This window comes from Actinoplanes sp. NPDC051388 (assembly GCF_055586225.1).
In genome coordinates this window covers 1-55,451 of the sequence record NZ_JBVJIP010000023.1, presented here as the reverse complement: position 1 = coordinate 55,451, position 55,451 = coordinate 1, and the positions used below count along the sequence as shown (strand labels likewise).

The following is a 55,451-nucleotide window of genomic DNA, read 5'->3' as shown; positions in this document are numbered from 1 at the left end:
GGCCGCCCAGCACGAGGAGCAGCCGAGCCGGTGGTTGCTCCGGGGTGCGCGTCTGCTCCGACATCCGTCCATTGTCGATGCGCCGGGCAATTACCGGATCAGCGGGTGGCGGGCTCCAGCCGCTGGTGCCGGCCCGGGGTCGCCGCGGCCCGGAGGTGGCGCGTCTTCTCGGCGTAAATGTCGGTGTCGGCGGCGGCGGTGAGGTAGGGAACCGGCGCGCCATCGCTCATTCACCTCAGCGGCTCCGGGGCGGACGGGTCCGCTGGGTCGCCCGGGTCGGGAGCGGCGAAGAAGAGATGATCCGGGTGGTGGAGTAGGTTATGGGTGCCGGTGAACGCCGGCTCTCTGGAGAGGTGAGCCGTGCAGCCAGGTTGCCGCTCCCGATGATCAGGCCTGGGAATGATGCGGATGATCACGCCGCGAGGGTCCGGCGGCTCGTCGCGAGCGAGCCGGACACCGATGGCGCTCCCACCACGCTGCTGCTGCGCGTGTGCCGGGCGATGTCCCGCGAGCTGGCGGTCGTCGGCGCGGGTGTCACCGTGCTGACCGAGGACGGCGCCCGGGGCGTCTCCGCGGCCTCGGAGCCGATCAGCGAGCGGGTCGAGGAGCTGCAGTCCGTGCTCGGCGAGGGGCCGGGCGTCGACGCCTGGCGCGAGCGGCGCCCGGTGCTCACGTCGGACCTGATGGGTCAGGCGGCGGCCCGCTGGCCGGTGTTCGCGCCGGCCGCGCACGGCGCCGGGGTGCGAGCCGTCTTCGCCTTCCCGCTGCAGATCGGCGCGGCCCGGCTCGGGGTGCTGACCGCCGTCCGGGACCGGCCGGGCGCGCTGACCGACGACCAGACCGGCTCCGCGCTGGCCTTCGCGGACCTGGCGGTCGGGGCCCTGCTGGACGGCCAGGTCGGCGCGCTCGACGCCGAGGTCACCCACCGAGCCCAGCTGTTCCAGGCACAGGGCATGGTGATGGTGATGGCCGGCATTCCGATCGGCGAGGCGCTGGTACGCATCCGCGCCCATGCGTTCGCCGAGAACCGCCGGCTCGACGACGTCGCCCACGACATCGTGAACCGGATCCTGCGACTGGACGAGGAGGACCAATGACGGAGGACGCCATTACCACGGTCTCGGCTGAGCGACTGGCCACGATCTTCGTGGAGGTCGCCGACACCCTCGTCGACGAGTTCGATCTGCTCGACTTCCTGCACCTGCTCACCGACCGGGTGGCCGGCCTGGTGAACGGCGCCGCCGTCGGGTTGCTGCTGGCCGATCAGCGCGGCCGGCTGGACTTCGTGGCGGGCTCGGACGACAACGTGCGGCTGGTGGAGCTGTTCCAGCTGCAGAACCGCGAGGGGCCGTGCCTGGAGACGTTTCTCAGCGGCCGGCCGGTGATCAACGTTGACCTGACCGCGGCAAGCGACCGGTGGCCGATGTTCGCGCCGCACGCCGTGGCGGCCGGCTTCCGTTCGGTGCACGCCTTCCCGCTGCGGCTGCGCGACCAGGTGATCGGCGCGCTCAACGTCTTCCGGGAGTCGGACAGCGAGCCGTTCGGCGAGCAGGACGCGGCGATCGTGCAGGCGCTGGCCGACGTGGCCGCCATCGGGCTGCTGCAGGAACGCGCGATCAGCCACGGCGAGGCCCTGACCGAGCAACTTCAGCGCGCGCTGAACAGCCGGATCGTGATCGAGCAGGCCAAGGGCGCGGTCGCGCAGGCAATGGGGATCGGCGTCGACGAGGCCTTCACCGTCATCCGGACTCATGCCCGCAGCCACAACATGCGGCTCACCGACGTGGCGCAGTCCGTGGTGACCGACTTCGGCAACCTCCCGGGCCTGTCGGTCACGGATTCTTGAGGGTCGATCACGCTTCCCAGGCAGGCCCGGCGGGCCCGTCAGCGGAGCGGCTCGCCAGGGCGGACGACGCCGCGCTGGTACGCCATCACGACGAGCTGGGCACGATCGCGGACGCCGAGTTTCGTCATGGCGCGGTAGACGTGTGTCCTGACCGTCAGCGGTGAGAGATAGAGTCGTTCAGCGATCTCCTCGTTGGACATGCCGTGTGCCACCAGGACGAGAACCTCGCGTTCCCGTTCGGTGAGCGCGGCCATCTGATCGAGCTCCGCGTCCGGCAGCGGCTCCAGCTCCGGCTGGCTCAGGAACTGGCTGATCAGTGCGCCGGTGGCATGCGGGGAGAGCAGGGCCTCCCCAGCGGCGACAGTCTGCACGGCCCGGACCAGGTCGGCGGGTTCAACGTTCTTGCCGAGGAAGCCGCTCGCGCCCGCGCGCAGCGCCCGGACGACGTTGTCGCTGTTCTCGAAGGTGGTGAGCACGAGGACGCGGACGCCGGCGAGGTCGTCGTCGGCAGCGATGCGGCGGGTCGCCTCCACGCCGTCCATCTGCGGCATGCGGATGTCCATCAGCACCACGTCCGCGCGGGTGGTCCGGGCCAGCGCGACGGCCTCGACGCCGGTGCGGGCCTCGCCCACGACCTCGACGCCCGGTTGGCTGTCGAGGATGACCTTGAATCCGGCGCGGATGAGCGTCTGGTCGTCGGCCAGCAGGACCCGGATGGTCACGGTTGTTCCTTCTCGGCGGCGGGCAGCACGGCGTGCACCCGGAACCTGCCGTCGGCGCAGCGTTCCACAGTCAGGGTGCCCCCGGCGGCGGCTGCCCGCTCCCGCATGCCGACCAGGCCGAATCCGCCGGCGGAGCCCGGCGTGCCGACCGTGTTGGTCACGTCGAGAATCACCTGGTCGGCGGTGTATCCGGTGGTCACGCAGACGGCTCCGGTGCCGTACTTCTGGGCGTTCGTCAAGGCCTCCTGGAGGATCCGGTACGCGGCGAGGTCGACCACGGCGGGCAGTTCTCGCGGAATCCCGTGCTCTCGGTGTTCGACGCGGAGGCCGGCGGTGGTGGCGGTGCCGAGCAGGTCGGGCAGCCGGGCCATGCCGGGTATCGGTTCGTTGTCGACGTCATCGGCCTGCCGCAGGACACCGACGACGGAGGCCAGCTCGCGCAGGACGGTGTCGGACGCCCGTCGGATGTGTTCGAGCGCGGTGTCGGCAACCTGGGGTTGCTGAAGCAGGACGTGCCGTGCGGCTCCGGCCTGGACGCTGATGGTCGCGATGTGATGGCTGACGACGTCATGCAGCTCTCGGGCGATGCGGATGCGTTCCATGACGACGCGCCGGCGGGCCTCGTCCTCGCGAGTCTGCTCGGCTCGGCGGGCCCGTTCCTCGATCTCGGCGACGTAGGCCTGCCGGCTGCGGCCGGCGTCGCCGACGGCCGCGGCCATACCGATGAAGCCCAGCACGCCGAGGTTCTGCGGGGCCCACCAGCTGCTGTCCGATGTGAAGGCCGCAGCCAGATAGAGCGGCAGAGCGACGGCCGTTGCCGTCAGCCAGATGCGCCGCCGTTCCAGACCCGACGCGACCGTGTACACGCAGACCACCAGCGCGATCATCAGGGCCGGTTGCTGGGATCCGGTGGCCAGGGGCAAGGCCACCGAGGCGACGGCGGTGACGACGAGCATCGGCACCGGCCACAGCCGCCGGCAGGCGACCGCGATCCAAGCAGCCACACCGAACCCGACTCCGCCCGGCTGAGGAAGGCCGGCCGGGTGATGGGCGTTCGCCACGGCCACCACGGCCGGCGCCGTGAGCAGGCCGCCGAGAACAGCGTCGATCAGCAGCGGATGACGCACAGCGTTGCGACGCATCCCACTCACGACTCGGGTGAACACCGGAACGACGCTATGCGTCTGGATCCCCTCACGCGTCCTCACCCAGTGGTAGGCGGCTCCCGTCGGCCTACCACACGGGTGGTAGGAATCGGGCGAGGGTAGTCCTCGACTCTATGAATGACCTATGAAAAGCGCCGGTCCGGAGCGAATACCACTTCTGTAGTACTCCGCGTCCGGACAGATGAGTACGGAGTGACGACGCGGCGCGGGAATCGGTCCGCCATGGTTGGGCGGGTGCTCGGCGTACACCTGCCGTTCACCTTCCCTTGGGTTCTCGTCCCCCATCGCGTCGACAGATTGGCTCGCCATGCGACCGTTGTTCCGTCGTGGCCCGGCACCGCCGGAACCCGCACCCGGGATCGAGACGGCGCCGCCCGGTGACCGCTCGAGCAGCCGGCGAAATGACGATCACGCCGGTCATGCGATGCGCGCTCCCAGCGCCCTGCATCAGTTCAACCGCTACGAGATCAAATACCTGCTGCCGAGTACGCGCATTCCCGAGCTGCGCGACGAGCTGCGCCGCCGCCTCGACACCGACAGCCATGGCGCCGGCGGCGGATACGGGGTGTGGAGCACCTATTACGACACTCGTGATCTGCGGTTCTACTGGGAGAAGATCGAGGGGCTGAAGTTCCGGCGCAAACTGCGCGTCCGCCATTACGGTGATCGGTTCGCCGTGCGTGACGACAGCACGGTGCACGTCGAGATCAAGCAGCGAGTCAACCGGATCACCCAGAAGCGGCGGATCGCGGTGCCCTACCGACTCGCCCAGGACCTGTGCGACCGGCGCGTCATGATCGAGCACGAACGATCGCAGCGGGCCTTCGTCGAGGAGGTTCTCGAGCTGATCACGACGCTGGATCTGCGCCCTGTGGCGATGACCGGCTATCTGCGCGAGGCGTTCGTCGGCCGCGACGCGGACACCGGGCTGCGGGTCACCCTCGACCAGCGCATCCGGGGCCGGGACCGGGACTTCCACTTCGCCGCGGACACCGAGAACAAACTGATCGTCCCCGCCCGGATGTCGGTGGTCGAGTTCAAGGCCAACGAGCGCGTCCCCTACTGGCTCACCGATCTGGCGGCGCAGCTGAGCCTGTCGGTGGTCCGGGTCTCCAAGTACTGCCAGAGCGTGGAGGCGTTCGGCCGCGCGCCGCGCTCGATCTTCCACGTCCCCGATGACAGCCCGACCGGCGCGACGCCGGCCGCCGCCCTCAGTGAGGCCTGACCCATGCCGTTCGACATTCAAGATCTCTCCGGTACGTTCAGCGTCGGCGACATCGCCATCGCCCTTTCGCTGTCGTTCCTCCTCAGCGCCATGATCGCCTGGGTATATCGGTTCACCCACCGCAACGTGTCGTACAGCCAGTCGTACGTGCAGACCCTGGTCATCCTCGGCATGCTGATCGCGCTGATCATGCTGGTGGTGGGCTCCAACATCGCCCGGGCGTTCGCCCTGGTCGGCGCGCTCTCGGTGGTCCGCTTCCGCAACGCCATCAAGGAAACCCGCGACGTCGGGTTCATCTTCCTGGTCATGGGCGTCGGCATGGCGGCAGGCACCCGCTTCTACACACTGGCGATCATCGCCGCGGTCGTGATCAGCCTGATCATCCTGGTGATGTACCGCTTCAACTGGTTCGCCTCCAACGTGCAGCGGCAGGTGGTCAAGGTCCAGGTGCCACCGGACGGCAACTACACCGAGCACATCCAGGACGTCCTCATTGCGCATACCAGCGAGTTCGAGCTGATCAGCATGGAGTCGATCCGCGGCGGGGCGCTCACCGAGCTCATGTATACGGTGCGGCTGAAGAAGGGCGCCGAGCCGGGCGAGCTGATCACCGCGCTCGGCGAGCGCACCGGCGGGCAGCGGGTCACGGTGCTGACCGGCTACGACCAGACCGACCTCTGATGGCACTCAGGCACCGGATCCCGGTCCGGATCCGGCACTACTGGAAACTCCTGGCGACCTGCGCCGGGGTGCTGGTCGCCTTCACCATGGTGTTCAGCACCATGCGGGTGGCGCCCCTGGTGACCAGCGCCGGCGACGACGGCCGCGACGAGGTCACCCAGAACATCGAGGGCGTCCGGGACCTGTTCGACGCGACCGTCGGGCACAGCATCAAGCTGACTTTCCGCGACGCCGACTTCCAGAGTGTGCTGGACAAGCTCTGGAAAGAGGACGAGAAGGAATACCTGGAGGCCGACCTCACCATCGACGGCGTCTCCATCGACGGCGTCGGCATCCGGCTCAAGGGCAACTCCACGCTGGGCCAGCTGACCCGCAACGGTCAGTCCCGGCCCCGCGGCACGGGGCCGGGCGGGCCAGGCGACCCCGGCGGGCAAGGGGGCCCTGGCGGTTTGCCGCAGATGCCGGCCGACGGAATCGCGCCGGATGCCGCAGGCGGGAACCAGCCGGGCGGTGAGATGTTTGGAGGGCGCGCGCGGGGCGGCGTCGGCTCCGGGCTCAAGGCCGAGGAGCCCGAGACCCTGCCCTGGCTGATCCGCTTCGACGAGTTCGTCGAAGGCCGCCGTTACCAGGGACACCGCGAGATCGCCGTCCGCGTCGCGGGCATGGGCGGCGGCAAGACGGTCATGAACGAGGCGGTATCGCTCAACGTGCTCGCCGCCGCCGGGGAGACGGTGCAGCGGTACGCGTACGCCGGCTTCACCGTCAATGACCGCCCCACGACCGCGCGCCTCATCGTCGAACACCCCGATGAGCACTTCGCCGACCGCCTCGGCGGACACGGGGTGCTGTACAAGAGCCTCGCCAGTGGCAGCTTCACCGACAAGGGCGACGACCCCACCGACTACGTCGAGGACTTCGACCAGGTCACCAAGAAGGGCAGCCAGGATCTGCAACCCGTCATCGATCTCATCCGTTGGGTCAACGGCAGCAGTGACGCCGAGTTCGACAAGCACCTCAGCGACTACGTCGACGTGCCCTCCTTCGCCCGCTACGTCGCCGCACAGAATCTATTGATCAACTTTGACGACATGGCAGGGCCGGGCCGCAACTACTACCTCTGGTACGACCTGACGACCAAGAAGTTCAGCGTCATCGGCTGGGACTACAACCTTGCCCTGACCGGGAGCGCCGAACAGGATCCGCACCAGACCGTCAGCATGGGCGGCGGCCCCTTCCCCGGCGGCCGGCAAGGCCAGACGCCGGAGGGCTTCCAACCGCCCGGGTTCGAACCACCCGCCGACCTGCAGCCGCCCGCCGGTGGGCAGCAGCCCGGCGGTGCGGACGGCGCCGGCCGTGGCCGTGGTGGGTTCGGCGGCAACAAGCTCAAGGAGCGATTCCTGGCAAGCGCCGCCTTCAAGAGCACCTACGACGACGCCTACCGCAGGCTGTTCGAGCAGACCTTCGGCAACGGCACCAGCACCAGAGCGCTCGACTCGGCGCTGGCCGTACTGGCCACCGTCGACGGCTACGACCAGAAGGCCGGCGCCGCCGAGGCGGAGCAGCTGCGCACCCTGATCCAGCAGCGCACCACCTATCTCGCCAAGAACCAGGTCATCACCGGCTCCTGAGCCGGCCGCAGTCCCGGTCGCGGCGGGCGTTGCGGTCGATGGCGTCCACCAGCCGGGTCCAGGCCGGGCGGGGCAGGTCGTGGCCCATGCCGGGGATCACGACCAGGTCGGCGCCGGGGATCGCGGCGGCGGTGGCCTCGCCGCCGCTGACGTTGATCAGCGGGTCGTCGGCGCCGTGGATGATCACCGTCGGGGTGGTCACCGCACGCAGCCGCGCGGTGCGGTCCGGACCGGCCAGCGCCGCCGCGAACTGCCGGGCCGTGCCCGCCGGGCGGTAGGCCCGGTCGACCTTGGCGGTGGCCCGGCGCAGCAACTCGTCGTCGGTGGCCGGGAAGCCGGGCGAGCCGATGGTGCGGGCGGACAGCACCGCGTTGGCGATCGCGATCTCGCGGTCCGGGGCCGGCGGGCGGCCGAGCACCGCGGCGGCCGCGGGCGTGGGCAGGCCGACCGCCGGGTCGCCGGTGGTCGACATGATCGAACAGAGGCTGCGGACCCGGCCGGGGGAGTCGAGGGTGAGCTGCTGGGCGATCATGCCGCCGAGGGAGACCCCGACGATGTGCGCCCGGTCGATGTCCAGCGCGTCGAGCAGGCCGGCCACGTCGGCGGCCATGTCCGCGAGCCGGTAGCGCACCGAGCTCAGGTCGCCCGCGTAGATCGCCGGGATGTCCGGCAGGCCGAGCTCGTCCAGGCCGCCGGAGAGGCCGACGTCGCGGTTGTCGAACCGGATCACCCGGTACCCCCGAGCGGCGAGCTGCTCGCAGAACTCCTGCGGCCAGTCGATCAGCTGGGCGCCGAGCCCCATGATCAGCACGATCGGCGGGTCGCCGGGGTCGCCCAGCTCGTCGTACTCCAGCTTCAGTCCGTTCGCGTGCGCGGTCGCCATGTCGACCATGGTGCCGGACGGCCGGTGGCCGCGCATCGGGACTATCGCCGGGCCGCGGTGGACGGCGTTCCCTCGACGGTTCGCTGCGGGACACGGCCCGGCACTGACTCACCCGGGCCGTGCCCGAAGCGTCACTGCTGCGTGGTGTCGCCGGTGCCGGTGCGCTCCTGCGCCTGGTCCACGCCCTTGTCCAGCTGCGACGAGTACTTGTTGCCGGTGCGCTCGTCGACCTGGTCGCCGGCCTTCTCCAGACCCTGGTCGACCTTGTCGTCATGCTTGTCGGCCGTGTCCTTGGCCTTGTCCATGAAGCTCATGGTGACTCCTCTCGGTCGCCTCCACGCTTCCCCCGAGGACGGTGGCCAAACACCCGGGCGACCACGTTGATTGCCCGACAACAACCATGCATACGGCCGCCCGGAGCGGGTACGCCGCGGACTGACGTAGTTCGACGATGGTCTCTGGAGGCCGACATGAGTGACATCCCCACCGGTGCGCGGGCACCCGCCGGCGTCTCGGATCAATCGACCGGCGACAAGGCGAAGCAGGTTGCACAGCAGAGCACCCAGGCGGCGGGCCAGGCCGCCGGTGACGTGAAGGACACCGCCAAGGATCAGGCGCAGCGTGTTGCGGGTGAGGCCAAGGCGCAGGCGCGTTCGGTGGCGTCCGACGTCCGCTCGCGGGTGGGCGAGCAGGCCCGCAGCCAGAACGACAAGCTGGTCGGCACCATCCGGCAGACCGCCGACCAACTGGACGAGATGCGCGGCGACCGGTCCGATTCGCCGGCCGCCACCGTGGTCTCCCGGGTCGCGGAGGGTGGCCGGCAGTTCGCCGACTACCTGGACCGCAACGGCCCCGAGGGCGTGCTGCGCGAGGTGCAGGACTTCGCCCGCCGCCGGCCGGGCGCCTTCCTCGCCACCGCGCTGGCCGCGGGCTTCGTGGTCGGCCGGCTCGGCAAGAGCGTCGCCAAGGCGGACCCGGATGCCGGCAAGCCGGACAGCGACAGCTTCGTGTCCAGCACACCGGATCCCGCCGCCGGGTACCAGCCGGGCTATGCCCCGGCCGACCCGGCCTACACCAGCACCGATCCGGCCTTCGCCACCACGGATCAGGGCTACGCCGCCACTGACCCGATCTACACCCCGGAGCCCGCCACGTCCGCGACGCCGACCGAGTACCAGTCCACCGGCACCGGCACGCCGACCGTCGTGGTCGAGGAGGACTACCTGGTCGAGCGGCCGGAGTCCCGTCCGGAGCCACGGCCGTGACCGCCCCGCACTCCGCCGACCACCGCGCGGCCGGCGAGACGTCCGAGACCTCGGTCGGCGAGCTGATCGGCAACATCAGCGACGACATCACCCAGCTCTTCCGCAAGGAGGTCGAGCTGGCCAAGGCCGAGATCAAGCAGGAGACGGCCAAGGCGGGCAAGGCCGCCGGCATGCTGGGCGGCGCCGGGTTCGCCGGCTACCTGGCCGTCGTGCTGCTGAGCTTCGCCCTGGTCTTCGGCCTGTCCAACGTGATGGACGAGGGCTGGGCCGCCCTCATCGTGGCGGTGCTCTGGGCGATCGTCGGCGCGGTCCTCTACTCGACCGGCCGCAAGCAGCTCAAGTCGGTCGACCCGACTCCGCACCGCACCGTCGACACCCTCAAGGAGGACGCGAAATGGCTGAAGAACCCGACCGGCTGAGGCGGGACATCGAGAACACCCGAGCCGCGCTGACCCGCGACGTGGATGCGCTGGCCGACAAGACCAGCCCCAAGCGGGTCGCGCAGCGTCGCTGGACGAGCGTGAAGGAAAAAGTGATGGGTAGTTCCGAGCACGCCAAGCGGGCGGCCACCGACACCGCCGGCACGGTGCAGGACAAGGCATCGCAGGTCGGGTCCCAGGTCGGCGACTCGGTCCGCGAGGCGCCGCACACGATCGCCCGGCAGACGGAGGGCAATCCGCTGGCGGCCGGCCTGATCGCGTTCGGCGCCGGACTGCTGGCCGCCACCCTGATCCCGGTGACCGACGCCGAGCGGCGGGTCGGATCCCAGGTGAAGGAGAACTCCGGCGAGCTGACCGACCGGGTCAAGAACGTGGCCGGCGAGATGAAGGACGATCTCTCCGGCACCGTGCAGGAAGCCGCGGGTCAGGTGAAGTCGACGGCGCAGGACGCCGCGGACACCACCCGGCAGCAGGTGCGCGAGTCCGCACAGGGCGCCGCGCAGGAGACGAAGCAGGCGGCGCAGGGCGCTCGCTAGCCGATCCTCGATGAGCGGCCGGTCGCTGGTGCGGCCGGCCGCTTGCATGTATAGACTTCGATGTCTTACGGCGCGATCACGCCCAGCCGGTTTCAGCCCGGCACCAGGTCGCCAGGGCACCCTCCGCGCGGAGCCCGAGGCGGGGCAGATCCCCCGACCCATCGGAGTCACGCACGTGATCAACGCATCCCGCATCGGAAAAGGCCTGCTCGCGGCCGCCCTGCTGATCGCCGGCGCGCCGGCCCCGGCGGAGGCGGCCGCGGTCGTCCTGCCCACGGTGAACGCCCAGTTCGACTATCAGATCGGCGGCGCCTACCAGCCGCGGACCGGCGTCTCGGTGGTCAGCCGCGACCGGGAGGACGACCCGGCCCCGGGTCTCTACAACATCTGCTACGTCAACGCGTTCCAGACGCAGCCGATCCAGTCCGAGGTCGACATGTGGCGCCAGCACGACCTGACCCTCGAGGACGCAGCCGGCCGCGAGGTGGTGGACGGCGACTGGAACGAGATCCTGCTGGACATCGGCACCCCGGCCAAGCGGCAGGCGGTCGCGGCGATCGTGAACGGCTGGATCGACGGCTGCGCCGCGGACGGCTACCAGGCGATCGAGCCGGACAACCTGGACTCGTTCGGCCGGTCCGAGGGCCTGCTCGACGCCGCCGACGCGATCGCCTACGTCTCGCTGCTGGTGCAGCACGCGCACGGCCTGGGCCTGGCGATCGCGCAGAAGAACGCGATCGGCGATCCCGGAGACGGCGGGGTCGGCGCGGCCGGGCGCGATGCCGGGCTGGACTTCGCGGTGGTCGAGGAGTGCGGCCGCTACAACGAGTGCGGTGACTACCAGGACCTCTACGGCAACCACCTGGTCGTGATCGAGTACACCGCGAACGGCTTCACCCGCGCGTGCCGGGCGGTGGGCGCCGCGGTGTCGGTGGTCCGCCGCGACACGGCGGTGCGCCCGAACGGGCCCTACGACGCCTGCTGAGCTCATCGGTGGCGCGGGCCGTTCCCGACCCGCGCCACCGCGCTCAGCCGACCCGGAAGTCCTCTCCCAGTTCGGCGCGCAGCCTGGTCAGGGCGCGCGCGCTCTGCATCTTCACCACCGAGACCGTCACGCCGAGGATCGCCGCGACGGTCTCCACGCTCTGGTCCTCCCAGTGCCGCAGCACCACGATCGCCTGATCGCGCATCGGCAGGGTGGCCAGCGCGGCGAGCAGCACCACGTGGGCCTCGGCGCCCGCGCCGCGGTCACCCGGCCGGTCCGGCAGATCGGCCAGGACCACCTCACCGTCACTGCGCCGCCTGCGCTGGTCGAAGACCGCGTTCATCAAGACCTTCCGGCTGTACGCGGTGAGGTTCGCGGTGCGCGAGATCCGTGGCCACACCGAGTACATCCGGGCCAGCGTGATCTGCACCAGATCCTGGGCGAGGTGCCAGTCCCGGCACATCAGATAGGCCGTGCGGCGCAGCCCCGGCGCGACGGACGTGACGAACGCGGTGAAGTCGGCGTCCCGGTCCGCCCGGCGGGCCCGTCCCCAGCGCCGGGCGCGGAGGCGGCTCTTGTCGTCATCGTCGTCGGAGGACAGGACGTCGGTCACTTGCCCTCCTTCGGCGCGACGCCGGGCTTGCCCGCGACGTCGGCACAGGTCGGATCCCGCGTGACGTCCTCGACGCCCTGCATCGATGCGACCTTCGCGGCGATCGCCGGCTGTCCCGCGCCGGCGTCGAGCTGCACGCGGAAGCTGCGCGGCAGGCTGTCCGGAGCCACATCCTTGACCAGATCCGGGTTGTCCCGCCAGAGGGTCTTGAACCGCTGGAAGGCCTCCTCGCTGCTCTCGTAGCGGAATCCGCGGACCTGCGGATCGGCGTCGAGCGTCTCCTGCACGGCGACGAGGTCCGCCTCGGTGGCGGCGTCGCCCAGGAAGACCGAGATGCCACATCCCGCGGGCGCCGCCGCGGGAGTGTCCGCTCCCCGGACGCCCGGGAACAGGGCCAGCACGGCGAACGCGATCGCGACCACCCCGGCCGCCGCCGCGCCGCCCGCCAGCACCCGCCGCCGGCGACGCAGCCGCGAGCCTTCGGTGATCGCCTCGTGGGCCGGGTTGCCCGGCGGCACGGGTGGCTCGTCCTCCAGCGCTCGTTCGAACAAGGCCGAGATGGTGCGGTCCACTGGTCACTCCCTGGTTCGCGGTCGGGGTGTCTCGCCCTTGATGACTGCCTGGACCCCCGGCCGCGTCACATCCCGCTCAGATCATTTGTCTAGGTCTTGAAGTTCCGCGCCGGTTGCGGCACCCACGGTCAATTCTCTGGATACGTTCGGCCTCGCCCGCCCGGGTGACAACACCGTACGAACGATCTTCGTCGCTCTCTAGCCTGGCCCGATGACATCGGTGAGCGGCGAACGGTCCGGTTTGTACGGCGCCAGCGCGACGCGCGACGAGACGACGGCAAAGCCCCCGCGCGATCGGTACTTCGACGCGCTGCGGGCCGCGGCGATCATCCGGATCGTGGCCTATCACCTGTTCTCGTTCGGCTGGATCTCGCTGCTGTTCCCGTCGATGGGCGTGATGTTCGCGCTCGGCGGCTCGCTGATGGCGAGCTCCATCGCCCGGTCCACCGAGCAGGCGATCACCGGCCGCCTGCGGCGTCTGCTGCCAGGCCTGTGGGTGTTCGCCGTGGTGCTGATCCCGGCGATGATCTGGGCCGGCTGGACCCAGAAGCCCGGCTGGGCGACGTTCCTGCTCTGGGCGGTGCCGCTGGTCGAGCCGCCGTCGTCGGAGTGGGCCGAGCCGGCCACCGGCGTGCTCTGGTATCTGGTCGCGTACCTGTGGCTGGTGCTGCTGTCGCCGGTGCTGCTCAAGATGTACCGGCGGGCCCGGCTGCTGACCATCGTCGCGCCGCTGGTGTTGCTGGTGGCCTGGGACAACCTGACGCTCCCGGTGGGCGACGGGGTCGCGTCGGCCGGGACCGACGTGCTGACCTTCGCGTCGTGCTGGGCGATCGGCTTCGCGCATCGGGCCGGCGACCTGCGCAAGGTCCGCTTCGCTGTGCTGATCCCGATCGCGCTGGCCTGCGTCGGCGCGGGCGCGGTGTGGACGCTCACGCACCCCGGCGAGGAGGGGATCGACCTGGCGACCTCGCCGCTCGCCTATGGCATCTACTCGCTCGGCTTCACGCTGGTGCTGATGCGGATCTCGCCGAAGATGCTCTGGCTGAACCGGCGCAAGGCGCTGAACGGGCTGGTCAACTTCTGCAACGCGCGCGCGGTGACGATCTATCTGTGGCACAACGTCGCGATCACGCTGTGCTTCGTGATCTGGGACCGGTCCGGCATCGAGATCGACGTGTGGCTCGAGACGGTCGCCACGGTCGGCCTCACGCTGGCGTTGGTGGCCGTGTTCGTGGCGCTCTTCGGCTGGGTCGAGGACGTCGCCGCGCGCCGGCCGTTCCGGCTGCTGCCGTGGAGCGTGGTGCCGGCCAGCCGCCCGCGCCAGGTGCAGCCGGAGTGGTGCGGGCCGGTCTGGTTCTGACGCTCTCCCGCTCTCCCGCTCTTACGCGAGTGGTGTCGATCTTGTATTCTGGGCCGCGATGAAGACCTTCTCGTGCAGATCGGGGGTCGCGTTCGCCACAGGTGAGTGCTGATGCGCTCACCGGCCGCGACCGACGAAAACCGTCTCCTCTGCCTGCGGCGCGGGCGATCGTTCGCCGTGCCACCCTCGATGATCGACACCGCGACCGCCCGCCGCAGCGTGGGCGACTGGGCCGGTGCGTGTGCCTCGGCACGTGTCGATGCCGACCTGGATCTGCGCGCCGTGCGGCGTACCCATGGTCTGGAGATCGCGGCGCGGCTGCGCGACGATCTCCGCCACCTCGCGCCCGACCTGCTGCGGTGGCACCTGCCCCGAGTCATGCCGGACGGGCTGCTCCGGCCCGGCCTGACCACCACGCTGGCGCGTTATCCGGGCGGCCCGCACCTGGTCGCGCGGACCGCGCCCGGGTGGGCCGAGGCCGGGCAGCGGATCAGCCTCACGCTGTCGCCCGGGACCGGCGCGCCCTCGCCGCGGGCATCACCTGCCAGCGGGCCGTTACCCCGGTGCACACCGGCGGACCGCCGCTTCCGGCTCGACCTGCACCGCCATCTCTGGGACGCGAGGCGCACGTCGGAGCTGCCGGACCGCGGCGGTGGACCGGACCGCTGGCCGGCCGAGGCGGCGATTCTGGCCCGCGCGGACGGGCTCGATGAGTCCACCGTGGTGGTCCGCCTCGGCGCCCGGCACTGGGTGCGGCCGGACGGCACACCCGGCACCGCCATGCGTGGTGGTCCGGTGCTGCCGGACGCGGCGACCTGGCGGCCGCCGGACGTGGACCTGCTGCGGGCCGGGCTGATCGACCCCGGCGATCTGCACCCGCTGGTGGCGGCGGCACTGGCCCCCGGCGCGGTGGGGCCCGCCCGGAAAACGAGCGGCCACAACGAGATCGACTGCCGTGCGGCCCGGCACCGGATCGGCCTGGTCGAGGGCCGGCTGACGCCGCTCGACCACGATCCGGTGGAGATCCGCCGCGAGGAACTGCTGGCCGCGCTGGGCGGACCGCCGTTGCCCTGCCTGCGCGCGATCGACCGGGCCAACCGCCATCCGGAATGCCTCGACGACGTCCGCGGCCTGCTCGACCACGGTGACGCCGAGGGTGCGGCGGCCGCGGTCGAGGCGCTGCTCGGGCCCGGCGCGGTGCCGCGCGAGGGCGCGCTGCGGGACGAGCTCGAGGCGGCCGCGCACCGCCGCGTCGACCACGGCCTCTATCGCAACGGGTTCGCCGGCTGGTGCCCGCCGCCCCGGCCCGAGGAAGCACGCCGCACGACCCGAACCCACCCGCGTCACGCGATGCCTCGATGAAGCTGTCCCGTGATGCCCCGATGAAAGCAAAGGTGATGCCCGAGATGACGATGACCGTTGCCGCCGACCTGCTCGCCCTGCTCACCGACACGGCCACCGAGCCGCGTCCCGACCCGCAGCTGGAAGCCCTGTCCCTGGCCGTCTGCGCCGACCTGCCGGTGCTGCTCTGGGGTGAGCCGGGGATCGGCAAGACCGCCGCGCTGCACCACCTCGCGAAGTCGCTGGACCTGCCGCTGACCACGGTGATCGCGAGCGTGCACGAGCCGAGTGACTTCGCCGGGCTGCCGGTGGTCGGCGACGATCCGGCGGTGCAGGGCGTGCCGATGGCGCCGCCGGACTGGGCGGTGCGCCTGGTCCGGGCCGGCCGGGGGCTGCTCTTCCTGGACGAGTTGTCCACCGCGCCGCCCGCCGTGCAGGCCGCTCTGCTGCGCCTGGTGCTCGAACGCCGGATCGGAGCGCTCAGCCTGCCGCCCGGCGTACGCATCGTCGCGGCCGCCAACCCGCGATCGTCCGCGGCCGACGGCTGGGAGCTCAGCGCGCCGCTGGCCAACCGTTTCGTCCATCTGCAGTGGACCTTCAACCCCGAAACCGTGGTACGCGGGCTGGCCGGCACCTGGCCCCGCGCCACCCTCCCGCGGCTCGACCCGGCGCGGCTGACCGCCTCGGTGGCCACCGCCCGGCGCGCCGTGTGCGACTTCCTCACCGCCCGCCCCGCGCTGGTGCACAAGCTGCCCGGCAGCGAATCGCGGCGCGGCGGCCCGTGGCCGTCGCCGCGCAGCTGGGACATGGCCCTGCGGCTGGTCGCCTTCGCCACCGTGTCGGACGTCTCCCGCGAGGTGCTGTCCATGGTGGTGCGTGGCACCGTCGGCGACGGTCCCGGGCTGGAACTGCTCGCCGCGATCGACCGGATGGACCTGCCCGATCCCGAGACCCTGCTGGCCGATCCGGCGAACGCCGTCCTGCCCGAGCGCGGCGATCTGCGGCAGACCGTGCTCGACGGCGTGGTGGAGGCGGTCCGCAAGCGCCCGGACCAGGACCGCTGGGACGCGGCCTGGGCGCTGCTGGCGCGGGCGCTGGACACCGGCGCGCCGGACCTGGTGGTGGTGCCGGCCGCCACCCTGGCCGCGCTGCGCCGGGACGACTGGCAGATCCCGGCGACCATCGACCGGCTCGCCTCGGCGGTGGCGCTCTCCCAGCGCGCGGGCGCCGGCCGATGAACACCGAGAAGCTCTACACCGCGCGGCTGCACGCGACCCGGGTGCGGCCCTATCTGGCGACCGCCCTCTTCGCGCTGAACCTGGTCGAGTCGAAGCGGGTGCCCACGATGGCTGTCGACCGGAATTGGCGGTGCTACGTGTCACCGGCCTTTGTGGACGAACTGCCGATGGGGGAGCTGGCCGGCGTGCTCGTGCACGAGGTCTCCCACCTGTTGCGCGACCATCACGGCCGCAGCGACCGCTATGCGGCGAAGCACGAGCTGTCCGGCCCGGCCGAGCGACTGCGGATGAACATCGCCGCGGACGCCGAGATCAATGACGACGTGTACGGCGACGGCCTGGAGCAGCCGCGCGGCGCGGTCCGCCCGCAGACCCTCCGGCTGCATCCGGGCAAGCTGATGGAGGAGTACCTGGGCGAGTTCCGGCTGGGCTTCCTCACCGAGACGATGGCCTGGCTGGACTGCGGCAGTGGCGCCGACGGCCTGGACCGCGAGTGGGACCTCGGGCCGCGCGGCGCGCACGGATTGAGCAAAGAGGAGCGAGATGCGGTGCGGTTCCGGGTGGCGCGCGGGCTCACCGGCGCGCCCGGGGACGCGCCGGCCGGCTGGAAGCGGTGGGCCGACGAGGTCTTCCATCCGCCGCAGCCGTGGCGGGAGCTGCTCGGGGGCGCGGTCCGGGCGGCGGCCGGCGGTGGGGCGGGCGACGATTACACGTACGGGCGGCCGGCCCGGCGGTCGGTGGCGCTGCCCGGGGTGGTCCTGCCCAGCCTGCGCCGGCGCCCGCCGCGGGTGTGCGTGGTGATCGACACCTCCGGCTCGGTCAGCGACGCAGAGCTCGGCGGCGCGCTGCTCGAGGTGGCGGCGATCGCCCGTGCCGTGGGCGGCCGGCGTGACCTGGTGTCGGTGATCTCGTGCGACGCGGCGGCCGGGGTGGCCTACCCGCTGTGCCGGGCCGAGGGCATCACGCTGACCGGTGGCGGCGGCACGGATCTGCGTGCGGGCTTCGACCGGGCGCTGCGCGGCAACCCGCGGCCGGACGTGGTGGTGGCGCTCACCGACGGCCAGACGCCGTGGCCGGCCAACCCGCCGCCGTGCCGCACGGTCGTCGGCCTGTTCCCCCGCGAGGGCGACGTCGAGCACCCACCATCCTGGGCCCGCGTCGTCAGGATCGGCTAGCCGCGCGCCGCTTGCCGAGATAGGGGAGCGCGAAGAGGTAGGCGCCGGTGAAGAAGAGCAGGGCCAAGGGGAGCAGGGGCACATAGGACACCCAGAGGATCGGGTCCTCCTGGGCCAGCGCGACGGCGGTGACGATCACCGTCACCGTGAAGAAGACTGCCAGCCAGCGGTGGATCTGCCGCACCCACTTGTTCCCGTTCATGATGACCTCCGTTGGAAGACGACAAGGTCACGTTAGGTGCGGCCGGGCGGTGGGCGCTTCTCGAATCCTGACCGTTACAGCGGCGCGCCGCCGATGCCGATCTCGTTGCCGTCCGGGTCGCGGAAGGTCGCCTTGCGGACCCCGTTGTCATAGGTCTCGCGCTTCGGCTGGTCGAGCCCGCGCCCGGTCGCCGCGTCGACGAACTTGTCGAGGTCGGCGACGAAGATCGTGTGCACCGCGTGGCCGGCGTGCTCGGGGCGCAGCTCGATGAAGAGGAAGCGGTGCTCGTCGAGTTCCCAGACCGCCTCCTTGTCGTTCGGCAGGAAGGCCGGCGGCAGGCCCAGCAGTCGCTCGTACCAGTCCAGCGCCGCCGGGTAGTCGGCCACCGAGATGCCCGCGAAGAGGTCCACGCCCATCGGCTCACTGTAAGTCAACACATAGGCATTAGACGATAGTTATTGAAAACGATTACCGTTTCTGGAGATGAAACGTCTTCTCGCGGCAGCAGCCGCTCTCGCCCTGCTCGGTGCGTGCGGAGACGGCGGCGCCGGGGCCGCCGCACAACCCGCCGACAAGCTCGCCGTGGTCGCCACCACGCCGGAGGTCGCCGACTTCGTCCGCAACCTCGGCGGCGCCGACGTCGTGGTCACCCAGATCATCAAGGTCGGTGTCGACCCCCACGAGTACGAGCCCAGCCCGGCCGACCTGCAGTCGATCGCCGCCGCCAAGCTCGTGGTGACCAACGGCGTCGGCCTGGAGGAGTGGCTCGGCCGCACCATCGAGTCGGCCGGCTTCACGGGCCCGGTGGTCGATTCCAGCCAGGGCGTCACTATTCGCCGGGACGGCGGCGAAGACGACCCGCACATCTGGCACGACCCGCGGAACGCCAAGATCATGGTGGCCAACATCGAGAAGGCGCTGGCCGCCGCCGACCCGGACGACGCGAGCGCCTACGCGGCGAACCTCGCCACCTACGCCGCCGAGCTGGACCGGCTGGACGCCGCCAACGAGGCCGCCTTCGCGAAACTGCCGGCCGCGCAGCGCAAGCTGGTCACCAACCACGACGCGTTCGGCTACTACATCGACCGTTACGGGCTCACCTTCGTCGGCTCGGTGATCCCCAGCATGGACACCTCCGCCGAGCTGTCCGCCCAGCAGCTGAGCGACCTGGTCGCGAAGATCAGGGCGACCGGCGCCAAGGCGGTCTTCACCGAGAGCTCGTTGCCGCCGAAGAGCGCGGAGGCGATCGCGCAGCAGGCCGGCGTCAAGGTGATCGGCGGCGAGGAGGCGCTGTTCGGCGACAGCCTCGGCCCGCCGGGCACGCCGGAGGGCACCTACCTCGGCGCCGAGCGGCACAACACCGAGGTCATCACCACGGCGCTGGCCGGCTGACGATGACCGCCGTCCGGTACGCCGGGGGTGAGCGCGGGCTATCGCGGCACGCCCGTGCTGACCCAGGTCGACGTGGACCTGGCGGCCGGCCAGCGGCTGGTGCTGGCCGGGCCGAACGGCGCCGGCAAGTCCACCCTGATCGCGTCCATGCTCGGGCGGGCCCAGGTGCTGTCCGGGCAGGCGAGGGTGCTCGGACGGCCGCCCGGCGCCGCCCGGATCCAGATCGGCTACGTGCCGCAGACCGGCACGCTCGACCCGGACTTCCCGGTCACCGCCGGGCAGGTCGTGATGATGGGCCGCTACCGGCGGATCGGCTGGTGGCGGCCGGCCCGGGCGGCGGACCGGCAGGCGGTGCGGGCGGCGCTGGACCGGGTCGGGCTGGCGGACCGCGCCGGCACGCACTTCGGGGTGCTCTCCGGCGGGCAGCGGCAGCGGGTGCTGCTGGCCCGCGCGATCGTCGGCGAACCGCGGCTGCTGCTGCTCGACGAGCCGTTCAACGGGGTGGACGCGACCAGTCAGGAGGCGATCCTGGCCGTGCTACGGGAACTTTCCGCGGCCGGGACCGCGCTGGTGCTCAGCACGCACGACCTCGAGCTGGCGCGGACGTTCGGGGCGGCCCCGGCTGGTGACGTTTCGACTGTCCACGATGGCCGTTCTGGGCGCCGGGCTCATCCTGCTCGCCGGCTATGCCGGACTCCTGCTCAGCTGGACCGCGTCGGTGCGCTACGGCATCTCGGTGACCTCCGGGTCGGCGGTCGTCCTGCTGCTGGTGGCGGCCTATCTGGTGCTGCTGCCGATCGGGCGGTGGCGGCGCGCGTGATGACCCGGGCGATCATCGAGGTGCTGCTGGCCGGCGCGCTGGCCGGGCTGATCGGCGTGCAGGTGGTACTGCGCCGGCTGTCGTTCTTCACGATGGCGCTGACCCACGCGACGTTTCCCGGCGTGGTGGTGGCGGCCCTGATCGGCGTCAACATCATCGTCGGCGGAGTGCTGGCCGGCCTGGTGGTGGCGCTCGGCGTCGCCGCGCTGTCGCGCCGCGCGGGACAGCATGCGGCGGCCGCCACCGGGGTCGTGCTGTCCGGCGGCTTCGCGCTCGGCGCCGGGCTGGTCGCCACCCAGCCCGGGTTCAGCCGCGACCTCTCCTCGTTCCTGGTCGGGTCGATCCTCACGGTCAGCACCCGGGACCTGGTGCTGACCGCCGCGGCGCTGCTGGCGGTGGCCGCCCTGCTGCTGGTCGGCGCGCGGCCGCTGCTCGCGATCGGATTCGACCGGACCGGCGCGCGGGCGGCCGGGATTCCCGTGGACGCCTGGGATCTGGCCCTGTTGCTCGCGATCGAGCTGGTGGTGGTGACCGTGGTGCCGGCCGTCGGCACGATCCTGGCGCTGGCGCTGATCGTGGCGCCCGCGGCGGCCGCCCGGCAGTGGTCCGGGCGGCTGCCGGTGGTCACCGCGCTGGCGGTCGTCTTCGGCGCCGGCGGGGGAGTGGCCGGGCTCTGGGCGTCGAGCCGCTGGAACATCGCGGCCGGCGCCGGCATCACTCTCGCGGTGACGGCGATCCTGGTGCTGTCGCTGCTGCGCCGTGCAGGATCAGGGAGGCCAGCTCGCGCACGTCCGCGGTGGTCAGCGTCGATCGGGCCAGCAGCCGGGCGATCAGCACTCCGATGAAGGCCTCACTGAGCAGCCGCGGCGAGATGCCGGCGCGCAACTGGCCCGCCTTCTCCGCCCGGCGCAGCCGCTCGGTCATTTCCGACGACGACCCGAGCCGCTCGTTCAGCCGGGCGCCGACCTCCGCATTCTCCACCGTCGCGCTCATCAGCGAGAGCAGCAGCGTGGTGTTCGCCGCGTCCTGGAAATAGCCCGCGATCGAGCCGAGCCAGGTGGCCAGGTCGGCCTCGAGGTCACCGGTGTCCGGCGGCACGAAGGTCTGCGGCAGCATCGCGCCGTCCATCAGGCAGTCGACCACCACCGCGCTCTTCGACGGCCACCAGCGATAGATGGTCTGCTTGCCGACTCCGGCCTCGGCCGCGATGCCCTCCATCGTGGCGCGGTCGTAACCCACCCGCGCGATCAGGTCGGACGTGGCCCGCAGGATCGCCGTCCGCGCGGTCTCACTCCGCGCGACACCGCGCCTACCTGCAGACATGTCCGTCATCCTAATCACAGAAATGGAAGACGAGACGTCTCGTATAGTGTTTTGGGCCGGGACCGCCGAGGGAAGGACCAGTCAGACCATGGCCGAGTTGCTCTACCGCCTGGGCCGGTTCTCCGCCCGGCGCGCCGCCCTGGTGATCGCCGCCTGGATGATCGTCCTCGGCCTGGCCGTGGCCGGCTATTTCGTCGGGCGCGGGCCGATGGCCACCGGCTTCAGCATTCCGGGCACCGAGACGATCCGGGTCACCGACGAACTCAAGGACAAGATCCCCAGCCTCAGCGGCAGCACCGGCAGCGTGGTGCTCGAGACGGAGAGCGGCTCGGCGTTCACCCCGGCCCAGCAGGCGGCGATCTCGGCCCTGGTGCAGAGCGCCCAGGGTCTGCCCGAGGTGGCCGGGGTGATCGACCCGCTGACCATCGAGCAGCAGCGCGCGGCACAGGAGAGGCGGCTCGCCGCCGCCGAGGCCAGTGGCCAGGTCGACCCGGCCGAGCTGGCCGCGGGCGCCGAGCTGCTGCGGCTGGCGTCCGGCATCCGCACGATCTCCGCGGACCGCAGCACCGCGATCGTCACGGTCAGTTTCACCAAGGACCAGCTCGAGCTCTCCGACGCGGCCAAGGAGGCGACCCTCGAGCACTTCGAGAAGTCGCCGATCGACGGCGTGCGGATGAGCTTCTCCACCGAGATCGCGCAGACCACCCCCGAGATCGTCGGTCCGGGCGAGGCGGTCGGCGTGCTGATCGCGGCGATCGTGCTGATCGTCATGCTCGGCACCCTGATCGCGGCCGGCCTGCCGATCCTCACCGCGCTGATCGGGGTGGGCGTCGGCGTGCTCGCCGCGATGGGCCTCTCCAGCGTGATCGACATGTCGTCGGTGACGCCGGTGCTCGGCGTGATGCTGGGACTCGCGGTCGGCATCGACTACTCGCTGTTCATCATCAACCGCCATCGCAAACAGGTGGCCCGCGGTCACGACGTGCACGAGTCGATCGGGCTGGCCAACGGCACGGCCGGCAACGCGGTGGTCTTCGCCGGCGCGACCGTGCTGGTCGCGCTGCTCGCGCTGAACATCACCGGGGTGCCGTTCCTCGGCCTGATGGGCACCGTCGGCGCGGTCTGCGTGGCGATCGCGGTGCTGGTCGCGGTGACCATGACGCCCGCGCTGCTCGGCTTGATCGGCGCCCGGGTGCTGACCCGCAAGGCCCGGGCGGCCGGCCCGGTGGCGGCGCCCACCGACGAGGTCAAGCCGATGTCGACGGTGCGCGCGATCGGCACCGTGCTGGCCGGCGCGCTGGTGCTGCTGACCCTGGCGATCCCGGCGATGTCGCTGCGCCTCGGCCTGCCGGACGGCTCGTCGGAGGCCACCGACTCGACGCAATATCAGGCGTACAAGACGGTGGCCCGGGAGTTCGGGGCGGGCGCGAACGGCACGCTGCTGGCCACCGCCGCGCTTCCGGCCGGCACCGGCGAGGCCGGCGCGACGGCGGCCCAGTTCGCCGTGGTCAGGCTGATCGCGGCGCAGCCCGACGTGGTGGCGGTGGCGCCGATCGCGGTGTCGCCGGACGGCCGGCTGGCCGCCTTCCAGGTGGTGCCGGCCGGCGGCCCGACCAGCCAGTCCACGTCGGATCTGGTGGAGCACCTGCGGGACATCGAGTTCCAGGGCGCGAAGCTGGGCGTGGCCGGGCAGGCGGCGGCCAACATCGACGTGTCGGAGAAGCTGGCCGGGGTGCTGCCCACGTACATCGCGGTGGTGGTCGGGCTGTCGCTGATCATCATGATCGTGGTGTTCCGGTCGCTGCTGGTGCCGCTGATCGCCACCGCGGGTTTCGTGCTGTCCCTGCTGGCGACCTATGGCGCGCTGGTGGCGATCTATCAGTGGGGCTGGCTGAGCGCCGTCTTCGGCACCCACGACCCGGGCCCGATCCTGAACTTCCTGCCGGTGATCCTGGTCGGCATCCTGTTCGGACTGGCCATGGACTATCAGCTGTTCCTGGTGTCCGGCATGCGCGAGGCCTATGCCCACGGCCTGCCCGCCCGCTCGGCGGTGGTCTGGGGTCTGCGGGCCGGCCGTGCCGTGGTCATCGCCGCGGCCGTCATCATGATCGCGGTGTTCAGCGGCTTCATCTTCTCCGACTCGGTGATCATCCGGCCGGTCGGCTTCGGGCTCGCGTTCGGCGTGCTGGTCGACGCGTTCGTGGTGCGGCTGCTGCTGGTGCCGGCGCTGATGCACCTGTGCGGCCCGGCCGCCTGGTGGTTCCCGCGCTGGCTCGACCGCCTGGTGCCGAACGTCGACGTGGAGGGCGCCGCGCTGGAGCGCGCGCACGACTTCACCCCGATGGGGGAGCATGCGCAGGAAGAAAGGCCGGCCGCCGAGGCGGACGCCGTCCCCCGATGAGCGGGTGCGCCCCCGCGCGCACCCGGCCGACGTCTGTCCCGGCGGCCGGCCCCAACGGGTCCCGCCGTTCTCCCTCAACTGTGGTCGCCGAGGGGTTTTCGGACCAGGAGGGAGACCGGCAGTTGACCGGCAGATCGAATCTGGTCGAACCGTCGTAGGCTGGCACTTCGGCGGGGGCGCACGCGCGGGGGTGAATGGTTGTTCGGCCGGTCGGTGGCGTCGCTGCGGCGGCAGCGTGGGCTCACCCAGGACGACCTGGCCGCCCGCACCGGCCTCAGCGTGCGCAGCATACGAGATGTCGAGGCGGGCCGGGTGTCCCGTCCGCGCGTCACCACGGTGCGCCTGCTGGCCGACGCGTTCGGGCTGACCGGGCCGGACCGCGACGAGTTCCTGAGCGCGGCCGATCCGCAGACCGCGTCGTCGCCGGTGCCTCGCCAGCTGCCGCTGGACGTCGCCGGGTTCTCCGGTCGCGAGGACGAGCTGGCCCGTCTCGACGCCGCTGTCCATGACTCCGGTGATCGGAGCGCCACCGTGGTGGTCTCCGCGGTGGCCGGCATGGCCGGGGTCGGCAAGACGGCCCTGGCGCTGCACTGGGCACACCGGGTCCGCGACGACTTCCCGGACGGCCAGCTCTATGTGAACCTGCGCGGCTTCGACGCGGGCGAGTCCGTGGTCGACCCGGCCGACGCCCTGCGCGGCTTCCTGCAGGCCCTCGATGTGCCGGCCGGCCGCATCCCGGCCGGGCTGGACGAGCGGGCCGCGCTCTATCGCACGGTGCTCGACGACCGGCGGGTGCTGGTGGTGCTGGACAACGCCCGCGACGAGGAGCAGGTGCGCCCGCTGCTGCCCGGCGCCGGCGGCTGCGCGGTGGTGGTGACCAGCCGCGACCGGCTGTCCGGGCTGATCGTCGCGCAGGGCGCCCGCCCGGTGCGGCTGGACGTGCTCTCCGAGGAGGAGGCCCGCGTGCTGCTCGGCGATCGGGCCGGCGCCGACCGGCTGGCCGCGGAGCCGGATGCGGCCGCCGAGATCATCAGCGCCACCGCCCGGCTGCCGCTGGCGCTGACCCTGGTGGCCGCCCGGATCGCCACCCACCCGGACTTCCCGCTGTCCGCGTTCGCCGCCGAGCTGCGGGCGCCGGAGGAGCGGCTCGACGCGCTCGGCGACGGCGACCTGCGGCGGGTGTTCTCGTGGTCCTATCTGGCCGCCGGCAAGCGGGCCGCGAGGCTGTTCCGGCTGCTCGGCCTGCACCCGGGGCCGGATCTGACGGCGGAGGTGGCGGCCGCGCTGGTGGACGACACCCTCGCCGCGACACGGCCGCTGCTCGGCGAGCTGACCCGGTTGCATCTGCTCGCCCAGCACCAGCCGGGGCGCTATGCGCTGCACGATCTGCTGCGGGCGTACGCAACGGAATTGGCTTCCGGCGCGGAGGACGAGGAGGAACTGGCGGCCGCCCGGTCGCGGTTGTTCGACCACTACCTGCGGAGCGCCTTCGCCGCCGGGGTGCTGATCCAGCCGCAGTGGACGCCGCCGCCGCTGCCCACGCCGCTGACCGATCTGGTCACCCCGGTGGCCGGGCACGACGAGGCGCTGGCCTATTTCGCCGCCGAGGAACGGGTGCTCCCGGGCGTCGTGCGGGCCGCGGCCGATGCCGGCGCCGATGCCTGTGCATGGCGGCTCGGCTGGTGCCTGGCCTGCTATTTCGCGCCCAGCGGCCGGTGGCTCGACAGCGTGCCGGTGCAGCGGGTGGCGCTGGCCGCGGCCGAGCGGTCCGGCGATCCGCTGGGCCAGGCCACCGCCCTGCGCCTGCTGGCCCGCGCGGAGTCCCGGATCGGCCGGCTCGCCGAGGCCGACTCGGGCATGCGCCGGGCCCGGGACATCTATGCCGAGCTGGGCGACGCCAACGGCGAGGCGCAGGCCGAGCACAACCTGGCCGAGCTCGGCATGATGCGCGACGACCCGCGCGGCGGCATCGCACACTGCCGGCGGGCGGTCGAGCTCTATCGCCGGGCCGGCAACCGGGACGGCGAGGCCCGCTCGCTGAACGCCATCGGCTGGCTCTCCGCCCAGCTCGGCGAGTTCGCCGAGACGATCGCGGTGTGTTCCGAGGCGCTGGCCGTGCAGGAGGTCAGCGGCGACCGCAACGGCCAGGCCGCCACCCTGGACAGCCTCGCGTTCGCCTATCAGGGCATGGGCGACCTGCCCCGCGCCGCGCAGATGTACGAGCGCTCGGCCCGGCTCTTCCGCGAGTCCGCCGACCGCTTCCACACCGCCGAGGTGCTGGTCCGGCTGGGCGCCGCCCGCGCCGAGCTGGGCGACCCGGCGGCGGCCGCCGCGGCCTGGCACGAGGCCCTCGGCATCTACCAGGAGACCGGCGACACGTCGGCCGAGGACGTCCGGCAACGCCTCGCCACGCTGGCCGGCGACTGACGCGACCGGGCCCGGCAGACTACGGTGCTGGTCATGGCGGAAATCGACATCCCGGCGGCGGTTCGCGCGGGCTATGCGTTCACCGGACCGGCCCTCGAGATGGGCGCGCTGGTCGCCGGCGACACCTGCGACCCGACAGCGAAGGTGCGCATCCCGCTCTCGATGGTGAACCGGCACGGGCTGGTCGCGGGGGCCACCGGCACCGGCAAGACGAAGACCCTGCAGGGGCTGGCCGAGCAGCTGTCCGCGGCCGGCGTGCCGGTCTTCCTCGCCGACATCAAGGGCGATCTCTCCGGCATGGCCGCGCCCGGCGAGGCGAGCGACCGCGTGCTCACCAGGGCCAAGGACATCGGGTACGACTGGGCGCCCGCCGCCTATCCGGTGGAGTTCTTCGCCCTCGGCGGGCACGGCGCCGGCGTGCCGGTCCGGGCCACCATCACCTCCTTCGGCCCGACCCTGCTGTCCCGGGTGCTCGGCCTCAACGACGTGCAGGAGTCGTCGCTCGGGCTGGTCTTCCACTTCGCCGACCAGCACGCCCTGCCGCTGCTCGACCTGGCCGACCTGCGCGCGGTGATCCAGCACCTGACCTCGCCGGCCGGCGCCGCCGAACTGGCCGAGCTGGGCGGGCTGTCCAAGGCCACCGCGGGCGTGATCCTGCGCGAGCTGATCGCCTTCGCGGACGCCGGCGCGAACGACTTCTTCGGCGAGACCGAGTTCGACACCCGCGACTTCCTGCGCATCGCCCCGGACGGCCGCGGCGTGGTCAGCATCCTCGAGCTGCCCAGCCTGCAGGGCAAGCCGGAGCTGTTCGCCACCTTCCTGATGTGGTTCCTGGCCGACCTGTTCCAGGACCTGCCCGAGGTCGGCGACGTGGAGAAGCCCAAGCTGGTGTTCTTCTTCGACGAGGCGCACCTGCTGTTCCGCGACGCGTCCAAGGAGTTCGTCAACTCGATCACCCAGACCGTGCGGCTGATCCGGTCCAAGGGCGTCGGCATCTTCTTCGTCACCCAGACCCCCAAGGACGTGCACGGCGACGTGCTGGCCCAGCTCGGCAACCGGGTGCAGCACGCGCTGCGGGCCTACACACCGGAGGACGCCAAGGCGCTCAAGGCGACCGTCTCGACCTTCCCCAAGTCCGGGTACGACCTGGAGGAGGTGCTCACCCAGCTCGGCACCGGCGAGGCGATCGTGACGGTGCTGTCCGAGCGGGGCGCGCCGTCGCCGGTGGCCTGGACCCGGCTGGTGCCGCCGCGCTCGCTGATGGCCCAGGTGGACGCGGCCGTGTCGAACGGCATCGTCACCGCGTCCCCGCTGAACGCCCGCTATTCGGCGCGGATCGACCGCGAGTCGGCCTACGAGATGTTGCTGCAGAAGGTGGCCGTGCCACCGCCGGCGGAAGAGAAAGCGCCGGCGCCCGCGCCGCATCAAGAGGCTCCCAAGAAGGCGGACAAATCCTTCTTGGAGAAAGCGTTGGGCAACGCGACCGTGCGCAACGCGTTGAAGACCGCGGCGACGGCGGCCGGCCGCGAGATCGTCCGGTCCATCTTCGGGGCCGCCAAGCGCCGCCGCTGACCCATCGGCCCGTTCGCATGGGCAGTGCATGATGGGGCCGTCGGGGTCGTGGCGGCGGCAGGAGCGGTGATGAGGTTCAGCACGTTGTTCGCGGTGACCGGCGGGCTGGTCTGCCTGCTGGTGGTGGTCGTGATCGCCTGGGGCCTGGTGGCCTACAACCGCCTGGTCCGGCTGCGCAACCAGGTCGAGGCCTCCTGGGCGCAGGTTGACGTGCAGCTCAAGCGGCGATACGACCTGATTCCCAACCTGGTCGAGACGGTCCGCGGCTATGCCGCCCACGAGCGCGGCACCCTGGAAGCGGTGATCGCCGCGCGGGGGGCGGCCGTCAACGCGGCGCAGACTCCGGGGCCGGCCGACCGGTCCCAGGCCGAGGGCGCGCTGACCCAGGCGCTGGGCCGGCTCTTCGCGCTCGCCGAGTCCTATCCGCAGCTGCGCGCCAGCGAGAACTTCAGCGCGCTGCAGGCGGAGCTCGCCGGCACCGAGGACAAGATCGCGTACGCCCGGCAGTTCTACAACAGCGCGGTGCAGTCCTACAACAACGCCGTGCAGACCCTGCCGACGAACCTGGTCGCGATGGTCGGCGGCTTCCGCGAGCACGAGTTCTTCGGCGCCGTGGGCGAGGAACGCGGTCCCGTCCAGGTCCGCTTCTAGCCGTCCGGTCATGGACGCGTTTCTCGCGCTCGGCTCACTGGCACTGTTCGGGGTCGCGTTCGCGCTCAGCCGCCTGCTCACCCGCCCGGCGAGCCCCGCGCCCGGACCGGCCACTCCAGATCTCGGCCCGGAGTCGCCCGCGCTGGTCAATCTCCTGGTGAACAGATGGCGAACGACCGAGGACGCGGCCGAGGCGACGCTGCTCGACCTGGCCGCCCGGCGATTCCTCGAGTTGCGGCAGCCGGCCGGCGATCCGATGCACACCACGGTGCATCTGCCCGCCCGGCCGCCGGACGACCGCGGACTGCGGCCCTATGAGAAGCAGGTGCTGGAACGGGTCCGCGGGCTCGCCGTGGACGGGATGCTGCCCCTGGCCGCGCTCACCTTCCGGGACGCCGGCCAGGCGCGCACCTGGGATCGCCGTCTGCGTGCCTCGGTGCAGGCCGAGGCCCGGGCCGACGGCCTGTCCCGCCGCCGCTTCGGCCGGGGGATCGTCACCCTGCTGGTCGGTGTCGCCACGGTGTCCACGGCCGGTGTCACCCTGGCCACCGCCCACTACAACGTGCGGCATCCGCAGGACGACAATCCGACGGCGGCCGTGGCGATCCTCTGCTTCCTCTTCCTGTCGATGACGGCCGGCCTGCCGCCGGGCGAGCGGGACACCCCCGCGGGCCGGGCGGCGGCGCAGCGCTGGCTCGGCGTCCGCGCCTGGCTGCGCGGCCACGAGCAGTTCGGCGAGCTGCCACCGGCCGCGGTCGCGGTGTGGGACCGCTATCTGGGCTTCGGCGCGGCGCTCGGCGTGACCCACGTGGCCAGCGCGGTGATCGACGTCGGCATGGGCGACCGCACCCTGGTCTGGTCTTCCTACGGCCGCACCTGGCACCGGGTCCGGGTGCGCTACCCGAGCTTCTGGCCGCGCTACGGCCGAACTACCCCGCAGCACCTGCTGCGGGCGGCCGGATTCCTGGCCGGCGGCTGCTTCTGGCTCTATGTCGTCGGCCCGCCCGACCCGGCCGACCTCGACCCGGACCTGGCCGGCACAGATCTCGGCGTGCTGATCCAGACAGGCCTGTCGGTGGCCGGGGTGCTCGGCGTGCTGATCGCCGCCTACATCCTGGCCCGCGCCCTGCTCGACCTGCTCACCGAGCGGACCGTGACCGGCGAGGTGCTCTGGATCGAGGTCTGGCAGCGCGGAAAGGGCTCCGACGACGAGCCCGGCCCACCGTGGCTGCACCGACTGGCGATCGACGACGGCGCCGGCGACCGGACCGTGGCGTGGGGCCTGCCCAGTGGGTTCGCCGACGGCGTCACGGACGGCGACGTCGTCACCATCCGGGCGCGCCCGTGGTCCCGCCGGATCGTCGCTCTCGACGTGGTCGACCACGGCCGCTCGCGCGACCTCGCCGAGCCGATGTCCGAAGAGGACACCGGCAACCTGGCGGTGGACATGCTGAGCGAACGGAAGGCGCCGTCGCTCGATCTGTCCACATTGTTCACCACGGACGAGATCGGTCGCGCGCTCGGCCGTCCGGTGCTGCCGGACCTGAGCATGCCGGCGCTGTTCGGCTGGACGCAGTACGTGACCGCCGACGCCCGCCGCCCGGTGCTGGTCGTGCAGGCGCTCGGCGGCCTGCCCGGCCGGGTCGCGTGGAAGGCCAACCGGCGCGGTCAGGAGCTGCCCGGCATCGCGGACGGCGCCTTCGCGCAGCGGGACCGCGCGGTGTTCCGGGTGCGGGACCACACGGTCGTGGTGACGCTGCTCGGCGACGCCCGCGGCTCGGACGCGTTCCTGCCCTGGCTGCTGGCACAGGCCGGGCAGCGGCTGTGAACATGCTGCTCGCGCTCGGACCACTCGGGCTCTTCGGCGTGGTCTATGCGCTGTGCCGGGTGTTCACCCGGCCGCTGACGCCGCCCGCCGGCCCGGCCACGCCCGACCTCGGCCCGGAGCCGCCGGCGCTGGTCAACCTGCTGGTGAACCGGTGGAAGACGACCGAGGACGCGGCCGAGGCGACGCTGCTCGACCTGGCCGCGCGGCGGTTCCTCGAACTCCGGCAGCCGGGCGCCGACCCGCGGCAGACCACGGTGCACCTGCCGGAGGATCTGCCGGACGAGGGCGGGCTCCGGGCGTACGAGAAAATGGTTCTTGATCGGGTCCGGGGTTTGTCGGTGGGCGGGGCGATTCCGGTGACCGCGCTGACCTTCCGCGACGGTGGGCAGGCCGGCGCGTGGGCGAGCCGGTTCCGCAAGGCCGTGGTCGCCGAGGCGCGCGGCATGGGTCTGGCCCGCCGCCGATTCGGGCCGCGGACGGTGGCGCTGCTGGTGTGCGCCGCCCTGCTGGCCGCGATCGGGGTGTCGGTGGCCGCGCGGCATCAGGGCGCCGGTGTCTTCCTGCCCCTCGGCTTCTGGACGTTCCTGCTGCTCAGCCCGCTGTTCGCGGCGCCCGCGGGGGAGCAGTACTCGCCGGCCGGCCGCGCGCTCACGCAGCGCTGGCTCGGCGTCCGCGCCTGGCTGCGCGGACACGAGACCTTCGGCGATCTGCCGCCGGCCGCGGTCGTGGTGTGGGACCGCTATCTCGGGTACGGCGCGGCGCTCGGCGTGACCCACCTGGCCAGCGCGGTCCTCGACCTCGGCCTCGGTGACCACCGCCGGGTCTGGTCCTCCTACGGCGGCACCTGGCACCGCCTGCGGGTGAAGTATCCGGGCGGCTGGCCGCGCTACGGCCGGACCACCGGGCAGCACCTCAAGCGGGCGACCGGATTTCTGCTGGCCGGCTGCGCCTGGGCCTACTTCAGCCGGCACCCGGTGTCCGCGGTCGGCCTCCTGCCGGTGCTGATCGGGATCTACATCGTGGTGCGCGCGATCCTCGACGTGCGGTCCGAGCGGACCCTGACCGGCGAGGTGCTGTGGCTGCGGCCGTGGCTGGCGAAGCGCGTGGACAGGACGGACGTGCCGTGGGTGCACTACGCGGCGATCGACGACGGCGGCGATCCGGACGTGACGGTCGCGTGGGGGCTGCCCAGCGGCTGGACCTCCCGGGTGATGGACGGCGACGTGGTGACCGCCAGGGTGCGCCCGTGGTCGCGCCGGATCACCGAGATCACCGTCACCGAGCAGGGCCGATCCCGCGGCGTGGCGGTGGCGGTCGCCGGATTCGAGCCGGGACGGCAGCGGCCGTCCTCGGTGGACCTGCCCGGTCTCTACACCGACGACGAGGTGGCCCGGGTCGCCGGCGGACCGGTCTGGCGCGACCCGTCCGACGCCGGCCCGGTAGTGCAGTTCCGCACCGTCGAGGGGCGCCGGCCGGTGCTCGCGCTGCACGCGCTCGACGGTGTGGCCGGCGGCCTGATCTGGCGGGCCAACCAGCGTGGGGAGGCGCTCCCCGGGCTGGCCGACGGCGCCTTCGTGCAGCCGGACCGGGGCGTGCTGCGGGCCGGTGACCACACCATCCTGATCGAGCTGCAGGGCGACGCCCGGGCCGCGCAGTCCCAGCTGCCGTGGCTGCTGGAGCTGGCGGCCCGGCGCACTCCGTGAATCAGCCCAGGTGCCGTGAATCAGCCCAGGTGCCGCCGGAGCTGGCTCAGGTCCGCCTCGCTGAGCCGGTCGGCGCTGGTGCCCGCGTGGTGCCAGAACGGGTAGCGCAGCGGCTCGCCGCTCACGTCGTCGAGCGCCGCGATCTCGTCCGCGCTCAGCTCCAGGTCGGCCGCGGCCAGGTTGTCGTGCAGCTGATCGGTGGTGCGCGCGCCCACCACCAGCGACGTCACGCCCGGCTTGGCCAGCAGATAGGCCAGCGACACCTGGGCCGCGGAGACCCCGTGCGACTCGCCGATCTTCACCGCCAGCTCGATGGTGTCGTAGAGCTTGTCCTCGTCGTTCACCGGCGGCTCGGACCACTCGCTGAGGTGGCGGCTGCCGGCCGGCGCCTCGACGCCGCGCCGGTATTTGCCGGACAGCAGGCCGCCGGCGAGCGGGCTCCACACCAGGATGCCGAGGCCCTGGTCGAGGGTCAGCGGCACGTGCTCGACCTCGATGTCGCGATTCTGCAGGGAGTAGAAGACCTGCTGGCTGACGAACCGCTCGAGGTGCCGGGAGTCGGAGATGGCGAGCGCCTTCATCAGGTGCCAGGCGGCGTAGTTGGAACAGCCGACATAACGCACCTTGCCGCTGCGGACCAGGTCGTCCAGCGCGGTCAGGGTCTCCTCGAGCGGGGTCTGCCCGTCCCACTCGTGCACCTGGTAGAGGTCGATGTAGTCGGTGCCGAGCCGGCGCAGGCTGGCCTCGGCGCCGCGGATGATGTGGTGCCGGGACAGGCCCGCGTCGTTCGGCCCGTCGCCCATCGGCATCCGCACCTTGGTGGCGATCAGCACGTCGTCGCGGTCGCTGCCGAGCGCCTCGCCGAGGATCTCCTCGGACAGGCCGGCCGAATAGACGTCGGCCGTGTCGATCAGGTTGACCCCGGCGTCTCGGGCGATGGCGATCTGCTCGCGCGCGCCGGCCACGTCGATCTTGCCGACCGGGCTGGCCCAGCCGGTGCCGCCGAATCCCATCGTGCCGAGCGTGAAGGTCGAGACGCGGAGTCCGGAACGTCCCAGTTGCCGATACTGCATGATTACTTACCTCTCGTCGGAGCGTGCACCACCCCACCCTTCCCCATCCCGCGCCGGAAGGCAGCCGCTGAGCGGAAAGGGTGTCGTGCCGCACGATTCGCGGGTATGACGATCAGGTGACCACACCGACTTGTCCGACCACCACCCGCCTCTACGAGAACGGCAAGGTGATCGAGGAGGGCTTCCCGCCGGACCGGATCGGCGACCTGATGCGGGCGCACCCGCAAGCGTCGCTCTGGCTCGACCTGCTCGACCCGGACATCGCGGACCTGCAGTCGGTGCAGGAGGAGTTCGGGCTGCACCCGCTCGCCGTCGAGGACGCGGTGGAGGATCACCAGCGGCCCAAGCTCGACCGCTACCCCGGTCACCTGTTCCTCAACGTCTATGCGGTGCGGGTCGAGACCGACCCCGAGCCGGCCCTGCACAAGACCGAGATCAGCGCGTTCCTCACCGAGCGCGCGCTGATCACCGTGCACAAGTCGGAGGGCCGGCTGGAGGCGCTGACCGGGCGCTGGGACGCGGACGCCGAGGAGCTGGCCCTGGACAGCGGCGTGGGCTTCCTGGTCTACGGGCTGCTCGACCTGGTCGTGGACGGGCACGTGGCGGCCGCGCGGTCGCTCGACGAGGCGATGGACAAGACCGAGGACGAGATGCTCGGCGAGGGCGGCGCGCCGCGCGGCGTACGCATGTACGGCTTCGCGATCCGCCGCGTCCTGTTCATGCTGCGCCGCGCGGTGGCACCGATGAGCGACCTGATCAACGACGTGATGCGGGTCGACGTGCCGGAGGTCGGCGAGGCCCTGGGTCCCTATTTCCGGGATGTCGACGACCACGCCCGGCGCGCCGCGGAGACCATCGAGAGCTGCCGCGAGCGGATCAACGAACTGCTCGAGGCCGACCTCAACGAGCAGAGCAACTCGCTCAACGACATCACCCGCAAACTCGCCGCCTGGGCCGCGGTGATCGCCGTGCCGACCGCGCTCACCGGCTTCTTCGGCCAGAACCTCCCGTTCCCGGGGTACGAGAAGACAAGCGGTTTCCTGGCCAGCGCGATCCTGCTGGCGGTCGCCGCCGGTGGCCTGTACGCCTACCTGAAGTATCGGAAGTGGCTCTAGGGCGCATCTGACGGATCAGTCATGTGCGCCCTAGCTATCCGATGATCGTGGGGGTCGGGTTCGGTTGGTTGGTGGGCCGGGTGGGCGGTGGCGTTGTCGTCTGGGGCAGCGTGGTCGACGGGCCGGGATCGGGATCCTGGTCGTCGTTGCCGCCACCGTTGTTGTTGCCGCCGCCGTTGTCGTTGCCCGGAAGCGGGTTCGTCTGCGGTTCGCTCCCGTCCTCGGTGCCGCCGCCGGACGACCGGCAGGACAGCGACAGCGTGATCGACTTCGTGGTGGTGCCCGCGCCCGGCGCGGTGACCGCCAGCGTCACCTTGGGCTTGGACGACTTGCCGTAGGACAGCCCGCGCCCGGCCCGCACGGTCACATATTTCGTGCCCGCCTCGTCGAAGGTCAGCGTGCCGGTGTCCAGCGTGGAGCCGCCCGAGGTCCAGGTGTAGGTGAGCGTCGCGGCCGCGCTCGCGTCGACCCGGCCGGAGACCTTCGAGCCGCGGAAGCCGGAGCAGGCCCAGCGGGTGCTGACCGGGTCGGCGGAGACCTTGACGCCGACCTCCACCGCGGACTGGCCGGCGGCCAGCGCCGGGTCGAGTCCGGAGGCCTGCGGGTCGGCGGCCGCGTCGAGCCCGGCCACGCCGGAGGCCGGGGGCTGCGAGGTGGGCCCGGACGCGGCCCGGGCGCCGCCGTCCCGGCCGGTCAGATAGGCGGCCAGCAGGCCGCCGCTCGCGCCGAGCGCCAGCACCGCGGCGACCGCGACCACCACGATGCGGCGGGTGTGCGGCCGGCGCCGGCGCGGCTGGACGGAGGCCTGGATGATCCGGGTGCCGCCGGGCGGGTCGGGCGGCCGCGCCGCCATCAGCGGCGCGATGAGATCCTCGGTCCGCGCGTCGGCGACCGCGACCTCGGGCTCCGACTCGCGCGCCGGTGCCGGTGACGGAGCCGGCGCTGGTGATGGAACCGGCGCTGGTGACGGAGCCGGTGCCGGCGCCGCGGCTCGGAGCGGCGCGGGCAGCATGCTTCCGGCCAGCACCGCCGCGCCCAGCGCGATGCTGTGCTCCGGCTGCGGGTCCTGCGCGACCGGCCGCTGATATGCCGTGGCGAGCAGCTGCCCGACCAGCGGGATCCGCGCCGACCCGCCGCTGAGCAGGATCATCGCGACCTCGTCCGGGGTCGCCCCGGCGCCGCGGATCGCCCGCCCGAGCGACTCGACCGTGTCGGTCAGCGTCGGCTCGATCATGCCCTCGAACTCGGCGCGGGTCAGCCGCACCCGGGTGTGCAGCCCGGGCAGAGCCACCGGGATGTGCACCTCGGTGTCGAAGGAGAGCGCCTCCTTGGCCTCCACGCAGTCGCGGCGCAGCCGGGTCACGGCCGCCGCCCACTCCTCCGGGTCGGTGCCGGCCTTCGGCTCCGCGGTGTCGCCGAGCACCCGCATCACGTGCCCGTAGACCGCCTCGTCGAAGTCCATGCCGCCGAGTTGCTCGATGCCGCTGGGCGGGCCGGGCATCTCATAGCCCGCCTCGGTGCGCCGCAGCACCGCCGCGTCGAAGGTGCCGCCGCCCAGGTCGTAGACCGCGATCAGCGCGCCGGCCGGGACCCGCTGGGTGGTGGCGTGCTGGATGGCCGCCGCCTCGGGCTCGGACACCGTGCGCACGCCACTGAGCCCGGCGGCCTGGAAGACCTGGTCGAGCTGCTCCCTTTTGTACGGTCCCCAGTTGGCCGGATGGGTCACCACGACCTCGGTGGGCGGCCCGCCGAACTGGGTGGTGACCACCTCGACGACGTGCTTGAGCAGCCGTCCGAGCAGGGCGTGCGCGGAGTAGGGCGAGCCGCCGACCAGCAGCGACACCGGGTCGCCCATGCGGCGCTTGACCTCGCGCACCAGCCGCGGAGGATCGGCGCGACCGTGCCGCTCGGCGCTGTCGCCGACCATGGTGCGGCCGTCCGCGGACAGATAGATCAGCGAGGGCATCTCCGGATGCCGGCCGCCCAGCTGCACGATTTCGACACGGCCGTCGACGTGCACGGCCGCGGCGGTATGGGTGGTGCCCAGGTCGACACCGAGTGCGTACTCCACCGTGGTTACTCCCGGCGCTCCGGATTTAGTGCGACAGTCTGCCTTCTGAATCGGTTCAAGGCCAGTCCCTGAAAGGGGTGTGACCGGTAGCCTGCGTGGTGATCAAGCGGTTGCCGGTCACCACGTGTGCAATTGAAGGAGGTCGGGCATGGTCGCGCTGATACTCGGCGCGGTGCGGGCCCGGACCGCCCAGGCCACCACGGTGCTGGTCCTCACCGCGCTGGCCGTCGCGGTGGCGGCCGCGGGACCATGGTATTCGCTGGCCGCATCATCGGGCGCCGCCGCGGCCGACGTGGCCGCCGCCCCGGCCGCCCAGCGCACCGTCTCGGTCCGGCGGATCACGCCGTTGGATCGCGACCCGGCGAGCGTGCTGGACTCGTTCGCCGGCCTGGTGCGCGACCGGCTGCCGCTGCGGTCCGTGCCGCCGGTGCTCGGCATGACCCAGGCGATGACCGCGCCCCGGGGCGCCGGGGCGGTCACCATCGCGGTGGCCTATCGCGACGGGTTCTGCGCGCACGTCCGGCTGACCGGGGACTGCCCGGCCGGTCCCGGCGAGGCGGCGCTCAGCCAGACCGCGACCCAGCAGCTCGGGCTGAAGACCGGCGACCGCTTCCCGGTGCGCGCGTCGCCCACCACCGAGCCGGTGACGCTGCGGGTGGTCGGCGTCTACCAGTACGCCGACCCGTCCGGCGCCTATTGGAGCAACCCGCTGTTCCGCTCGGACGACGGGCTGGACCCGGCGTTCACCCCGATCGCCACGTTCGGCGAGCGGCAGCTCGGCGGCCCCACGCTGACCTATGACGTGGAGGTGCCGGAGGGGCTGATCCGGAGCGACGCCGGCGCCGACCTGAGCGCGGTGCTGGCGGCGGCCGACGTGCAGCTGAGCCGGGCCGGGACGCGGCTGGTGAACCCGACCGGAGTGCTGCTGGACACGATCGCCCGCGACCGCGCGACGATCCGGCGGGGTGTGCTGGTCGCGACGCTGCAGGTGCTGCTGCTGGCCTGGTTCGCGGCCGGGCTCACCGGCCGGCTGACCGGGCGCGACCGGCGCGGCGACGCGGCCCTGCTCAAGCTGCGCGGCAGCACCCGCCTCGGGATGCTCCGGCTGACCCTGGGCCAGCACGTCCTGCCGATGCTGGCCGGCGCGCTGCTCGGCGCTCCGGCCGGGCTGCTGCTGGCCCGCCTGGTGGCCGGGCCGGTCGGCGGCGGGGGAGAGCTGGGCGACGCGCTGCTCGGCGGCGCGCTCGCGGTGCTTGCCTTCCTGGCCGGCGGCCTGCTGGTGCTGGCCCTGGTGGAGGGCGCGGTGCTGCGCCGGCCGGTGGCCGATCTGCTGCGCCGGGTGCCGCCGGGCCGCCGCGACTGGCGGGCCGACGTGCTCGACCTGGTGCTGATCGCGCTCGCCGTGGCCGCCGTCTATCAGGCCCGGGTGACCGGCGCGGACCGGGGCGTCGGGCTGGCCGCACCCGGGCTGGCCGCGATCGCGGTCGCGCTGCTGGTGGCCCGGCTGCTGCAACGCGTCACCGATCGGGCCGGCGCGGCCGGGCTGCGGGCCGGCCGGCTGCGCTTCGGCCTGACCGCGGTGCAGGTGTCCCGGCAGCCCGGCGGCGACCGATTGTTCGCGCTGGTCGCGGCGGCGGTGGCGATGCTCGCGCTGGCGGCCGGCGGCTGGTGGGGCGCCCGCGAGGCGGCGATCGACCGCAGCGCCGTCGAGCTCGGCGCCGACCGGGTGCTGAGCGTGCAGGCGGACAGCCGCACCGCGCTGCTGCACGCGGTGCGCCGGGCCGACCCGTCCGGCCGCCGGGCGATGGCCGTGGTGGCCGACCCGACCTCCTCGCCGCCGGTGCTCGCGGTGGACAGCTCCCGGCTGGCCGCGGTGGCCCGCTGGCGCCCGGAATACGGCCCGGTCGGCGCGCTGGCGTCCGCGGTCGCCGCCGCGCCGGTGCCGGCCGCCCTGCCCGCGATCACCGGCGACCGCCTCACGCTGCGGGTCCGCAACGACCGCGGCGCCCCGGCCCGGCTGATCGTGATGCTGCAGAACGAGACCACCGGCGCGCCCGTGCCGGTCACCTTCGGGCCGCTCAGCCGGGGCGAGCACACCGTCACCGCACCGGTCGGCGACTGCGCCGCGGGCTGCCGGCTGGTCCGCTTCGAGCTGGGCGACCCGACCTCGATGGACACCTCGCTGACGATCCGCGGGCTGCGCCAGCCCGAGCCGGCCGCCGAGATCCTCGGCCCGGCGCAGCTCGGCGACATCGCCCGGTGGCGGTCCGACGCGCTCGGCGCGGGCATGGAGGTGGTCGCCCGGGGCGGGGCCCTGACCATCGCCGTGGAGCCGACCGAGTGGGCCTACTCCTCGTACGGGACACAGGTCTTCGTCCTGGACGGCCCGCTGCCGGTGCCGGTGCTGCCGGCCGGGCCACCGCCCGGCGACTGGCGGTTCCGTGACCCGATGGTGTTCGCCTTCGGCAACGGCCGCACCCCGGTCCGGCCGATCGGCGCGGCCGGCCTGCTGCCCCAGCTCGGCGACCTCGGCCTGCTCACCGACCTGGACGCGGCCCGGCGGGTGGCCGGCGAGGCGGATCCGGGCGGCCGCTTCCAGGTGTGGCTGGCGCCGGACACTCCGCCGTCCATCCTGGACGACCTGCGCGCGGCCGGGCTGACCATCTCCGCCGACCAGTCGATCGCCGCGCGCGCGGCCCGGCTGGACGAGCAGGGCCCGGCGGTGGCCGCCCGGTTCGCCCTGCTGGCCGCGATCGCCGGGCTGCTGGTGGCGGCGGCCGCGGTGGCGGTGGCCGCGGCGGCGGACCGCCGCTCGCAGGCCGAGGACCTCGACGCCCTACGGCGCCAGGGCCTGGGCCGGCGCCCGGCCGTCGCGGCGGGCTACCTCGGGCTGTCCGTGCTGGTGCTGGCCGGGCTGCTCGGCGGCGTGCTGGCCGCGGCCGTCGCCCGCCCGGTGGCCGGGGTGACGGTGCCGCCGTTCACCGACGGCTGGCAGGTGATCGGACCGCCGTCCGCCCTGACCGGGCCGGTGCTGGCCGGCACCGGGCTGGCCGCGCTGGTGCTGCTCGGCGTGGTCGCGGCACTGTCCGTGCTGCCGCTGATCCGGCGCCTGCGGGACGGTGTCGGATGAGGGCGGTGCCGGATGAGGGCGGTGCCGGGTGAGGGCGGTGTCCGATGAGCGACGGTGTCCGATGAGGGGCGGCGCCCGATGATCGCGCTGGTGCTCGCGATGCTCTGGACCCGCCGTGGCCAGGCCGTCACGCTGGCCCTGCTGGCGCTCTTCGCGGTGGCCGCCGCGGTCGCCGCGCCGGCCTATCTGGCCGCCTCCGAGCAGGCCGTCGCCGCCGGCCAGGTGGCCACCGCGCTGCCCGGCGAGGTCGGCTTCCAGGTCAGCGCGGTGCAGGACGAGACCGGGCAGGCGGACGGCACCGGCAGCCAGCAGATCAGCTTCGCCGACGTCGGCGCGGCCCTGGTCGACCTGCCGGGCTTCACCTATGTGTACGCCGCGGAGTTCCCGGCCATCGGCATCGAGGACACCGCCGCCCACCGCTCCCGGATCGTCTACCGCCAGGACGCGTGCGCGCACCTCACCCTCGTACGCGGAAGATGTCTGGTCGCCGAAGGCGATGTGATCCTCGGGGAGGCGGCGGCCGAACGGATGTCGCTCGCCCCCGGCGACCCGATCACCTTGACCTTCGCGCAGTTCAGCAGCAACCCGCAGACCCCGGTCTTCGAGCCCAAGGGCCTGCCCAAGGCCCTCACCGTGGTGGGCGTCTATCGGGTGCGCGACGCGGCCGACGCCTATTGGGGCGCGCACGGCTATTTCGCCGCCGACCCGGGCGACCGCGCGGGCGAGCCGGTCTTCGCCACCGCCGGCACGCTGGAGGCGATGGACCATGGCGCGACCGGCCTGTCCATCGACGCCCGCGCCGACCGCGGCATGCTGCGCACCGCCGACCCGGCCACCCTGCGCACCCGGCTCGCCGAACTGTCCGCCCAGGCGAACGACCTCGGGCCCAGCGTGCAGGTGCGGACCGGCATCCCCGGCCTGCTCGACCGGATCGCCGACGGCCGCGCCGCCGCCCGGGTGATCGTGCCGGTGGTCGCGGTGCCGCTGGTGCTGCTCGCCTGCCTGAGCATCTATCTCGCGGTCGGCTACAGCACCGAGGGCCGCCGCCCGGAGCTGGCCATGGTCAAGCTGCGCGGTTCCCGGTGGTGGGCGCGCTGGTGGCTGGCCACCGGGGAGAGCCTGATCGCGATCGTCGCGGGCGCGGTGGCCGGCTGCCTCGCCGGGCAGCTGCTGGTCAACGCGCTGGCCGCGGCGCGTTTCCCGGACACCGACGTGGCGGCCGGCTTCGCGTCGCTGCGCTATGCCCCGATCGCCGCCGCCGCGGCCGTGCTCGCCGCCGTGCTGGCCCAGCGCCGTCAGCTGCTCAGCCCGGTGGTCGACCTGCTGCGCCGCGCGGTCGTCGCGGTGCCGTCCGGCGCCCGGGCGTTCGCCGTGGAGGGCACGGTGGTGCTGCTCGCCGCGGTCACCGGCGTGCAACTGTTCCTCTCCGGCGGCGAGCTCACCGGCGTCGGCCTCTTCACCACCGCCCTGGTCGCGCTCGCCCTGGCCCTGCTCGCCGCCCGCGTCGCGCTGCGGGTGATCGCCCGGCTCGCGGCCCGCGCCCTGCGCCGCGGCCGGCTCGGCTCCGCCCTCGCCGGATTTCAGCTGGCCCGGCGGCCGGGCGCGGCACGATTGGTCGCGCTGCTGGTCGCCACGGTCGCCATCACCGGGTACGCGGCCAGCGCCGTGGACGTGGCCGCCGAAGGCCGGGCGGTCGCCTCGGGCCTGGGCAACGGCGCCGACCGGGTGCTGGACGTGCAGCAGGTCAGCCGCGCCCAGCTGCTCACCGCGGTGCGCGCGATCGACCCGGACGGCGACTTCGCGATGGCGGTCACCACGCTGCCCGGCGGGGGTCGCGAGGCGCCGCCCGCGCTGGCGGTGGACAGCACCCGGCTGGCGACCGTGGCGAACTGGCCCGCCGACGCGCCGCCGGTCGGGACGGTCGCGGACGCGCTGCGGCCCGATCAGGTGTCGCAACCGATCCGGATCCCCGGCCGGGACCTGACCCTGGACGTCACCACCGGCGGGGACGTGCGGCAGGCGCTGCGCCTGAACGTCGCGGTCTCCTCGCTCACCGGCCTGGGGGAGGCGACCGTGCAGCTGGGCGGGCTGCGGGACGGGCCGCACACGTACCAGCAGCGGGTGGAGGTGTGCCGGGACGGCTGCCTGCTCAAGGGCATCCAGCTGGCCACGCCGCCCGGGGTGACCACGGTCAGCGGCCGGGTGACGATCACCGGGCTGCGGGTGGTGAACCCGGCGCAACCCGCGCTGACCGCCACCCAGCTGTCCGACCTGCGGCAGTGGCGGGTCTCCGAGGCGACCGCGAGCGCCGCGCCGGACGGTCTGCGGCTGGACATCAACGCCCCCGGGGGCCTGCCCGAGGGCGCCTGGGTGCAGCACGCGGACACCCCGGACCCGCTGCCGGTGGCCGTCGCCGGTCAGTCCGGCGTGGACGAGGTGGCCGGCTTCGACAACCGCCCGGTGCGGGTGCGCGCGGTGGCCACCCTGCCCGCGGTGCCGCGCCTGGGCCGCACCGCGACGCTGGTCGACCTGGACTATCTGAACCGCCGGTCGGTCGACACCGGCCAGGCCGTGCAGCCGCAGGTCTGGCTCTCCGCCCGCGCCCCGGCCGACGTCGAGCGGCGGCTCACCGAGCGCGGCATCCCGGTGATCGGCGACGTCACCGTGGCCCAGCTCGACCGCCAGCTCGACGAGCAGGGCCCGGCGCTGGCCCTGTGGTTCTACGTGCTGGCCGGCGTGCTCGCGGTGACCCTGGCGGCGGGCGCGCTGCTGCTGGCCGCGGTGGTGGACCGGCCGCGCCGGGTGGAGGACCTGTCCGCGCTGCGAGCGCAGGGGCTCGGCCGGCCGGCGGTGTCCCGGGCGACCTTGTGGACATATCCGCTGCTGGTGCTCGCGTCGGTGCTGACCGGCCTGGTGATCGCCGCGGTGCTCTGGGCGCTGACCGGCTGGGCGCTGCCGCTGGCCGGCCTCGACCCGCCCGACCTGCCCTTGCCGACCTGGCCGCGCGCGCCGATCCTGGTGATCGCCGGCACGATCCAACTCGTCGTCCTGGCCGGGGTCGCATATGCGGCCGGCGGCCGAACCCATAGGGAGATCAAATGAGAACGCTGTCGGTGCAGGAGGCGTCGATCGCCTACGGCCGGAACGACCCGGTGCTGCGCGACGTGTCGGTCACCGTCCGGCCCGGCGAGCTGCTCGCGGTGACCGGGCCGTCCGGCGCCGGCAAGACCACGCTGCTCGCCGCGATGGCCGGGGTGCTGGCGCCGGCCGCCGGGCGGGTGCTGGTCGACGACGACCCGCTCACCGACCGCGACCACGCGGTGAAGCTGGGCGTGGTGCTGATCCCGCAGGACAACGGCCTGGCCGCGATCCTGACCGCGGCGGAGAACATCGCGGTCGCCATGATCGCCACCGGCAGCACCCCGGCCGAGGCGCGGCGCGGCACCGCGGAGGCGCTCGACCGGGTCGGCCTGACCGGGCACGGCGACCAGCTGATCGAGGAGCTCTCCGGCGGTCAGCAGCAGCGCACCGCGATCGCCCGCGGGCTGGCCTTGCGCGGCGACGTCTTGCTGGCCGACGAGGTGACCAGCGAGCTGGACGCGGCCAACCGCCAGAAGGTCATCGACATGCTGCGCGCGGAGGCCGACCGCGGCGCCGCGGTCATCTTCGCCACCCACGACCCGGAGGCCGCGGCCGCCTGCGACCGCGAACTCCACCTGCTGGACGGCGTCGCCGACTGGGCCCGTGCTTAAGCGACCGGCTCGGTGCCGCCCGGCACGAGGGTGACCTCGCCGTCGACGTGTTGCACGGTGAAGAGGGTGCCGGGCGGGTAGTTGCCCAGGATCTCCGGGGGGAGCTGCACCGTGCCGTCGCCGGCCACCACCGCGAAGTCCTGGCCGTCGCGGCCCTCGGCGCCGACCCGGCCGTCGCGGATGGTGACCGCCCGGCCGAGCCGTGCGCCCACCTCGTTGTCGTGGGTGACCACCACGATGGTGGTCTGCCGCTCCTGGTTGACCGTCTCCATCGCGGCCAGCACCTCGTCGCGGCCCTTGGTGTCCAGCCGGCTGGTCGGCTCGTCGACCAGCAGCAGCCCGGGCCCGGCCGCGATGCCCACCGCGAGCGCGGCCCGCTGCCGCCCGCCCGGAGTGAGGTCGGCCAGCCGCGCCCGCCCCTGGCCGGGCAGCCCGACCAGGTCGAGGATGCGGTCCGGGTTGTCCAGCGTGATGCCGCGGGTGTGCGCCGCGCGCCGCTGGGCCAGCCAGATGTTGCGGTGCAGCGACGCATAGGGCAGCAGGTTGCGCGCGGCGCCCTGCAGCACCACCCCGATCTCGGTGCCGCGCAGCCGGGACACCTCGGCGTCGGAGAGTTTGCCCATGTCGTAGGAGCCGATGTTGATCCGCCCCGCGGACGGCCGCATCAGGCCGGCGAGCAGCGAGATCAGCGTCGACTTGCCGGAGCCGGACGGCCCGACCAGGGCCAGCGTCTCGCCCGGCGCGATGGACAGGTCGACGCCGGCCAGCGCGACCACGTCACCGGCCTCGGCGCGGTAGATGTGCACCACCCGGCGACAGGCGACCGCGAGTCCGTTCATAAGCGCCTACGCTAGCGAAGATCCCTTGGCGAGAACGACCCATGGCCGGGCGCGAACCTCGAGAACCCCCTTGGTCACCGCGGTGTCCCCGTCGGCGGCCTCGGCGACCAGCGCTGCCACCTCGGCCGCGGGCAGCCGCAGCACGGTCATGCCCTCGCCGCTGCCGGGGAACGGCCCGGCCGCCACCAGCACGTCCCGCTCGCGCAGGCGGCCCAGGAACTCGGCGTGGCCGCCGAACTCCGGATGCTCGGTGGGCCGGTCCACGCCCGGCGCCGGGGTGTGCTGCAGCACCAACCAGACCGTCGTCGGGTCCGGCGCGACCGGGGGCACCAGCTCCGCGAAGCCGCCCAGCACCACCGGCCAGCCGTGCTTGTACTCCTCCCGGGCGGCGTGTGCGTCGGCGTGCGCCTCCCAGCCGGTGTGCGTCAGCGTGACCATGGTCAGCGCGTCGGTGACCGGCGTGAAGCCGACCTCGACCCGGCTCGCCTCGGCGGCGTCCTGGCCGGGGTGCCAGGTCATGCTGAGCAGCCGCGGCGGCTCCCAGGCGAGCACCGTGCCCCACACCGACTCGGAGCCGTCCGGGCCGGTCTCGATCAGCCGGCCGTCGCGGAATTCGGTGTTCGACCCGGCGCCGAAGACGCTGTGGCGCGCGACCGGCCACCACGCGCCGATCCGCTCGGTGAAGACCCGGAAGGCGGCGTCCGGTGCGGCCGGCACGACCACCTGGCGGCGCAGGGGAGGCAGAGTCATGGCTGGTCCCTCTCGAATTCGTCCGAGTATGCCGACAACGCGTCGTCCCACATGCCGACCAGCCACTGCTGGACGGCGGTGAAGCCGGGCGGCGCCAGCGCATAGAGGTTTCGGGTGCCGGCGCTGTGGTGCTCGACCAGCCCGGCGCCCTCCAGCACCTTGAGGTGTTTGGAGACGGCGGGCCGGCCGATCGGCAGCGCGGCGGCCAGCTCGCCGACCGGCAGCGGACCGGGCCGCAGCCGCTCGACGATGCGCCGCCGCATCGGGTCGCCGAGGGCGTCGAAGGCGGCTTCCGAGATGTTCATCAAATGGTCACTCATGAGTAACGGTTACCGTAGAGGAACCAAAGGTCGCCCGCAAGGGGATCGCACGCGCCTTTTAGGGTGGTGCCGTGCGCGATATCGCCGTCTTCAGCGGAAGTGCCCATCCCCGACTCGCGTCCGAGATCTGTGATCACCTCGGCGTCCCTCTGCTGCCCACCCGGGTGTCCCACTTCGCCAACGACTGCATCGAGGTGCAGCTGCAGGGCAACTGCCGGGAGCGCGACGTGTTCCTGATCCAGCCGCTCGTGCCTCCCGTACAGGAACATCTCGTCGAACTGCTCTTCATGCTGGATGCGGCACGTGGCGCCTCGGCGGGGCGGATCACCGTGGTCCTGCCGCATTACGCCTACGCCCGCAGCGACAAGAAGGACGCACCGCGCATCTCGATCGGTGGCCGCCTGGTGGCCGACCTGCTGCAGACCGCCGGCGCCGACCGGATCCTCGCGATGACCCTGCACTCGCCGCAGGTGCACGGCTTCTTCAGCGTGCCGGTCGACCACCTGCACGCCCTGCGCGAGCTGGCCAGCCACTTCCGGGGCTACGACCTGAGCAACACCGTCGTGGTCTCCCCGGACCTGGGCAACGCCAAGGACGCGGCGGCCTTCGCCCGGATGCTCGGCGCGGAGGTCGCGTTCGGCGCCAAGCAGCGGTTCGCCGACGACAAGGTGGTGATCAGCTCGGTGATCGGCGAGGTGGCCGACCGCGACGCGATCGTGCTGGACGACGAGATCGCCAAGGGCAGCACCATCTTCGAGCTGCTCGACCGCCTGCGCGAGCGCAACATCCGCAGCGTCCGGGTGGCCTGTACGCACGGATTGTTCAGTGGTGACGCGATCGCGCGGTTGAGTGCCGAGAAGGACGTCGAAGAGATCGTCTGCACCAACACGGTGCCGATCCCGGACGCCAAGCGCACCGACAAGCTCAGTGTGCTCTCGGTGGCCGCGCCGCTCGCCGAGGCCATCCGCCGCATCCACAATGGAGAATCAGTCAGCGCGCTCTTCGCCTGATCAGGACCCAAGTTACCGGCCGGAAACCGCATTACTCCCCGGGTCGCGGAGATGTCGATGGCCCGGCCTGATGCATTTTCCATCTTCCGTACTAGGTAACCCCCGTTGATCAGTCGATCATCTGCTCAATCCCCGATCTCAAGTCCCCTTTCGAGTGAACCTGTGCCACTCTGACCTGCGGCAAGATCCGAACAGCTCCGGCACGACCCCTGGCGGGGACGGTCGGCCGGGCCGGGGCCTCGAATTCCACGGAGGACAAAGTGGCCAACATCGAGACCTCTCTGAAGGAAGCGATGGGCATCGAGGGCGCGATCGGCGTCGCCCTCGTGGACTACACCAGCGGCCTGACGCTCGGCATCATGGGCGGTTCGCCGACCATGGACATGAACATCGCCGCGGCCGGCAACACCGACGTGGTCCGCGCCAAGATGCGTGCCGTCGAGATGCTGGGTCTGGGCGAGGACATCGAGGACATCCTGATCACCCTCGACTCGCAGTACCACCTGATCCGCTTGCTGCAGACCCGCAAGGGCGGCGACGCGCTCTTCCTCTATCTGGCACTCAGCAAGAGCCGCGCGAACCTGGGCCTGGCCCGGCACCAGTTGCGCAAGATCGAGAACGACCTCGAAGTATGACGACGGTCGAGGAGCAGCCGGTCACGGCTGAGCGGAGCATGTCGCAGGTCGTGACCGACACCGTGCGGGCGTTCCGCGCCCAGGTGCCGGACTGCATCACCGCCGCGCTGGTGGACATGTCGACCGGCATGCTGCTCGCCGTCGACACGCTGGACGACCAGCAGGCCGACGAGGAACTGGACCTGCTGGCCGCGGCCACGTTCGACCTGTTCCAGGGCCGCAACGTCGCGATCATCCAGGACGTCTTCGCGGAGCGGCACGGCAACGGCAAGAAGGACCGCCACTACTTCCAGGAGATGGTGGTGAACAGCGATGAACTGGTGCACGTCTTCCTGCGCAGCGCCAAACACCAGGACCTGGTCGCGGTGGTGGTGTGCCGGCGGACGACAAACATGGGGATGTTGTTCGCCCAGGCCCGTGTCGTGATGAAGCAGATGGACGCCGACTTCGCCTGACCGGGCTCCGAGGGACGGACGATCATGCAGTCGCTCGAGAAGGCGCTGGCGATCGACGGGGCGGTCTCGGTGGCGGTCTTCTCGGACGTCGAAACGGTGTGGTCGGCCGGCGGCCGGGAGCCCGTCGCGGACGACGCGGCCGCGGCCGGCGTGCTGGTGCGGGCCGCCGCGGCGCTCACCCGGATGGCCGACCCGCAGGACGAGCCGGCCGACATCCTGATCACCACGACCACGTCCTTCCACGTGCTCCGGGGGCTCGCCGGCGCCGATGGCGGGGACCTGGTCGCACACCTCACGCTGACCCGCGGCGTGGCCAACCTCGCGCTCGCCCGGCGCGAGTTCAAGACCCTCACCGACGGGTTGTCCGCGGTCCCGGACGACCCGCCGGAACCGTCCCCCTCCCCGGTGGCCGCGCCGCTCCCGCGTCCCCGGAACGGCTCGGCCCTGCCGCGGCGGCCGGTCGGACGGCACAACGCGCCGCCGGCCGCCGCGGACACGGACATCGTGCCGCCGGGCTGGCTGGCCATGGTCGGGCAGCCGTACACCACCGACGACGCGGTGCTCGACCGGATCATCGGCAGCCTCAAGCACCTCTAGCACCCAGAACGCAGGGAGATCAAACCGTGCAGACCGATCCGTTCAAGGCCGCCCGCACCGAGCTCGCTTCGTTGCGGCACGCGGTGACCGGCGTGCAGGGCTGTGTCGTGGCCGGCGTCGACGGGCTGCTCATCCTGCACGACACGATCAGCGGCGGCGAGCCGCACGACCTGGCCGCGCTGGCGGCCGGCGCCCACGGGATCAGCCGCACCTGCGGCAGCGCGCTGCACCAGGGCGGATTCCACGAATGCACGATCCGCAACCAGAAGGGCTACATGGCGGTCTACGCGGTCGGCGAACTCGCCTTGCTGGCGGTGGTCGGCGACGACGGGCTGAACATCGCCCGCCTGCACCTGGAGGCCCGTCAGTCGACCGCCAAGCTGGCCAGGATGCTGGAGATCAGGACGGTTCAGGACGCGGACTGGTTTCCCGCGGAGGCTGAGGGCCGCAGAGCGTCTTGATCGCGCCCAGCAGGGTCGACCGGGTGAACGGCTTCTCGATCAGCATGCTGTTCGCGTCCAGGTTGAGCTGCGGGCCGAGCGACGCCGCGGTGTAGCCGGACATGAAGAGCACCGGCAGATCCGGGTGGTGGGTGCGCAGCGCCGCGGCCAGCTCCGGGCCGGTCATGGCGGGCATCACCACGTCGGTGATCAGCAGGTCCGGGTGCGCGCCGGCGGCCACCTGGGTGACCGCCATCAGCGCGTCGGTGGCCACCGTGATCGCATAGCCGGCCGGCTCGATCAGGCGCTGCACCAGCTGCGCCACCTCGGGCTGGTCCTCGACGATCAGCACCTTGCCGATCAGCGCGGGTGTGGTCTGCCGGTCCACCGACGGGCCCGGACGCTCCTCGGCGGCCGGCAGATAGAGGTGCACCGTGGTGCCCATCCGCGGCTCGGACTCCAGCTCGATGAAGCCGCCGATGCCCTGCACGATGCCGGCCGTGGTGGCCAGCCCCAGACCGGCCGCGGTGGGCCGGGTGGTGAAGAACGGCTCCAGCGCGCGCCGCCGGGTCTCGTCGCTCATCCCGACGCCGGTGTCGGTGATCACCATGTGCACCAGCTTGCCGGTCGGCGCGCCCTCGGCCAGTTGACCGGGCGCCACCACCTCGTTGGTGGCGGCGACCCGCAGCATGCCGCCGCGCAGCATCGCGTCCCGGGCGTTCGCCGCCAGGTTGACCAGCGCCTGCTCCAGCGGCCCACGCTCGGCGCGGATCGGCCAGATGTCCGGCCCGAAGGCCAGGTCCAGCCCGATGTGCTCACCCAGCGTGCGGGAGAACAGGCTCTGCACGTCGGTGAGCAGGTCCGGGATGGGAATGATCTCCGGCCGGTTGCCTTCGGTACGCCCGAACGCGAGCAGCTGATGCGTCAGACTCCGCCCGGTGTTCACCGCGGCCATGATGTCCTTGGCCAGCTGGTGTTGCGGTGAGCCGTCCGCGGTGGTGGACGCGATCATGTCGGCCGAGCCGGCCACCACGGTCAGCAGGTTGTTGAAGTCGTGCGAGATGCCGCCGATCAGCTGGCCCAGGCTGTCCAGCCGGCGCAGGTGGTCGAGCTGGCGCTTGAGGCCGCGGGCGTCGATGTGGTCGGTGGTGTCGGTGACCATGCAGACCACGCCGGAGTACTGCCCGTGTTCGTCGATCAACGGCATCATGCTGACCCGTACGCTGCGGTGCGAGCCGTCCGCGCGGATCAGCCGGGTGGCGCCGACCGTGGACCGGCCCGCCTTGCACTCGGCCAGCCGCCGGGTCAGCTCCTTCTGGCCCTGGTCGTCCAGGAAGCCGCGCAGCGAGACGCCGACCAGCTGGGTGCGGGGGAGCCCGAGCACCACTCCGATCGGCTCGTTCGCATAGGTCGCCACGCCGTCGGCGTCCAGCTGGAGCACGCCCTCCGGGATGGTCTCCAGGACCCGGCGGTACTTCTCCTCGCTGGCCCGCAACCGCTCGCGCACCCGGGCCGAGGACAGCGCCAGGCTCAGCTCGCCGGCGATGTCCCGGGCCAGCTCGACCTCCGCCGCGGCATAGAACGAGCCGACCTCGGCCCGGGTCAGGATCAGATACCCGGCGTACGTGTTGTCGACGATGATCGGGCACAGCACGGCGGCGTGCACCCCGGCCGGGAACTGCTCCAGTGGCTCCCGGCCCTCGGCGGCCAGCACCACCGGCCGTCGGCTCGCGGCCAGCGCGGTGGAGAAGTCGTCCTCGGGCAGCCGCCCGTTCAGGTCCAGCGCCCGCCCGATCGACCCGGCCCGTTCCGCGTCGGGGTGGTGGAAGAAGACGGGCGCGTAGTGTCCGTCGTCGCCGATCAGTTGCACCCCGGCCCCGTCGCCGATCATGTCGGCGGCTGCCCGGGCGGCAGTGGCCCGCACCTCCGCGATGTCGTCGGCCGCGCGACTGAGCGCCAGCGCGAGGTCGGCGAGCGCGTATCGGAGGGGATAAGCCATGACACCCATGCGACACATGATCGGGTGCCGCGCAGCCCGGTGAGGGCGGTTCGAGCGGAATGCAACCATTCAGCCGAGTCCGGCCCCACCAGGCTCAGGCTTCACTCGGTGGCGAACCACCGCTCCGCCAGCGACTCCAGCGTGGGCTCGGCGGGGGCCGGCAGGTGCTCGAGGTACTTCGGAAGGTTGCTGTAGTAGTGCAGCAGCAGCCAGGCCATCATCCGGCGGCGCAGATCTCGGTCGAGGTCGGCGGACCGATAGCCGTAGGCGAGCAGGGTGCGGCGCAGGAAGGCCGGGTCGCCCTGGGCCACATAGGCGCCCACGCCGGCGAACTCGTACTCCGGCGCGCCGCGCATGGCCGGCTCGAAGTCGATCAGTCCGGTCGGCTCGCCGTCGCCGCCGGTCAGCAGGTGCACCCGCATGATCTCGGTGTGCAGCAGCACGGTACGGTCGGCGGTGAGATCGACGCCGTCCAGGAACGGGTCGATCTGCGCCACCCACGCGTCGTCCAGCCCGAGCGCCTGGTGCCGGCTCGCGCACCCGGCCCGCTGGTCCTCGACGAACTCGTCCCAGTCCTCCGGCCACCAGTCGTCGATCCGCGGCGGCGGGATGCGGTGCAGCGTGGCCATCGACTCGCCGAGCCGGTCGGCGAGCCGGTCGTGGTCGATCTCGTCCCAGGTCTCGGTGAGGGCGCGACCGGGTAGCCGGTCCATCAGCAGGTAGCCCCACTCCTCGAAGATCCCGGAGCGCTGCACGCCGGGGGTCGGGATTCCCAGCTTGCCGTGCACCGCGGCGAGCACGGCGGCCTCGACCGGGAACTCGTCCAGATAGACCGGCGGGAAGAGCTTGAGCACCGACTCGCCGGCCGCGTAGACCGGCAGTGACCCGGTCGGATAACGCACCGGCTCGGCGGCGACCCCGGCCGCGGTGAGCAGCGCGCGGACCCCGGGGGCGAGCGCCTCCTCGTCCTTCGCGATCAGGTCGTAGTCCTCTTCGTCGGTGACTTCCGGCCAGATCATCGGCTGCTCCGGTGCTCGATCGGTGGGCCGAACGATCGCGGCCCGGACTGGTGACGGGTTCCCCGGGACTCGGCCGCTCTGTGCGAACTCCGGCATCCGGACTTGCAGTTGATCCGGACAAACAACAGGATTCCGGGACGAATCACGCGGCTGGAAGGATCTATCGGGTGGATCAGGATCCCACGAGCGGTGGCGTACGCCCAGATACCGACGGCGCGTCGACGCTAGATCTCAGCGGGCGGTGCGTCGGTAGCTCGTACATCCTCGTCCGGCCGATCGGGCAGGGCGCGACCGGCACCGTGTGGCGCGGCGTCGACCGCAGCTCCGGCGAACCGGTGGCGGTGAAGCTGCTGCACGAGAGCCTGCTCCGCCAGCCCAAGCTGGTCACCCGCTTCGTCCAGGAGCGCACGATCCTCCTGATGCTCCGGCACCGCAACGTGGTGCGGGTGCGAGACCTGTTCAGCGTCGGCGAATCACTCGGACTGGTGATGGACCTGGTGGCCGGCGGCAGCCTGCGCGACCATCTCCGCGAACACCACACGGTGGCGGCCGGCGAGGCGGCCCGGCTGGCCGCGCAGGTGGCCGCCGCCCTGGCCGAGGCGCACGACCTGGGCGTGATCCACCGCGACCTCAAGCCGGACAACATCCTGCTGCAGGTCGAGAACGGCCGGCTGGAGACGCGGCTGACCGACTTCGGCATCGCCCGGGTGCTGAACACGCCGGCCATCACCACCCCGAACGCCGTCGTCGGCACCCCGCACTACATGGCGCCGGAGGCGTTCCAGGGCGTCACCGCGAGTCCGGCCGCCGACGTCTACGCGCTCGGCATCCTGCTCTACGAGCTGGTCACCGGCCGTCCGCCGTACGACAGCGACACCGTGCACGGGCTGATGCAGAAGCACCTGGCAGGCGAGCCGGAACGCATGCCGGGCATCCCGGACCGCCTCTGGACCGTGATCGTGTCCTGCCTCCAGCAGAAGCCGCGCCTGCGTCCGGCGGCCGCCGAACTGGTCGCCGAACTGGGCGACGTGGCCCGCGCGGTCGCGAAGGCCCCGGCCCTGCCCACACCGCCGCCGGCGCCGGCCCTGGCGCCGCCGCCGATCTCCCGGGAGACACCGCCGCCGCTTCCCGGCAAGGCGCCGGCTCCGCTGTCCGGGAAGATCAGCATCGTGCCGGCGCCGCGCGCGCCCAAGGCGCAGAACAAGGCGCCGGGCTGGCGGTGGGCCCGGCCCGGCACGGTGATCGCGGTGCTGGTCGGCACCATGCTGGCCTCCGGGGTGGCGACCACCGCCTGGCACGCGACCCGATCCGGCGCCCGGGACATCACCGTGTTCGCCGCGCCGTCCGCTCCGGCCGGCAGCGCGTCGGCCGCGCCGCCCGCTCCGGCCGCGCCGAAACCCGCCACCATCGCTGCGGAGCGGGTCGCGGCGGGTGCGCCGGTCGCGGCCAAGGACGACCCCCATCCGGTACGCACCACCGCCCGCCCCGCCAGGCAGCAGGCCGCCGCGCCGACCCGCGTGCCACAGCCGGAGGCCCGCCCGTACGGCCCGTGGAACTGCCGTCAGGTGATGTCGTTCGACATGACCAGCCCGGTGCTCGCCAAGCCGTGCCAGTCGATCGGCGAGAACGTGCAGATGTCCGCGAGCCTGACCGCGCCGGTCGGCGGCCGGGCCACCGTCACGGTGTCCCTGCAGGAGGGCGGCCGGACGGTCGGTGGGCCGTACACCTGCTCGGGTCTGTCCTTCACCGACGACGACATGACGCGGCAGTGCGGGCCGAAGTCCGCCACCGCCCGCCGCGGGCATCGCTACACCGTGTCGATGACGTGGCGCTACACCCGGGACGGACGGGACACCAGCGGCCGGGCGAACGGATCGGAGTTCACCTTCTGAGTCTTGCGTGCGACGGGTAAGGTGCCCGTCGATGCGCAAATCGATTGTGATCGCGGCCGCCGCCGTGGTGCTGGCCGCCGCCGGCGCCGTCGTCACCCAGCAGGCCTTCGCCGATGAGACGCCGGCCTACCACCCGACCCGGCTGCGAAACGTCGGCGACGCCCGGCAACTCGTCGTGGTGGTCGGCAACGGCCCCAAGTCGACCTATTCCACGCTGCGCACCTATCAGCTCGGCGGGGACGGCAAGTGGGTGGCGAAGTTCGCCGCGATGCCGGCCCGCAACGGCTATGCGGGCTGGGCCTGGGCGAGCGCGCGGGTGCAGGACACCGGCACCACGCCGGCCGGCACCTTCGGCATCACCTACGCGTTCGGGCTCAATGCCAACCCGGGCACGAAGATCTATTACCGGCACGCGGACGGCAACGACTACTGGGTCGGCGACAACCGGGACGCGAAGACCTACAACAGCGTGCAGCCCTACGCGTCGTCGAAGCGCACCTGGCGGATCGGCGAGTCCGAGAAGCTGTCGTCCTACCAGACTCAATACGAATACGCCGCGGTCATCGACTTCAACCGCCCCCCGCTGAGCAGCATGACCTGGAGCACGCGCTACGAGGAATATGTGACCAGCAAGCCGCAGGACGTCCGGCGCGGCTCGGCGATCTTCCTGCACATCAACGGCTCGGGCTCGACGGCCGGCTGCGTCTCGGTCAAGCGCGCCGACCTCATCAACGTGCTCAAGTGGCTCGACCCGGCGCAGAAGCCGCGCATCGTGATGGCGCCGCTGGCCAACATCGGCCAGGTCTGAAATAACCTCGACAGGGTCTGCGTTAACCCCTACCGTGACGATCATGTTCGCACCCGGTCTCGAGCAGCTGCTCTTCGCAGCGGCTCCCGCGTGCGCACAGTTCGCAGCGGATTCGCGAATCTGACCCGTCCCCAGCGGCAGCAGAACCCGGGGACGGGTGCTGCGCCACGCGCGTGGTTCTGACGCCGACGGGATGGCAACCGTCACGGGCGTACCGAAGAATGCCTTTTCGTTTCTCGCATCCAGTGAGGACACATCATGGCCAAGAGCCAATTCGTGCGGACCAAGCCGCACCTGAACATCGGCACGATGGGGCACGTCGACCACGGCAAGACCACCCTGACCGCCGCGATCACCAAGGTTCTCGCCGACCGCGACCCGGCAACCAACCGGTTCGTCGCCTTCGAGGGGATCGACCGGGCGCCGGAGGAGGCGCAGCGGGGCATCACGATCAACATCGCCCACGTCGAGTACGAGACGGCGGCGCGCCACTACGCGCACGTCGACATGCCCGGTCACGCCGACTACGTGAAGAACATGATCACCGGCGCGGCGCAGGTCGACGGCGCGATCCTGGTGGTGTCGGCGCAGGACGGGTCGATGCCGCAGACCCGCGAGCACGTGCTGCTGGCCCAGCGGGTCGGCGTCCCGTGGCTGGTCGTCGCCCTGAACAAGAGTGACGCCGTGTCCGAGTCCGACGCCGAACTGCTCGACCTGGTCGAGCTCGAGGTCCGCGAGCTGCTGTCGGAATACGGGTTCCCCGGCGACGAGGTGCCCGTGGTCCGGGTCAGCGCGCTCAAGGCGCTCGAGGGCGACGAGCGGTGGACACAGTCCATCATGGACCTGCTCGACGCCGTGGACGCCTACGTGCCGGTGCCCGACCGCGAGCTCGGCGAGCCGTTCCTGATGCCGATCGAGAACGTGCTCACGATCAGCGGCCGCGGCACCGTGGTCACCGGCAAGGTCGAGCGCGGCACGCTGGCGGTGGGTTCGCCGGTCGAGGTCGTCGGTCTCGGCCCGACGGTCACCACGGTGGCGACCGGGCTGGAGACCTTCGGCAAGTCGTTGCCGCAGGCCGAGGCCGGGGACAACGCCGCGGTGCTGCTCCGGGGCGTGCGGCGCGAGCAGGTGCAGCGCGGCCAGGTGGTCGCTCTGCCCGGCAGCGTCACGCCACACGCGGCGTTCAAGGCGAACCTCTACGCCCTGACGAAGGAGGAGGGTGGCCGGCACACGCCGTTCGTGGCGAACTACCGGCCGCAGTTCTTCTTCCGCACCACCGACGTGTCCGGCGCGATCGAGCTCGGCAACGGGCTCGAGATGATGCTGCCGGGCGACACCGCCGAGGTGACCGTGCACCTGGGCAAGGAGGTCGCGATGGACGTCGGTCTCGGCTTCGCGGTGCGTGAGGGCGGCCGCACCGTCGCCGCCGGCACCGTGACCGAACTGCTCGACTAGCGGGACCGGAAGCGGGGGGGGGGGGGGGGGGGGGGGGGGGGGGTGGGGTTTGTGTGGTGGTTGGTTAGTCGGGGGTGGGGGTGGGGGGGGGGGGTG

The 55,451-nt window shown here is 72.4% G+C and carries 50 protein-coding genes and 1 pseudogene (1 of these 51 running past the window's edge); 33 read left to right on the top strand and 18 right to left on the bottom strand.

The features are described from left to right. Together ACZ6TI_RS40895 and ACZ6TI_RS40890 are read right to left on the bottom strand one after the other, a co-directional pair. Window positions 1–64, bottom strand: the 5' portion of a protein-coding gene (locus ACZ6TI_RS40895) for a hypothetical protein (protein ID WP_465350652.1). The gene continues 422 nt to the left of window position 1, outside the view; the window shows 64 of its 486 coding nt (coding positions 1–64); it begins with the start codon at window positions 62–64; the stop codon falls past the left edge of the window. A 34-nt stretch (window positions 65–98) separates the two neighbouring features. Beyond that, window positions 99–230 (bottom strand): hypothetical protein, encoded by a 132-nt coding sequence (locus tag ACZ6TI_RS40890; RefSeq protein ID WP_465350651.1) that lies wholly within the window; start codon window positions 228–230, stop codon window positions 99–101. A 153-nt stretch (window positions 231–383) separates the two neighbouring features. On the opposite strand from ACZ6TI_RS40890, the gene ACZ6TI_RS40885 reads away from it, so the two are divergent. Next, on the top strand, window positions 384–1,097 hold the full coding sequence (locus ACZ6TI_RS40885; protein WP_465350650.1) for a GAF and ANTAR domain-containing protein: 714 nt from the start codon (window positions 384–386) through the stop codon (window positions 1,095–1,097). Continuing rightward, window positions 1,094–1,846, top strand: a complete 753-nt coding sequence (locus tag ACZ6TI_RS40880; protein WP_465350649.1) for a GAF and ANTAR domain-containing protein — start codon at window positions 1,094–1,096, stop codon at window positions 1,844–1,846. Before ACZ6TI_RS40885 ends, ACZ6TI_RS40880 begins: the two co-directional genes overlap by 4 nt. A gap of 38 nt (window positions 1,847–1,884) precedes the next feature. Here the strand turns inward: ACZ6TI_RS40880 and ACZ6TI_RS40875 are convergent, their stop codons facing one another. Next, window positions 1,885–2,568: a response regulator gene (locus ACZ6TI_RS40875; RefSeq protein WP_465350648.1), complete on the bottom strand. Its 684-nt coding sequence runs from the start codon at window positions 2,566–2,568 to the stop codon at window positions 1,885–1,887. Beyond that, entirely contained in the window at window positions 2,565–3,734 is a 1,170-nt protein-coding gene (locus tag ACZ6TI_RS40870; protein WP_465350647.1) for a sensor histidine kinase, read from the bottom strand. The genes ACZ6TI_RS40875 and ACZ6TI_RS40870 overlap by 4 nt, the downstream gene beginning before the upstream one ends. 424 nt (window positions 3,735–4,158) lie before the next feature. Between ACZ6TI_RS40870 and ACZ6TI_RS40865 the strand changes: the two genes are divergently transcribed. From ACZ6TI_RS40865 to ACZ6TI_RS40855, 3 genes are read left to right on the top strand one after another with little or no spacing between them, the layout of a single operon-like run. Next, entirely contained in the window at window positions 4,159–4,959 is an 801-nt protein-coding gene (locus ACZ6TI_RS40865; protein ID WP_465350646.1) for a VTC domain-containing protein, read from the top strand. A gap of 3 nt (window positions 4,960–4,962) precedes the next feature. Further along, window positions 4,963–5,640 carry a DUF4956 domain-containing protein gene (locus ACZ6TI_RS40860; protein ID WP_465350645.1) on the top strand — a complete coding sequence of 226 codons (678 nt, stop codon included), beginning with the start codon at window positions 4,963–4,965 and terminating at the stop codon, window positions 5,638–5,640. Next, entirely contained in the window at window positions 5,640–7,268 is a 1,629-nt protein-coding gene (locus tag ACZ6TI_RS40855; RefSeq protein ID WP_465350644.1) for a CotH kinase family protein, read from the top strand. Before ACZ6TI_RS40860 ends, ACZ6TI_RS40855 begins: the two co-directional genes overlap by 1 nt. On the opposite strand, the gene ACZ6TI_RS40850 is transcribed toward ACZ6TI_RS40855, so the two are convergent. Further along, window positions 7,255–8,151, bottom strand: coding sequence for an alpha/beta fold hydrolase (locus ACZ6TI_RS40850; RefSeq protein WP_465350643.1), 897 nt, complete (start codon window positions 8,149–8,151; stop codon window positions 7,255–7,257). The genes ACZ6TI_RS40855 and ACZ6TI_RS40850 overlap by 14 nt on opposite strands. Before the next feature lie 131 nt (window positions 8,152–8,282). Next, complete coding sequence (locus ACZ6TI_RS40845) at window positions 8,283–8,465, bottom strand: antitoxin (protein ID WP_465350642.1); 183 nt, start codon at window positions 8,463–8,465, stop codon at window positions 8,283–8,285. A gap of 156 nt (window positions 8,466–8,621) precedes the next feature. On the opposite strand from ACZ6TI_RS40845, the gene ACZ6TI_RS40840 reads away from it, so the two are divergent. The 4 genes from ACZ6TI_RS40840 to ACZ6TI_RS40825 all read left to right on the top strand — a co-directional run bounded on the left by ACZ6TI_RS40840 (window position 8,622) and on the right by ACZ6TI_RS40825 (window position 11,377). Then, window positions 8,622–9,416 (top strand): hypothetical protein, encoded by a 795-nt coding sequence (locus tag ACZ6TI_RS40840; RefSeq protein WP_465350641.1) that lies wholly within the window; start codon window positions 8,622–8,624, stop codon window positions 9,414–9,416. After that, window positions 9,413–9,835 carry a phage holin family protein gene (locus ACZ6TI_RS40835; protein ID WP_465350640.1) on the top strand — a complete coding sequence of 141 codons (423 nt, stop codon included), beginning with the start codon at window positions 9,413–9,415 and terminating at the stop codon, window positions 9,833–9,835. The genes ACZ6TI_RS40840 and ACZ6TI_RS40835 overlap by 4 nt, the downstream gene beginning before the upstream one ends. Continuing rightward, on the top strand, window positions 9,811–10,392 hold the full coding sequence (locus ACZ6TI_RS40830) for a DUF3618 domain-containing protein (protein ID WP_465350639.1): 582 nt from the start codon (window positions 9,811–9,813) through the stop codon (window positions 10,390–10,392). Before ACZ6TI_RS40835 ends, ACZ6TI_RS40830 begins: the two co-directional genes overlap by 25 nt. A gap of 175 nt (window positions 10,393–10,567) precedes the next feature. After that, window positions 10,568–11,377, top strand: a complete 810-nt coding sequence (locus ACZ6TI_RS40825) for an endo alpha-1,4 polygalactosaminidase (protein WP_465350638.1) — start codon at window positions 10,568–10,570, stop codon at window positions 11,375–11,377. Between the two features lie 43 nt (window positions 11,378–11,420). Here ACZ6TI_RS40825 and ACZ6TI_RS40820 read toward each other — a convergent pair whose 3' ends face one another. Next, window positions 11,421–11,990 carry a SigE family RNA polymerase sigma factor gene (locus tag ACZ6TI_RS40820; protein WP_465350637.1) on the bottom strand — a complete coding sequence of 190 codons (570 nt, stop codon included), beginning with the start codon at window positions 11,988–11,990 and terminating at the stop codon, window positions 11,421–11,423. Beyond that, window positions 11,987–12,562, bottom strand: coding sequence for a permease-like cell division protein FtsX (locus tag ACZ6TI_RS40815; protein ID WP_465350636.1), 576 nt, complete (start codon window positions 12,560–12,562; stop codon window positions 11,987–11,989). Before ACZ6TI_RS40815 ends, ACZ6TI_RS40820 begins: the two co-directional genes overlap by 4 nt. Before the next feature lie 211 nt (window positions 12,563–12,773). On the opposite strand from ACZ6TI_RS40815, the gene ACZ6TI_RS40810 reads away from it, so the two are divergent. The 4 genes from ACZ6TI_RS40810 (at window position 12,774) to ACZ6TI_RS40795 (ending at window position 17,676) form a co-directional block, all read left to right on the top strand. Next, the gene (locus ACZ6TI_RS40810) at window positions 12,774–13,922 is read left to right on the top strand and encodes an acyltransferase family protein (protein WP_465350635.1); all 1,149 of its coding nucleotides are present in this window, start codon (window positions 12,774–12,776) and stop codon (window positions 13,920–13,922) included. A gap of 111 nt (window positions 13,923–14,033) precedes the next feature. Beyond that, window positions 14,034–15,284: a hypothetical protein gene (locus ACZ6TI_RS40805; RefSeq protein WP_465350634.1), complete on the top strand. Its 1,251-nt coding sequence runs from the start codon at window positions 14,034–14,036 to the stop codon at window positions 15,282–15,284. 44 nt (window positions 15,285–15,328) lie between these two features. Then, entirely contained in the window at window positions 15,329–16,501 is a 1,173-nt protein-coding gene (locus ACZ6TI_RS40800; protein WP_465350633.1) for an AAA family ATPase, read from the top strand. Next, complete coding sequence (locus tag ACZ6TI_RS40795; protein WP_465350632.1) at window positions 16,498–17,676, top strand: vWA domain-containing protein; 1,179 nt, start codon at window positions 16,498–16,500, stop codon at window positions 17,674–17,676. The genes ACZ6TI_RS40800 and ACZ6TI_RS40795 overlap by 4 nt, the downstream gene beginning before the upstream one ends. Here the strand turns inward: ACZ6TI_RS40795 and ACZ6TI_RS40790 are convergent. Then, on the bottom strand, window positions 17,663–17,878 hold the full coding sequence (locus ACZ6TI_RS40790; RefSeq protein ID WP_465350631.1) for a hypothetical protein: 216 nt from the start codon (window positions 17,876–17,878) through the stop codon (window positions 17,663–17,665). The two genes, ACZ6TI_RS40795 and ACZ6TI_RS40790, sit on opposite strands and share 14 nt — an antisense overlap. Window positions 17,879–17,952: 74 nt before the next feature. Next, window positions 17,953–18,294, bottom strand: a complete 342-nt coding sequence (locus ACZ6TI_RS40785; protein ID WP_465350630.1) for a VOC family protein — start codon at window positions 18,292–18,294, stop codon at window positions 17,953–17,955. 67 nt (window positions 18,295–18,361) lie between these two features. Between ACZ6TI_RS40785 and ACZ6TI_RS40780 the strand changes: the two genes are divergently transcribed. Both ACZ6TI_RS40780 and ACZ6TI_RS40775 read left to right on the top strand, forming a co-directional pair. Further along, window positions 18,362–19,270, top strand: a complete 909-nt coding sequence (locus ACZ6TI_RS40780; RefSeq protein ID WP_465350629.1) for a metal ABC transporter substrate-binding protein — start codon at window positions 18,362–18,364, stop codon at window positions 19,268–19,270. A gap of 27 nt (window positions 19,271–19,297) precedes the next feature. Continuing rightward, window positions 19,298–20,785: pseudogene (locus tag ACZ6TI_RS40775) on the top strand (metal ABC transporter permease); the annotation flags it as partial. A gap of 19 nt (window positions 20,786–20,804) precedes the next feature. On the opposite strand, the gene ACZ6TI_RS40770 reads toward ACZ6TI_RS40775, so the two are convergent. Further along, window positions 20,805–21,413, bottom strand: a complete 609-nt coding sequence (locus ACZ6TI_RS40770) for a TetR/AcrR family transcriptional regulator (RefSeq protein WP_465350628.1) — start codon at window positions 21,411–21,413, stop codon at window positions 20,805–20,807. Window positions 21,414–21,501: 88 nt separating this feature from the next. On the opposite strand from ACZ6TI_RS40770, the gene ACZ6TI_RS40765 reads away from it, so the two are divergent. From ACZ6TI_RS40765 to ACZ6TI_RS40740, 6 genes are all read left to right on the top strand, one after another. Continuing rightward, window positions 21,502–23,814 carry an MMPL family transporter gene (locus ACZ6TI_RS40765; protein WP_465350627.1) on the top strand — a complete coding sequence of 771 codons (2,313 nt, stop codon included), beginning with the start codon at window positions 21,502–21,504 and terminating at the stop codon, window positions 23,812–23,814. Window positions 23,815–24,012: 198 nt separating this feature from the next. Continuing rightward, window positions 24,013–26,241, top strand: a complete 2,229-nt coding sequence (locus tag ACZ6TI_RS40760; protein WP_465350626.1) for an ATP-binding protein — start codon at window positions 24,013–24,015, stop codon at window positions 26,239–26,241. Window positions 26,242–26,274: 33 nt separating this feature from the next. Further along, window positions 26,275–27,813, top strand: coding sequence for a helicase HerA-like domain-containing protein (locus ACZ6TI_RS40755; protein WP_465350625.1), 1,539 nt, complete (start codon window positions 26,275–26,277; stop codon window positions 27,811–27,813). Between the two features lie 69 nt (window positions 27,814–27,882). Continuing rightward, on the top strand, window positions 27,883–28,464 hold the full coding sequence (locus ACZ6TI_RS40750) for a LemA family protein (RefSeq protein ID WP_465350624.1): 582 nt from the start codon (window positions 27,883–27,885) through the stop codon (window positions 28,462–28,464). Window positions 28,465–28,474: 10 nt separating this feature from the next. Then, window positions 28,475–30,292 (top strand): DUF2207 family protein, encoded by a 1,818-nt coding sequence (locus ACZ6TI_RS40745; protein ID WP_465350623.1) that lies wholly within the window; start codon window positions 28,475–28,477, stop codon window positions 30,290–30,292. A gap of 2 nt (window positions 30,293–30,294) precedes the next feature. Further along, on the top strand, window positions 30,295–31,995 hold the full coding sequence (locus ACZ6TI_RS40740) for a DUF2207 family protein (RefSeq protein ID WP_465350771.1): 1,701 nt from the start codon (window positions 30,295–30,297) through the stop codon (window positions 31,993–31,995). A gap of 20 nt (window positions 31,996–32,015) precedes the next feature. Here the strand turns inward: ACZ6TI_RS40740 and ACZ6TI_RS40735 are convergent, their stop codons facing one another. Beyond that, window positions 32,016–33,068: an aldo/keto reductase gene (locus ACZ6TI_RS40735; RefSeq protein ID WP_465350622.1), complete on the bottom strand. Its 1,053-nt coding sequence runs from the start codon at window positions 33,066–33,068 to the stop codon at window positions 32,016–32,018. Between the two features lie 116 nt (window positions 33,069–33,184). Between ACZ6TI_RS40735 and ACZ6TI_RS40730 the strand changes: the two genes are divergently transcribed. Then, window positions 33,185–34,183 carry a magnesium transporter CorA family protein gene (locus ACZ6TI_RS40730; protein WP_465350621.1) on the top strand — a complete coding sequence of 333 codons (999 nt, stop codon included), beginning with the start codon at window positions 33,185–33,187 and terminating at the stop codon, window positions 34,181–34,183. A 34-nt stretch (window positions 34,184–34,217) separates the two neighbouring features. On the opposite strand, the gene ACZ6TI_RS40725 is transcribed toward ACZ6TI_RS40730, so the two are convergent. After that, window positions 34,218–36,254 carry an Hsp70 family protein gene (locus tag ACZ6TI_RS40725; RefSeq protein ID WP_465350620.1) on the bottom strand — a complete coding sequence of 679 codons (2,037 nt, stop codon included), beginning with the start codon at window positions 36,252–36,254 and terminating at the stop codon, window positions 34,218–34,220. A 148-nt stretch (window positions 36,255–36,402) separates the two neighbouring features. Between ACZ6TI_RS40725 and ACZ6TI_RS40720 the strand changes: the two genes are divergently transcribed. From ACZ6TI_RS40720 to ACZ6TI_RS40710, 3 genes are read left to right on the top strand one after another with little or no spacing between them, the layout of a single operon-like run. Further along, the gene (locus ACZ6TI_RS40720) at window positions 36,403–39,384 is read left to right on the top strand and encodes an FtsX-like permease family protein (protein WP_465350619.1); all 2,982 of its coding nucleotides are present in this window, start codon (window positions 36,403–36,405) and stop codon (window positions 39,382–39,384) included. A gap of 54 nt (window positions 39,385–39,438) precedes the next feature. Then, on the top strand, window positions 39,439–42,486 hold the full coding sequence (locus tag ACZ6TI_RS40715) for an FtsX-like permease family protein (RefSeq protein ID WP_465350618.1): 3,048 nt from the start codon (window positions 39,439–39,441) through the stop codon (window positions 42,484–42,486). Then, window positions 42,483–43,136: an ABC transporter ATP-binding protein gene (locus ACZ6TI_RS40710; RefSeq protein ID WP_465350617.1), complete on the top strand. Its 654-nt coding sequence runs from the start codon at window positions 42,483–42,485 to the stop codon at window positions 43,134–43,136. The genes ACZ6TI_RS40715 and ACZ6TI_RS40710 overlap by 4 nt, the downstream gene beginning before the upstream one ends. On the opposite strand, the gene ACZ6TI_RS40705 is transcribed toward ACZ6TI_RS40710, so the two are convergent. The 3 genes from ACZ6TI_RS40705 to ACZ6TI_RS40695 are packed head-to-tail and all read right to left on the bottom strand — an operon-like array spanning window position 43,133 to window position 45,045. After that, window positions 43,133–43,975: an ABC transporter ATP-binding protein gene (locus tag ACZ6TI_RS40705; RefSeq protein ID WP_465350616.1), complete on the bottom strand. Its 843-nt coding sequence runs from the start codon at window positions 43,973–43,975 to the stop codon at window positions 43,133–43,135. The genes ACZ6TI_RS40710 and ACZ6TI_RS40705 overlap by 4 nt on opposite strands. A 6-nt stretch (window positions 43,976–43,981) precedes the next feature. Further along, window positions 43,982–44,725 carry an SRPBCC domain-containing protein gene (locus tag ACZ6TI_RS40700; protein WP_465350615.1) on the bottom strand — a complete coding sequence of 248 codons (744 nt, stop codon included), beginning with the start codon at window positions 44,723–44,725 and terminating at the stop codon, window positions 43,982–43,984. Then, complete coding sequence (locus ACZ6TI_RS40695; RefSeq protein ID WP_465350614.1) at window positions 44,722–45,045, bottom strand: ArsR/SmtB family transcription factor; 324 nt, start codon at window positions 45,043–45,045, stop codon at window positions 44,722–44,724. The genes ACZ6TI_RS40700 and ACZ6TI_RS40695 overlap by 4 nt, the downstream gene beginning before the upstream one ends. A gap of 71 nt (window positions 45,046–45,116) precedes the next feature. Here ACZ6TI_RS40695 and ACZ6TI_RS40690 point away from each other — a divergent pair, with 71 nt between their 5' ends. The 5 genes from ACZ6TI_RS40690 to ACZ6TI_RS40670 all read left to right on the top strand — a co-directional run bounded on the left by ACZ6TI_RS40690 (window position 45,117) and on the right by ACZ6TI_RS40670 (window position 48,203). Continuing rightward, complete coding sequence (locus ACZ6TI_RS40690) at window positions 45,117–46,055, top strand: ribose-phosphate diphosphokinase (RefSeq protein ID WP_465350613.1); 939 nt, start codon at window positions 45,117–45,119, stop codon at window positions 46,053–46,055. 260 nt (window positions 46,056–46,315) lie between these two features. Beyond that, window positions 46,316–46,690: a roadblock/LC7 domain-containing protein gene (locus tag ACZ6TI_RS40685; RefSeq protein WP_465350612.1), complete on the top strand. Its 375-nt coding sequence runs from the start codon at window positions 46,316–46,318 to the stop codon at window positions 46,688–46,690. Further along, window positions 46,687–47,145 carry a hypothetical protein gene (locus tag ACZ6TI_RS40680; protein WP_465350611.1) on the top strand — a complete coding sequence of 153 codons (459 nt, stop codon included), beginning with the start codon at window positions 46,687–46,689 and terminating at the stop codon, window positions 47,143–47,145. Before ACZ6TI_RS40685 ends, ACZ6TI_RS40680 begins: the two co-directional genes overlap by 4 nt. Before the next feature lie 24 nt (window positions 47,146–47,169). Beyond that, on the top strand, window positions 47,170–47,742 hold the full coding sequence (locus tag ACZ6TI_RS40675; RefSeq protein WP_465350610.1) for a hypothetical protein: 573 nt from the start codon (window positions 47,170–47,172) through the stop codon (window positions 47,740–47,742). Between the two features lie 26 nt (window positions 47,743–47,768). Next, complete coding sequence (locus tag ACZ6TI_RS40670; protein ID WP_465350609.1) at window positions 47,769–48,203, top strand: roadblock/LC7 domain-containing protein; 435 nt, start codon at window positions 47,769–47,771, stop codon at window positions 48,201–48,203. Here ACZ6TI_RS40670 and ACZ6TI_RS40665 read toward each other — a convergent pair. Together ACZ6TI_RS40665 and ACZ6TI_RS40660 are read right to left on the bottom strand one after the other, a co-directional pair. Continuing rightward, the gene (locus ACZ6TI_RS40665) at window positions 48,142–50,181 is read right to left on the bottom strand and encodes a hybrid sensor histidine kinase/response regulator (protein ID WP_465350608.1); all 2,040 of its coding nucleotides are present in this window, start codon (window positions 50,179–50,181) and stop codon (window positions 48,142–48,144) included. The two genes, ACZ6TI_RS40670 and ACZ6TI_RS40665, sit on opposite strands and share 62 nt — an antisense overlap. A gap of 101 nt (window positions 50,182–50,282) precedes the next feature. Beyond that, window positions 50,283–51,200: an aminoglycoside phosphotransferase family protein gene (locus ACZ6TI_RS40660; RefSeq protein ID WP_465350607.1), complete on the bottom strand. Its 918-nt coding sequence runs from the start codon at window positions 51,198–51,200 to the stop codon at window positions 50,283–50,285. Window positions 51,201–51,367: 167 nt separating this feature from the next. Between ACZ6TI_RS40660 and ACZ6TI_RS40655 the strand changes: the two genes are divergently transcribed. The 3 genes from ACZ6TI_RS40655 to tuf all read left to right on the top strand — a co-directional run bounded on the left by ACZ6TI_RS40655 (window position 51,368) and on the right by tuf (window position 55,355). Then, window positions 51,368–53,092, top strand: a complete 1,725-nt coding sequence (locus tag ACZ6TI_RS40655) for a serine/threonine protein kinase (RefSeq protein WP_465350606.1) — start codon at window positions 51,368–51,370, stop codon at window positions 53,090–53,092. Window positions 53,093–53,123: 31 nt separating this feature from the next. Next, entirely contained in the window at window positions 53,124–53,900 is a 777-nt protein-coding gene (locus ACZ6TI_RS40650; RefSeq protein WP_465350605.1) for a L,D-transpeptidase family protein, read from the top strand. Window positions 53,901–54,158: 258 nt separating this feature from the next. Further along, window positions 54,159–55,355, top strand: a complete 1,197-nt coding sequence (tuf, locus tag ACZ6TI_RS40645; RefSeq protein WP_465350604.1) for an elongation factor Tu — start codon at window positions 54,159–54,161, stop codon at window positions 55,353–55,355. Window positions 55,356–55,451 lie beyond the last annotated feature (96 nt).

What these genes read in the sequence shown, in the direction of transcription:
- ACZ6TI_RS40860 (WP_465350645.1), top strand. Translation starts at nt 4,963, where the DNA reads ATGCCGTTCGACATTCAAGATCTCTCCGGTACGTTCAGCGTCGGCGAC.
- ACZ6TI_RS40700 (WP_465350615.1), bottom strand. Translation starts at nt 44,725, where the DNA reads ATGACTCTGCCTCCCCTGCGCCGCCAGGTGGTCGTGCCGGCCGCACCG.
- ACZ6TI_RS40780 (WP_465350629.1), top strand. Translation starts at nt 18,362, where the DNA reads ATGAAACGTCTTCTCGCGGCAGCAGCCGCTCTCGCCCTGCTCGGTGCG.
- ACZ6TI_RS40720 (WP_465350619.1), top strand. Translation starts at nt 36,403, where the DNA reads ATGGTCGCGCTGATACTCGGCGCGGTGCGGGCCCGGACCGCCCAGGCC.
- ACZ6TI_RS40795 (WP_465350632.1), top strand. Translation starts at nt 16,498, where the DNA reads ATGAACACCGAGAAGCTCTACACCGCGCGGCTGCACGCGACCCGGGTG.
- ACZ6TI_RS40675 (WP_465350610.1), top strand. Translation starts at nt 47,170, where the DNA reads ATGCAGTCGCTCGAGAAGGCGCTGGCGATCGACGGGGCGGTCTCGGTG.
- ACZ6TI_RS40695 (WP_465350614.1), bottom strand. Translation starts at nt 45,045, where the DNA reads ATGAGTGACCATTTGATGAACATCTCGGAAGCCGCCTTCGACGCCCTC.
- ACZ6TI_RS40885 (WP_465350650.1), top strand. Translation starts at nt 384, where the DNA reads ATGATCAGGCCTGGGAATGATGCGGATGATCACGCCGCGAGGGTCCGG.
- ACZ6TI_RS40865 (WP_465350646.1), top strand. Translation starts at nt 4,159, where the DNA reads ATGCGCGCTCCCAGCGCCCTGCATCAGTTCAACCGCTACGAGATCAAA.
- ACZ6TI_RS40745 (WP_465350623.1), top strand. Translation starts at nt 28,475, where the DNA reads ATGGACGCGTTTCTCGCGCTCGGCTCACTGGCACTGTTCGGGGTCGCG.
- ACZ6TI_RS40785 (WP_465350630.1), bottom strand. Translation starts at nt 18,294, where the DNA reads ATGGGCGTGGACCTCTTCGCGGGCATCTCGGTGGCCGACTACCCGGCG.
- ACZ6TI_RS40890 (WP_465350651.1), bottom strand. Translation starts at nt 230, where the DNA reads ATGAGCGATGGCGCGCCGGTTCCCTACCTCACCGCCGCCGCCGACACC.
- ACZ6TI_RS40665 (WP_465350608.1), bottom strand. Translation starts at nt 50,181, where the DNA reads ATGGCTTATCCCCTCCGATACGCGCTCGCCGACCTCGCGCTGGCGCTC.
- ACZ6TI_RS40650 (WP_465350605.1), top strand. Translation starts at nt 53,124, where the DNA reads ATGCGCAAATCGATTGTGATCGCGGCCGCCGCCGTGGTGCTGGCCGCC.
- ACZ6TI_RS40855 (WP_465350644.1), top strand. Translation starts at nt 5,640, where the DNA reads ATGGCACTCAGGCACCGGATCCCGGTCCGGATCCGGCACTACTGGAAA.
- ACZ6TI_RS40845 (WP_465350642.1), bottom strand. Translation starts at nt 8,465, where the DNA reads ATGAGCTTCATGGACAAGGCCAAGGACACGGCCGACAAGCATGACGAC.
- ACZ6TI_RS40800 (WP_465350633.1), top strand. Translation starts at nt 15,329, where the DNA reads ATGACGATGACCGTTGCCGCCGACCTGCTCGCCCTGCTCACCGACACG.
- tuf (WP_465350604.1), top strand. Translation starts at nt 54,159, where the DNA reads ATGGCCAAGAGCCAATTCGTGCGGACCAAGCCGCACCTGAACATCGGC.
- ACZ6TI_RS40735 (WP_465350622.1), bottom strand. Translation starts at nt 33,068, where the DNA reads ATGCAGTATCGGCAACTGGGACGTTCCGGACTCCGCGTCTCGACCTTC.
- ACZ6TI_RS40765 (WP_465350627.1), top strand. Translation starts at nt 21,502, where the DNA reads ATGGCCGAGTTGCTCTACCGCCTGGGCCGGTTCTCCGCCCGGCGCGCC.
- ACZ6TI_RS40850 (WP_465350643.1), bottom strand. Translation starts at nt 8,151, where the DNA reads ATGGCGACCGCGCACGCGAACGGACTGAAGCTGGAGTACGACGAGCTG.
- ACZ6TI_RS40880 (WP_465350649.1), top strand. Translation starts at nt 1,094, where the DNA reads ATGACGGAGGACGCCATTACCACGGTCTCGGCTGAGCGACTGGCCACG.
- ACZ6TI_RS40740 (WP_465350771.1), top strand. Translation starts at nt 30,295, where the DNA reads ATGCTGCTCGCGCTCGGACCACTCGGGCTCTTCGGCGTGGTCTATGCG.
- ACZ6TI_RS40790 (WP_465350631.1), bottom strand. Translation starts at nt 17,878, where the DNA reads ATGAACGGGAACAAGTGGGTGCGGCAGATCCACCGCTGGCTGGCAGTC.
- ACZ6TI_RS40680 (WP_465350611.1), top strand. Translation starts at nt 46,687, where the DNA reads ATGACGACGGTCGAGGAGCAGCCGGTCACGGCTGAGCGGAGCATGTCG.
- ACZ6TI_RS40755 (WP_465350625.1), top strand. Translation starts at nt 26,275, where the DNA reads ATGGCGGAAATCGACATCCCGGCGGCGGTTCGCGCGGGCTATGCGTTC.
- ACZ6TI_RS40810 (WP_465350635.1), top strand. Translation starts at nt 12,774, where the DNA reads ATGACATCGGTGAGCGGCGAACGGTCCGGTTTGTACGGCGCCAGCGCG.
- ACZ6TI_RS40805 (WP_465350634.1), top strand. Translation starts at nt 14,034, where the DNA reads ATGCGCTCACCGGCCGCGACCGACGAAAACCGTCTCCTCTGCCTGCGG.
- ACZ6TI_RS40710 (WP_465350617.1), top strand. Translation starts at nt 42,483, where the DNA reads ATGAGAACGCTGTCGGTGCAGGAGGCGTCGATCGCCTACGGCCGGAAC.
- ACZ6TI_RS40705 (WP_465350616.1), bottom strand. Translation starts at nt 43,975, where the DNA reads ATGAACGGACTCGCGGTCGCCTGTCGCCGGGTGGTGCACATCTACCGC.
- ACZ6TI_RS40770 (WP_465350628.1), bottom strand. Translation starts at nt 21,413, where the DNA reads ATGTCTGCAGGTAGGCGCGGTGTCGCGCGGAGTGAGACCGCGCGGACG.
- ACZ6TI_RS40750 (WP_465350624.1), top strand. Translation starts at nt 27,883, where the DNA reads ATGAGGTTCAGCACGTTGTTCGCGGTGACCGGCGGGCTGGTCTGCCTG.
- ACZ6TI_RS40830 (WP_465350639.1), top strand. Translation starts at nt 9,811, where the DNA reads ATGGCTGAAGAACCCGACCGGCTGAGGCGGGACATCGAGAACACCCGA.
- ACZ6TI_RS40840 (WP_465350641.1), top strand. Translation starts at nt 8,622, where the DNA reads ATGAGTGACATCCCCACCGGTGCGCGGGCACCCGCCGGCGTCTCGGAT.
- ACZ6TI_RS40660 (WP_465350607.1), bottom strand. Translation starts at nt 51,200, where the DNA reads ATGATCTGGCCGGAAGTCACCGACGAAGAGGACTACGACCTGATCGCG.